A 55,866-nucleotide genomic window follows, 5' to 3' on the forward strand; every position below is an offset into this window, starting at 1 on the left:
ACAGTGCCATTGGAGAGAGCTTCGAAGAGCTCGGGTTACCACAACCTAGGACTCTTCCCCTTCAAGACGCTCCACTCACAGTAGAATACGGCACTCTCAGGCAGGAATATCTCCCCTCTCTTCCACCCCTTCTGAAAAAAACCAACTTGTTCAGCGCTTCCCTAGGTCGGTTGTCTTTCCGAACTTGCGGCAAATTTCTCAGGAGCAGCTCAAGCCTCGATGCAAGCCGATTCTCACTTCGGCCCCGGTGACCGCAGACAAATCAGACCTTCCTCGGATGCGGTCGATTTCTCTTCTTTAGCTTTGCGCCTGTCCTTGAGACGTTTTTGGACGGCTGATTGGGAGGGCTCTGAGCGCTTACAGGCCCTGCGATGGCGGTCTTGGCCGGAGGAAGCGGAGGGGGAAATGGTACGCAGGCTGGGATTCGAACCCAGGACCAATTGGTTAAAAGCCAACTGCTCTACCGCTGAGCTACCTGCGCAAAATTTGGGAGGAGACTTAGGCCATCGATTGGCGATCTGCGCAAGAAGAAGTTCGGTCGGTTTTGGGCTTGTTTTGGGCTGGTCTGGGTGGAAAGACGTGGGGACTTGGGATGCGGAGCTGGTCGCCCCAAGCCGGTCCCGCGTCCGCCAGATGGCGAGGCCGGGCGCGCGCCTTTCTCGTGCTTCGGGGTAGATCAAAATTCAGGCGGCCTTTCTGCCAGTTCATTTTGCAGGTTCGTCTGTGAGAGCGTAGGGGAAGGCCATGGCCGAAGTGCAATCCACCTTTTCTCTCAAGCCCGGCGACGCGGCCCCTGCTTTCGCTCTTCCTGACCCGAGGTCTGAGCGGGAATGGTCCCTCCAGGCTCTGGAGGCCGGGCAGCCGTTTTTGATCGCCTTCGTCTGCAATCACTGCCCGTTCGTGGTCCATTTGGCGGAGGCGCTCGGGGAGTTCGCCAGAGAGGTGGCAGGACAGGGCGTGGCCACCATCGCCATCAGTTCCAATGACGTCGAAAACTACCCGCAAGACGCGCCCGAGAAAATGGTCCAATTCGCTCGAGTTTCCGGCTGGGATTTTCCGTATCTCTTTGACGAAGACCAAGCGGTCGCCAAGACCTACGGCGCTGCCTGCACGCCGGACTTTTTTCTCTTCGACGGGCAGGGAGAGCTTTTTTACGCTGGTCAGTTCGATGATTCCCGGCCGCGAGGCGGGGCGGCTAAGGTCACGGGCAAGGATTTGCGAGCGGCTGTGAACGCCCTCCTGGCAGGCCAAAAGGTGCCTTCTCCCGTTTATCCCAGCAGCGGCTGCAATATTAAGTGGAAAAAGGGCAACGAGCCTGCGTATTTTGGGTGAACCGTCCCTCTCCCTTTTCCGCCCCTCCTGCCTATGCGTCCCCTCTTCGCGCTTTTCCTTCTTCTCAGCTCCCTCGCTTCGGCCGAGGAGTCTGTTACTTATCAATCTTCGGGCGATTGGCTCACTTGGCGGGGGCCTTTCCAAACAGGACAAGCTTCGGAGTCAATCGATCTGACACTGCCCGAGGGAGGACTGACACCTCTCTGGACCAATCCCCTGGACGGGCGCGGAACGGCCTTGGTCCGAGGCGACCGGGTTTATGTATGGGGCTATGAGGGAACGGGGATCGAGCTGCAGGAGGTCTTGGCTTGCCTCGATCTGAAAACCGGCGAGACGATTTGGGAGTCCCGTTTCAATGACTTTATTAGCGATACCATTTACAATCGCTACGCCATCGGAGCCCCTGTCATCGATGAGGAGACGGGCAATCTCTACCTCCAAACCACCAACGGGGTCTTCATGGGCTTCAGTCCCGATGGAGAAATGCTCTTTGATCATTCGAGCATGGAGGAATACGGCCGACTGACCTTCCCCAACGGGCGGACCGGAGCGCCCATCATCGTGGGCGACTTGGTCATCATCCACTTCATCAACACCAGTTGGGGCGCGCAGGGCCCCGCCCGCGATCGTTTTTATGCCTTCGACAAGTTTACGGGCGAGCTGGCCTATGTCTCGACTCCCGGGGTGGGGCCTCAGGACAGTTCCTTTTCGACTCCCTTCGTGGAAACCCGCTACGGAATGCGTGTCTTCTATGCGGGGACTGGCTGCGGGAATGTGGTGGCGGTCAATGCGCTCAATGGCGATCCGCTCTGGCGTTTCCAGATGAGCAAAGGAGGGGTCAATTCCTCTCCTGTGGTCCACGGAGACAAGCTCATTTGCATTCACGGAAAGGAGAATGTGGATACTTCGGAGATGGGTCGCATGATCGCGATCCAACTTCCCGAGACCGTCGATCCGGAGAACCCGGCGGTCCTGGATCCAGAAGTCGAGATTTGGCGCAATCCGCTGGTGATGTTTACGAGTTCCCCGGTCTTGGTGGAGGATCGAGTTTACCAACTGACAGCCAAGGGGGAGTTGGCGAGCGTGGATGTGGAAACGGGGGAGATTGTTTGGTCGCTCAAGCTGGGGAATTCCAATCTCCATTCCTCGCCTCTTTTCTACGGCGGCTATCTTTTCGCGCCTCTCTTGGATGGGAAGCTGTTTGTGATCAAGCCCGAGGCGACCAGTGGGAAGATCGTGGCGGAAATGGAGTTGGAGGGCAATCTCATCGGTTCGCCATCCGTTAGCCAGCAGCACTTGCTTTTGCACACCACCGAGCAGCTTTATTGCTTTGCCCTGGAGGGAGAGAACCGCTCCTTCGCGCCGGTGCCGGAAAGGCCCGCCCTGTCGGCCGGCCAACCGATTGCTTTGCGGGTGGCTCCCGGTGAGGTGCTTTTGCAACCTGGGGAGTCTTCCCTTTTAAGTGTCACCCCAGTCGACGCCAAGGGCCTCCCGCTCGAGACCGAACTGACGCCCAGCTTCGCCCCTTTCATCCCGCCCACCGCCAAGGTGCAGGCTAAGATGGACGCTTCGATTTCCTCGAAACCTCTGAAAATCTCGGCCGGGGAAGGGGCTGCCCTCTCGGCTGGTATGTTCCGAGGCGTCGCCACGGTGGCAGGGCAGGAAGTGGCGGGCACGGTGCGGGGCCGGGTCCTCCCGAACTACCCTTACCAGGAGGATTTTGAAGGGGCGGCCATCGGCGAGGCGGGTTTCGCCTTCCCGCCCCTTCCTTGGATCGGAGCCCGTTTCAAGTGGGACATTCGGGAGGTGGATGGGAACCAAGTTCTCGCCAAGACGCTCGACCGCATTCTTTTCCAACGGACCCAGACCTTCATTGGTCATCCCGACAGCCGGAACTACACCTTTCAGGCCGATGTCATGACCGATGGCAACCGACGGATCAAGTCGGACGTCGGCCTTATCAACCAACGCTACCTCATCACCCTCAAAGGCAACTGGAACCAACTGGAAGTCAGCTCCAACCACGAGCGGCTGAAGGTGGCGGTTCCCTTCGCCATCTCGCCTAAGGTTTGGTATACCTTGAAAACGCGCGTCGATCTCTTGGAGGATGGGAGTGGTATCATCCGGGCCAAGGCCTGGGAAAAAGGAACGGAGGAACCAGCTGCTTGGACGATCGAGGTTCCCCATGCCACGCCCAATCTGAAAGGGGCGCCTGGCCTCTTCGGCTTCTCTCCCCAAAGCCAGAAAAAGGTCTTTGTGGATCATCTTCAAATCACGAACAACTGATGAAAACGACCGCTTCTTTCCTGACCCTTGCGGTCTTCTCGCTCACTCCTTTGTTGGCCGACGACTGGCCCACTTGGGGCGGCGCCGAGGGGCGCAATATGGTTTCTCCGGACGTGGGGATCCCGAGCGACTTCAACCCAGGCGATTTCCTCGGGATGACGGAGGACATCGACATGGCTACGACGGAGGGAGTGAAATGGGTGGCCAAGCTGGGCTCGCAATCCTACGGCACGCCGGTGGTGGGGGAGGGCAAAATCCTGGTCGGGACCAATAATGAAATTCCCCGCAGCCAAAAGCATCTTGGCGACCGAGGAATCATTTATTGTCTGGACGAGGAGACCGGTGAGTTTGAGTGGCAGTTTGTGGCTCTCAAATTGGGGGCCGGCAAGGTTTCCGACTGGGAGTATCTCGGGATCTGTTCCTCACCTCACATTGAAGGCGATCGCGCCTGGTTTGTTTCCAACCGCTGTGAGATTGTCTGCGTCGACTTGAACGGCCTTTCCGACGGGAACCAAGGGTTCCAGGAGGAGGTCAAGTATGTCAGCGCGGGGGAGCCGGTCGAGCTGGATGAGAGCGATGCGGATATTCTCTGGATCTACGACATGCGGGCGGAGCTAGGAGTCTTTCCCCATAACATTGCTAGCAATGCGCCCATCATCCACGGCGACTTGCTCTACGTCTCGACTTCCAATGGAGTGGATTGGTCCCACATCAATATACCTTCTCCCCAAGCCCCCTCCCTCATCGCGCTCGACAAGAACACCGGAGAGCTGAAGGGCGAAGAAGCTTCCGGAATCAGCAAGCGCATCCTCCATTGCAACTGGTCTTCCCCCGCCATCACCAAAGGGCTAGAGGAGGACCTTTTGGTCTTCGGAGCCGGAGATGGGTTCCTCTATGGCTTTGATCTGGAGCCGGTCTTGGATGAGGACGGCTTCGGCATTTTAGAAGAACGTTTCCGCTATGATTGCAACCCGGCTTCCTACCGCCGGGATGAGAATGGCAAGCCCATCAAGTATGCCACCTTCGAGGGCCCGAGCGAGCTGATTGCCACCCCGGTCATCGTGGACGACATGATTTACGTCGGGATTGGGCAAGACCCGGAACATGGCGAGGGTCTGGGGAACTTCGTGGCGGTGCCGGCCGGCTCGCAGGGCTCGGGCGAGTTGGCAGCCTGGAGCTTCGATGGGATTGAGCGAACGATCTCGACGGCCGCGGTGGCGGATGGCTTGGTCTATGTCTCCGATTACACTGGCCGCCTTTTCTGTCTCGACGCGAAAACCGGAGAAATGAAGTGGGAGCACGACACGCGCAGCCACATTTGGGGCTCGCCTTTGGTAGCGGATGGCAAGGTCTACCTCGGGAATGAGGATGGCATCATTACCATTTACAAAGCGGGTCCGGAGTTGGAGGTGCTCAATGAAATCGAGTTCTCCTCCCCGATTTATTCCTCCCCGGTGGTGGCCAATGGCGTGCTCTATGTCACCAGCCAGACCCACCTCTACGCCTTCGGCGAGTAAGGGATGAAGCCGCCTGTTCTTGGCGCGATCTTGGGCTTCCTTCTCCTGGCGATTCTTCATCAGGATGAGTGGAATTGGGACAATGGCCATTTGGTTTTCGGTTTTCTCCCAGTTGGCCTGGCCTACCACGCGGCTTACTCCCTAGTGGTAGCCCTTTTCTGGGCCTTGGTGATCCGCTGGGCCTGGCCGCGTCACTTGGAGGACTGGGCTGATCAGCCCGAGGACAGCGAAAATCCGTAAGCGCCCGCCCTCCTCATGACCCCCATTTTTGTCATTCTAGCCTACCTCGGGCTGCTGTTGTCTTTCGCCCTCACTTCGAAGAAATTTTTTCGAGGGACCAGCAACGACTACTTCGTGGCGAGCCGTTCCATCGGGCCCTTCATGCTGCTGATGTCCGTTTTCGGGACCACCATGACGGCCTTTGCGCTGGTCGGCTCGACTGGCAAAGCCTTCCAGCTGGGCATCGGCACCTATGGCCTCATGGCTTCTTCCTCCGGCTTGATCCACGCCGCCTGTTTCTTTGTCATCGGGCTGAAGCTCTGGGCCATTGGGAAACGGCACGGCTTTGTCACGCAGATTCAGTTCTTTCGCAGTCGCTTCCAATCAGACGGTCTCGGCTATCTGCTTTTTCCCATTCTGGTGTTGCTGGTGATCCCGTATCTTTTGATCGGCGTGATCGGAGCGGGCAAGACCATCATGGGTTTGACCGGGCCGAAAGGAGACGCTCCCGGGGTCTTCCCGGAAGTGTTCGCCGCCACCAATGGGGCCATCCCGCCCTCGATCACCGGGGCGGTCATCTGTCTGGTGGTCATGGGCTATGTTTTCGCGGGGGGGTCCCGGGCGGCGGCTTGGGCCAACACCTTCCAGACCTTGGTCTTCATGGCGATGGGGATCCTGGCTTTCAGTATGATTTCGAACAGGTTGGGCGGTCTCGGTCCCGCCATCGAGCAAGCCAGGGAGAGCCATCTCGTGCGAACGCAAAGCGCTGAAGCGGGCGTGCCGCCGATCACCTTTCTGACTTACATGTTCATCCCACTCTCCGTGGGGATGTTTCCCCATCTCTTTCAGCATTGGCTCACGGCGCGAAGTGCTAGGTCCTTCCGTCTGACGGTGGTGGCCCATCCCATTTGCATCATGATCGTGTGGGTGCCTTGTGTGCTGATCGGGATCTGGGCCACGGGCGTGCTCCCCCCGGAAACCACCCCGGGAACAGTCTTGGCCAAGATGATCGGGATCCTGGTGAAGGAACCGCTCATCGTGGGGCTGGTCACGGCAGGGATCTTGGCGGCCATCATGTCGAGCCTGGACTCTCAATTCCTCTGCCTAGGCACGATTTTCACGAACGACATTGTGCTCCACAACTCTAAGAAGACCTTGAGCGACAAACAGATCCTCTGGATCGCGCGCGGTTTCATCGTGGGCATCGTGGCCTTGACCTACGGCTTGTCTCTCTTGCTCTTTGAGAAGAACGTTTTCGATCTCGCGGTCTGGTGCTTCTCAGGATTCGCCGCGCTCACCCCCCTGGTCTTAGGAGCGCTCTATTGGAAACGGGCCACCAAGATGGGGGCTTACCTCAGCGTGCTGGCCACCGCTCTCACCTGGTTTCTCTTCTTCGCTCTGTCCGGGTTTGGCGGGGAGTTCACGGTTCTGGGGGGCGTGATGCCGGTAGCGATTTGTTGGTTGGCTGGCTTGCTCGGATTGGTCCTCGGCTCTTTGTGCAGTCGCCCGCCGGAAGCGGCGGTCGTGGAACGCTTTTTCCCGAAAGGGTGATCTCCGAGCAGGCCTTCAGTCGATCCGGATCTTCGAAGGATCGAAGTGAGGCTGGGGATACTCGAGGTTCATGCCCTCCAAGGTTTCTTTGAGGAGGTGGGCGATGACGAGGTTGCGATACCATTTGCGGTCGGCCGGGATGATGAACCAGGGCGCGTGGGGCTTGCTCGTCTGGCCGATGAGGTCTTCGTAAGCGCGCTGGAAGTCGTCCCAGCGAGCGCGGTCTTTCAGATCATCGGGCTCAAACTTCCAGAGTTTGTCCGGTCGGGTCAAGCGGGCCGCCAGCCGGTCTCGCTGCTCGTCTTTGGAGATGTGGAGGAAGAGCTTGAGGATGATGGTGCCTTCTTCGGCCAGCATGCGCTCGAAGTCGATGACATGCTGGTAACGGCGCTGCCAGACCTCGTCGGGAAAGAGCTTTTTCACCCGGACGGCAATGATGTCTTCGTAGTGACTGCGATTGAAAACCGCGATGTGGCCATTTTTCGGGGCATGTTTGTGAATCCGCCAGAGAAAATCGTGATCGAGCTCTTCTTCCGTGGGTTTTTTGAAAGAGGTGATGTGGATGCCATGGGCGTCCATGTGGGAAAAGACGTGACGAACCGTTCCGTCCTTGCCTCCGGCGTCCATGGCTTGGATGACCACGAGAATTTTTCGGGAATGGACGGCGTAGAAGATCCGCTGGAGTGCGCGCAGCTCCTCCACGACGCCCTCCAGGACCTTGGCGGAGGACTTTTTGTCGAGTTCGGGGAAGGCACTTTGGTCATTCCCAGCGATTTCCGAGAGACGGACTTGGCTCCCGGGAGCGACTTGAAATTTCTCCAGCAAAGATTTGCTCATGAGCGAAACGGTAGTCACGAAGGGTGCCGGGGCGCAAGCCCTTTGCCAAGGCGGCTGGTGCGGGTGGGGGCCAGGGAGGACGGGGACCCCTTTCTTTGACAAAGTGGGCGGCTGCGGGGAGTCTCTCCCCATGAAGATCCGCTATTTTGGCCATGCCTGCTTTTCGGTGGAGACGGCTGGGGGGACCCTGCTCTTCGACCCCTTCATCACCCCAAATGAGAAGGCGGGCGGGATCGAGCTGGAGCAGATCCAAGCCGACTTTGTTTTGCTGACCCATGGGCATGAGGACCACGTGGCCGATGCCGAAGCCATTCTCAAGCGGACGGGCGCCCTCCTGATCGCCAACTATGAGATCGTTTCTTGGTTCCAGCAGCGGGGAATCCAGCAAGCGCATCCGCTGAACCACGGAGGCGGGGCTGATTTTGCGTTTGGTCGCGCGACCTTCGTCCAAGCCGTCCACAGCAGCGTGCTGCCGGATGGCACCTACGGTGGCAACCCCGGGGGATTTGTGATCGAGGCGGAGGGGGAGACCTTTTACAATTCTGGCGACACCGCCCTCACGCTTGATATGAAGCTGGTGGGCGAGAAGTGGGCCATCGATTGGGCGGCCCTTTGCCTCGGGGACAATTTCACGATGGGCCCGGAGGACGCCGCGCGGGCGGCTGAGTTCGTGGGCACCCAGCAGGTGCTCGGGATCCACTACGACACCTTTCCCTACATTGAGATCGACCGCGAGGCGGCCCAGGCCACCTTCTCGGCCAAGGGGATCGAGCTTCATCTTCCGCCCATTGGAGGCGAGCTCGCCCTGTAGAGAACTCCCGTCATGGCCTCGTTTCAGTGGATCCGCTACCTCGCTCTTTTGCTGGCTGCTTTCTTGAATGTGGGCTGCGCGCTTTTCACGAAGGCCCAGGAACTTTCCCAGGAATTCGTTTTGCCTGAAAGGGCGCCTGTTTTGGAAGAGGCCAGCTGGACGGCGTCTGATGGCTTGACCCTGAGCTACCGGAGCTGGCGACCAGAAAAGGAGCCGGAGATGGTCCTGCTGGGCGTCCACGGAATCAGCGGAGCGGCCCAGGATTATGAGGGCCTGGCCAAGCACCTTCGCCAAGCCGTGGGGAGCATCGCGATTTACGCGCCCAATCTTCGGGGGCAAGGGCAGGACCCTCGTGAAAAGATGCGGGGCGACCTCGAGTCGGGGCGACGGTGGCGACAAGACCTCGAGGAGTTTTCCCGTTTGCTGCAAGCCAGGCACCCCGCGGCTCGCATGGTGTGGTTTGGAGAAAGCTTGGGATCAGTCATTGTGCTGAACGCTTTCGTAGAGCGGGAGGCGAGGGAGGTCCGGGTGGATGCTCTGGTGCTTTCCTCTCCCATCGTGCATTTGCGGAGCAAGCTGCCCGTTTGGAAGGAGCTGCTCTTTCGATCGGCCGCGCTGGTCATGCCGACCTTCCGCGTGGCGCTCGATCAGTTGGGCGATGAGCAAGCGAAAGAAGCCCGCGTGACCGCCACCAGCATTCATCAGGAGCAGGCCAAGAAGACGCCGTGGGCGGTCGAGAGCTACACTCTCCGGCAGCTCGAACAGATCGGCGCGATGGTGCGCCGGGCCGATGAGAACGCAGCTCAGATCCAAGTGCCCTTGCTGGTGCTCTACGGTGGCAATGACATTTTTCAGGAGCCGTGGGTCATTGAACGGTTTTTCCAGCGGGTGCCAGCGGTCGACAAGGAGAAGCGGTTTTACCCGGAGGGCTATCACTTGCTCTTGTATGACAAGGTGCGCCAGCAGGTCCGTCAGGACGTGGCCACTTGGCTCCAGAGGTGATTCCCATTGCGGGGCGGACGAGGCTGATTCTATTGGGCCATGTTTGTTGACCATATCCGGGTCTGGGCCCGTGCGGGCAAGGGGGGGGATGGCTCGTGCCACTTTCGGCGCGTGGCCTTCAATCCCAAAGGCGGGCCAGACGGGGGCGATGGAGGCAAGGGCGGCGATGTGCTGCTAAGGGTGGATGACAGCACGGACAGCCTAAAGCGCTTTTTCTATGACCCCAAGCTGCGAGGCGAGGATGGCAAGCCGGGGATGCGACAAAACATGAGTGGCAAAGGCGGCAAGACGGTGAGCTTCCCGGTGCCGCCGGGGACCTTGGTTTATCGTTGCCAAGCGGCGAGCTTGCAGGAATCCAATGAGCTGGCCAAGGCGGGGGACTTGGAAATGGAGCTGGTGGCTGACTTGGTCAAAAAAGGCGAGACGTTCGTGCTCTGCGCTGGGGGCCAGGGCGGCAAGGGGAACGTCCACTACAAGAGTTCCACCAACCAAGCGCCCCTGGAGCACACTCCGGGGGGCGAGGGCCAGGAGGGCATTTTTTTCTTTGAGCTTCGGCGGATGGCGGATGCGGGGATGGTCGGCTTTCCGAACGCCGGAAAGTCCACCCTGGTCTCGAAGCTTTCGGCCGCCAAACCCAAGATTGCCGCCTACCCTTTCACCACTCTCCGGCCGATGGTGGGGGTGATCGAGTTCCCGGGGTATTGCCGGGCGAGCGTGGCGGACATTCCTGGGCTCATCGAGGGGGCGAGCGAAAACGTGGGTCTGGGGCACGAGTTCCTGCGGCACATTTTGCGCTGTCGCCTGCTTCTTTTCGTGGTCGATATGGCGGGAAGCGAGGGGAGGGAGCCCATCGAGGACCTGATCCAACTCCGCACCGAGGTGAAGCTTTACAGCGAGGAATTGTCGCAGCGGCCTTGGATGATTGTGGCCAACAAGATGGATTTGCCCGGGGCGGAGGAAAAGCTGGAGGGGTTTCGCCAGCGCTTTGGGAAACGAGAAATTTTGCCCCTTTCGGCCAAGGAAAACCGGGGGGTCGATCTTCTCCGCGAGCGCCTGCGGGAGGAGGTGGGCCGGCGACCTGATTGAGGGCGGGGCTGGGTGGTTATACCAACCTCCAGAATTCACTGTTAGAATGGAGGGAAGGTGTTGTGGGGAAGAGGCGCTGAAGCGCGGGGAAGGGAGAGCCGGAGTCTTTGGAGCCAGCCCTGCGTTGCTCCTCGGTTACGGTGCCTGCACCGCGCCCTCGTCGCGCCTTGGTCTGGCTCGAAATCCACTCGGCCATTCTACCAGTGAATTCTGCAGCTTGGTATTAGGCCTTTCTCGCCTGGACCCGCTCTTCGGCTTTTTGGTAGATGGTTTCGAGTCGCTCGGCGATCGCTTTCCAAGTGAAGTGGCGGCGCGTTTTCCCACGACCCGCTTCGGCGAGGGCGGCCCGTTTTTGAGGGTGGCGGGCCAGGTCGAGGAGCGCTTGGGCGAGCGCTTCGGGTTGGTTGCTTTCGAAATGGAGGCCATCGCTTTGGTGATCGACCAGGCGCTGCAAGCCGCCCACTTTGGAGACGATGACGGGCAGCCCCGCCGCCCAGGCTTCCAGGACCACGATGCCAAAAGGCTCGTGGCGGGAGGGGAGAACGAAGCCGTCCATGGCGGCCAGGAGGTCCCGGTGGGCGGGGGATTCCGCTTCCACGGCGGGCAAAATCCGCACGCAGTCGCCCAAGCCATGGCTTTCGATTTCGTTCTCCAAGGTCAGGAGGTAGTCTGGCGCGGTCACGGGGCCACCCAGGAGGACCCGGAGGTCGAGCTCGGGCGCCATGGCTCGCGCGAGGGGGAGCGCCGCCAGCAGGACTTGCTGGTTTTTCTGAGGATCAATTCGGCTGAGGCAGCCGAAGACGAGGGCCGTTTCCGGCCAGCCGAGGGAAGAACGTCCGGTTGCTCGGTTTCCGCCCTCGAAGGATTCAGGAGTGACGCCGTTGGCTAGGTAGTGGACGCGGTCGTGGGGCAGGGCGGCTTGGGCCTTCTCGTATTCCGAGTGGCCGACGCAGAGGACGGCGTCTGCTTCTTCCAAGAGCTGGCGAGACCGAAAGAGGGCGCCGAAGGGCTTGCCCCATTCAAACTTTCCTTCTTGGGGAGCGATGAGGGAGCGAGCTTCGCTCGGGGGCACGTCGAAGACGTTTCCGTGGAGGGTGGCGAGGAAAGGTTTCTTGCGAAGGCGGGCCGCCGTCAGGACACTGCCCCCCATGCGCTTGAGCACGTGCGCGTGGTAGAGGCGCACGTCCGGGGCGGCCAGGAGGTGGGCGAAGAGGTCGAGAGAGAGGAGATTGCCGCCTTTGCGATCGAGGGCAGCCCGGTCTTCTGAGGAGAGGCCAAAGAAGGGGTAGCAGTAGCGGTAGCGGCGGATGGGAATGGCTCGCCACGTTTCCCGAGCCCTCCGGTGGAGTGCGCGGGAGGTGTGAATTTCCGGCTGCCCACCTTGCTTCTGCTGTTCTTGGCAGAGGTGGAGGATGACGCTTTCGGTGCCCCCCCAGTCGGACTGGGCGAAGCGGCGAGGGACGTGGAGGATTCTCTGAGCCATGCGGAGTCGGAAGGGTGAGGGGCGCCGGAGCTTAGCGCTGGGCGGCGGCTTGCATGACGGGATGAATCTGGGCCAGGTTGGTGACGGGAGAGGTTTCGCAGTTCGTCAACCAGCAGGCGGTGCTGTCGGGATGCTCGGGCGTGTAGCCGTGCATGCCGGTGACCTTGCGCTGATTGAGGAAGGAGGGGACGAAGAGGCTGCCCGGGGGAAGGAGGTAGAAGTGCTCGCCATAGGTGCGCTCCGGGAAGAGGCAATGCCAGGCGGCCAGCTGCGCATCGCTGAGGAGTTGGCCGTCTTTTTGGCTCCCCAAGAAGGCCAGCCCTTCTTCCCGGGCGGCTTCGGTTTCGAACCAGAAACGGGCCATGGTGGAGTCCCAGACGGCGATGTAGTCCCGCCCGTAGCGAAGACCGACTTCCCGGTTCCAACGGAGCAAGAGATCGGAGCAGGTGTGGACATCGGCCATGCCGTGGTCGGCAAAGAGATGGAGGCGGACCTCTCGGTAGTGTCGGCTTGCGAGGTCGGCCAGGTCGCGGAGGTCTTGGGCGAAGTTTTCAAAGGCGGCATCGACCTCTGGGTGCGCGGTCCCATAGCGGTGCATGGTGGCGTCCAGCTTGGCGGTGAAGAGGTAGAGAAGCTCGACTTCTCCTTTTTCGAGCGCGGTCTTGGCTTGGGCGATGTTGGCGGCATCTCCTTGCCGCCAATCGGAGCGCAACCAAGGGCGCCCGCTGGCGGTCCAGTCCTGGAAGATGGTGCGCTGCCCTCCACGGATGCCACCGGGTTCGTAGATGTCGTCTTTCTCGGTGTAGTCGAGGTAGGGCAGTTTCGAGAAGGGGACGGAGTAGAGCTGAAAGTAGCCGGTGTAGCCTTTGGCCCGCGCGACCCAGCGGCTGGCGCGGTTGCGGATACGGTGGTTGCCTGCGACCAAATGGGGCAGGAGTCCAAGCGGAGCCAGGGCCTGGAAGGGGGAGGCGGCCTGGGCCTTCACGAAGAAGGAGAAATGACCGTGTTCCTGCGGCAGGGTCCCCGTCAGGATGGTGGGGTCACAGGTCGAGGAATAGCCAAAGAGGGTCTCGCAGGGATGGCGCTGGGGAAGGAGGTCCTGGAGGTAATCTCGCCGGGTGACCTGCGACCATCCGAGCGCGTCCGCGAAGACGAAGAGGTCGACCCGCGGTTTCATGCCAGCAGTTCTTTAATTCGTTTGATGAGCTGCAAGGGGCTGAAGGGCTTGCCTACGACTTCGACGGCCCCGGCCGCCTTCAGCTCTTCGATCAAGCTGGGTTTGGCCCGGCCAGTCACGAAGATGACGGGGGTGTCTTGGCAGCCGGGGACGGCGTGGAGAGCGCGCATGACTTCGATGCCTTGGAGGTCAGGCAGTTCGTAGTCGAGCACCGCCAGGTCGGGGTTGATTTCAGCGGCCCGTTCGATGGCGGGTTTCCCTTGATCGAAAAAGAAGCCTTCCAGCTGGCCACGGCGGAAGTGCATTTGGTAGAGACGGGTCGTGGTGATGTCGTCTTCGGCTACGAGGATCTTTTTCATGGTTTTACGGAGACGGCGAGGAGGGTGCAATCGTCATCCCGGGTGTCGCTGTCGGTATGGTGGTCGATTTTCTCCTGGAGGGCCTTCCACATGGCCCGGACTCCCAGCTCGCTCACGCGATCGGCGGCTTCGGTGAAGCGTTTCCAGCCGAAGAGTTCGCCTCGGTAGTCCCACTCGTAGCAGCCGTCCGAGACGAAGAGGATGTGTTCTCCGCCCACCAGAGCGAGTTCTTCGGTGGTGTAGCGGCCGCCGGGAAGGAGCCCGAGAGGGGGGCCGGAGGGCTCCAGTTCCCGGCGCTTTCCGGAGGCGTCATAGAAGAGGGTGTGGCAGTGGCCGGCGTTGGCGTGTTCGAGGCGGCTGCCATCCTTGGCAAAGCGGGTCACGGCGCAGGTCACGAACATGGTCATGGTGCCGAGCTGGCGGCAGAGGGCGTCATTGACCGCTTCCAGCAGGACGTGGATCGGCTGCAAGTCTTTGCAGAGATCAAAGGCGGTCCGAAAGACGCTCGCCAAGAGCGCTGCGGAGACGCCTTTGCCCATGACGTCGATCAAGCAGACGACGAGATTGCCTTCGGAATCCAAGATGGCTTCGGCGTAATCGCCCGCCACGCCGAGGGAGCTGATTTGATCGACGATGACTTCATAGTGAGGACTGGAGGGCGCGGGCAGTATGGGGAGAAGCTGGCGCTGGATTTCGACGGCGATTTCCAGCTCACGAAGAGAGCGCTGCGAGTCGTCCCGCAGTTCCCGAAGGTGGCTGTTGGCGCAGGCGATGCCGAAGAGGTCGGAGAGGGTGCGGAGGCTATCGATATCGTGGGAGAAGAGCTTGGGCTTGTCGGGTCCCCGCAGGGCCACGAGCGAGCCGAAGTAGCTATCGCCTGAGATCATGGGCACGATGCAGCCAGATTGGACGGTCGAGAAGTCGAGCTGGGATAGCCCTTGGGCAGTGAGGTCTTCGAGGTCGTCCCAGATGATTTCCTTTTGTTCTCGGATGGGGACAGCCAGATTAGCCGGCAGTTGTCCATAGGGCAGAAACCAGTCGTGTGGCGAAAGCTGGGCCAGGAGCCCTTCGGGCAGGTCGGGCATGCCCGCGATGAAGAGGGAATCGAAGGGGTGGAGAACGAGAAAGTCGTCCAGGGCGGCCTCGATGAAGCCGGCGGCTCCATCCGATTCCAGGAGACTCTGGCTTAGGCGATAGAAGGATGAGAGGTTTTCGTAGCAGGCGGAGAGTTCGTCCAGGACGCGTTCCAGCTCGGCGTTGGGCGGGAGGACATTGTTGAGAAAGTCGTAGTGCTTTCGCAAGATGAGTTGGAAGCCGTGCGGGCCTTTCCAGGGATCGATCTGGTCCGAGAAGGAGTCCAGAATGAAGAGTCCGCGTCCATTTTCGGAGCTGGGGTCCTCCGGGAGCTGGGCATTTTCCAGGCGGGTGGTGTCGAAGCCGAGGCCGGGATCGGTCACGGCGAGAGCCACTTGGCCTTCGTCCGACCACCATTCCACCGTGACGCGCGCGGCGGCAGCTTGCTTGGCTCCGTGGACGATGGCGTTGATGACCATTTCGGTGAAGACGAGCTTCCAACCTTCTTTCTCTGCGCTGGAAATGCCCAGGCTTCCCAGGAACTCGATGAAGCGGGTGCGGACGGAAGCCACTTCGCTGGGGTGGGCCGGGATGACGCTTTTGGCGACGCTGAGTAGTCTCGTGGGTTGCTCGAGAATTTCCTTGTCGGCTTCGGTAATCATGCGCGGACAGCTCTGAGATTCGTCTGGAGGGCTTCCGCCAAGAAGGTGCGGATGACGGGCTGGATCAGCTCCTCGGGCTGCGTGCTTTGGTAGACGGCATGGAGGGCTTCGGTGTCATCGCCCGGTCGATGACATTGGTGGCAATCGGCGTAGGAAAAGACCCCGACGGGGGCGCTGCGGAGAATCCCCGACCAATCATGGCTGAGGCGATCTAGCTCTTCAAAGGAGCGTGGGAGCACGCCGAAGAGGTGCATCTTGCCCCGCCAGACTTCCGGCAACCAGGCGAGTCGTTCGTGCCAAAGAGCCTCCCCCTCCGGGACTCGGGCCAGGGAGAGGTGGGTCGTGCTCTCGAGACCTTCGGTGGCGAGGCTGGATTGGGCTCCCCGCCATCTAAGAAGGAGCCACAGCTTCAAGGCCTCCAATTTCTCGCCCAGGCGGACTTTTTTGGTGGGAGTCTCGCGGAAGGTTCCCAGGACATGGTCCTCGATCCGATCGAGCTTGGCCTGGTGGGTGCAATTGAAGACGGTCCCGTGATCGAGGATGGCGTTTTCCAGTCCGGTGACCGGGCCGAGGTAGGTGTTGGGGCCGACGTGGGCGTGGGAGAGGTGATTGTCCCCTGCCAGCATGCTGCCTTGGGCGATGGTGGTGTAGGGGCCAATCTCGCAATCCGGACCGATCGCCACATGATCCCCCAAGTAGATGGGATGGTGGATTTTGGTGCTGGGATGAATGCGGCAGTAGCGGCCGATGCTGAGGTATTCCGAGGCCTCGTCCTGCTGGAGGGCTTCCAGCCAGTCTTTCTGGAGCCGCAACCAATAGTGAAGGAGCGCCCAGCCATCGGCCGGAGGGGAGTCGAGCGGCGTCGACCCGGGAAGACGATCCGCTCGAAGGCTCCCCTCTTCCTCAGAGGAGGAGACCGGCTGCACTTCCCAGTCCAAACGCCAAAGGGTAGCCTGTTTCATGGCGGCCCGGATGGCGGCCGGTCGATCGGCTACCCGAAGCAGGACCTTGTCGAAGCCTTCGTCGATGGCGTGATCCAGCCAGTGGTAGAGGAGCGGTTGGTCGCCCACTTGCCAGAGGGCAAAGGGTTCCGGGGACTGCCTGACGGTATCAAGTTCTCCCCAGTCCGGGAGGGTCAAGCGGAGTTCCTTGGGAGCTGGCTGGGTGGGTTCCGACATGCTGGCGTCAGTAGGCGCCCTTGCCCAAGAGGACGGCAGGGACGGTTTTCAAGAGGATGCGGAGATCGCCCCAAAAGCCGGCCGATTGCATGTAGGCCAAGTCTAGCCGGACCTGGCCCTCGAAGTCGATCTCCGAACGCCCGCCAATCTGCCAGAGGCAGGTGATGCCCGGCCGGGCCCGCAGCCTTCTCAGATGGAAGGCGTTGTATTCTTGCACTTCTCGCACCACGGGAGGGCGGGGGCCCACCAGGGACATTTCGCCGCGGAGCACATTGTAAAATTGAGGCAGCTCGTCGAGAGAGTATTTGCGAAGGAAACGGCCGATTTTGGTGATGCGGGGATCGTCCTTCATTTTGAAGTTCACGCCTTCTTCACCATATTGATTTTGGTCGAGAAGTTGGTCTTTCAACTGATCCGCGTTCGGCACCATGGAGCGGAATTTCCACATGCGGAAAAGGCGCCCGGCCTCGCCGATCCGCTTCTGCCCAAAGAAAATCGGCCCGCCATCTTCTTTTTTGATGAGCAGCGCCACCACCAGGAAGATCGGCGAGAGCAGAAGGAGAGCCGCGCCCCCGCCCAGAAGATCGGTCGCCCGTTTGAGGGCTCGGGTCAGCTGGATGGTGGCCTGCCACGCCCACATCTTCCGGCGGGTGGCACGAGCCCAACTCCGGATTTGCTTGGGGTCGGAGGCATCACTCCAGTAGCTGGCAGGATCTACAGACATAGAAAAAATCAAAGACCCCTAAATTCTACGCAAAAGCGCTTTGTTTTTAAAGAGCTTAGCGTTAAAATTTCGAAGAACCTCTTTGCTACTGAGTCTTTTAAGCGCCGTTCCATGTTCTCCGCCGAGCAGACTGACACTTCGATTGAAATCACCTTAGCTGTCGAGTCGCTCGATGCCTCCAATGCCCCGGAATTTAAGAGCAAGCTCGATCCTCTCGGTCTCGAGGGGATGGAGCAAGTGAAGGTCGACTGTGGCTGCTTGGATTTTGTGGACAGCTCCGGAGTGGGGGCGCTTTTGAACGTCAACAATCGGCTTCAGGAGAGCGCCAAGCCGGTCACCCTTTTCAACGTGACCCCGCAGGTGGTGAGCGTGCTGGAGTTGCTGCGTATCCATCGTTTGCTCGAGGTGAAAGCCAAAGACTGAAGCGAGGCGATCATGGGGGCGTTCTTTCCGGGGGAGCAGGCGGAGTTAGAGAGTCGCCTCCAGGACCACTTCACTCGGGTTCGGGAAAGCCTTCCATCGGAACTCTTTCCCTTGGTGGAAGCCTTGGTCCTGGGAGGGGGTTATGGCCGGGGGGAAGGAGGGGTGCTGGAGAGTGCCACGGGACCGAAGCTCTACAATGATCTCGACTATTTCCTCTTCACCTCGGAGCCGGAGAACGAGGCGCTTTTGGAGTGGGTGCGGGCCATGGAGCGGGAGGAAACGGCCGCTCTCGAGATCGATGTCGAGGTCAAGTGCCTGCCGAAATCGGATGTGGCTGAGGCGTCTTCCTCCATGATGTTCTTCGACCTCGTCTCCGGGCATCACGTGGTCTTCGGCCCGGAGGACTATCTGGCCGAAGCGAAGTCGGAACTCCGGCCTGGATGCATCCAACTCGCGGAGGCTACTCGTCTGCTCTGGAATCGGGGAAGTGGTCTTTACTTTTCCAGATGCCGGGTGGGCCAGCGGGAAGAGCCGGATTTTGTTCTGCGCAATCACGCCAAGGCCAAGCTGGCTTTTGGCGATGCTTGGCTGGTCTTGCAAAGTAGCTATGTGGCCAGTTGCCAAGAACGGGGAAGACGCATGGCGCAAGTGGTCCTGCCCGAGGGCCTGGAGTCCTTGCGCGAGCTGCATCGACAAGGAGTGGCCTTCAAGATTTCGCCCCAAGCGCTGGGAGAGCTGGATGGCTGGGGCCGCTTGGAGGCCGAAAACCGCGCTTTGCGGGCCCTCTGGCAAAAGGTTTTTTTGCGAGTGGAACGGGAGCGCTTGGGGCTGGAACTTCGCGATTTTCGGAGCTACGCCCGGGCCCAGCATCGGCTCGGCCACGGAGCGCCTTTATGGAAGAATCCGCTTTTGGCGCTTCGGGATCGCCAAAAAAGGGGGGGACATCTCCGCCCGGTTTGGGACTACCCTCGCGGGGCTCTTTACCGCGCCCTCGTGCTGCTCAATGCCGAGGAGTCGGGCGAGGGCGTGGAACGGTTTTTGCCGCCCGAGGAGAGGGACGGTCAGGGTTTCCAGGGCTGGGAGAGGTCTTTCGAGAAGTGGTGGCATTTTTACAGCTGAGGGTGAGGCGATTCGGATGAAGGATTCCCTGCTCATCGTTCTGCCCTATGTGCCCTTTCCTCTTCGGCGTGGGACCTACCAGCGGGTCTATCATTTGGCGGAGCGGCTCGGGGCGCATTTTGCGGTCGATCTCTTTTGTCTCTCGCACGAGCCGGAAGACCAGCGTTTCCGGGAGCGCTTCGAGGCCTTCAGCCGTCGCCTCCATTTTTCGCCCTTCGAGCACCTTGCCTGGCCCAGCTTTTGGAAGGAGCGGCTTTGGAAGAAGACGCCCACCACGGTGCGGCATTGGTGGTCGGAGTCGGTTCGGGCTGACCTGGCTCGTTTCATAGAAGGGCAGCAGTATGACCGCGTTCTCTTCGTGGACTTGGTTCTTTGGCCTTACCTGGCGGCTTGTTTTCCTGATCACCCGGCTCTCATCGTGGATCGAAGTCGGGTCGACTGGTTGTTCCAGACCGAAGAACTGCGGACGCTGGCGGACACGGCTTGGGGACGATTCATGCGAAAGGAAAATCTTTTCAAGATCGCGCGCTTGGAACGGGAAGTGGCTGAGAAACTGGCCCTCATGGTGGTCTGCGGAGGCGACGATAAGAGCTTTCTGGAGAGCAAACTGGGGCCGCAGGACAAGATCCATGTGCTCCCCAACGGGGCGAATGCTTCCTTTTTCTCGGCCGAGGACTGGCCCTCCCAGCCCACGGCCCATCCTTCCGCCCTTTTTTGTGGGGCGCTCGACTACACCCCCAACACCGACGGCTTGCGGTGGTATTTTTCAGAGATTCATGAGCGGATTCTGGCAGAGGCTCCGGCCTATCAGGTGACCCTGGTGGGAAAAAATCCTACGCCGGAGGTCCAAGGCTGGGCGGAGCGGCCAAGCGTGGATTTCCAGGGAGAGGTGCCGGATGTGCGCCCTTTTTACCAACAGGCTTGGCTGCAAATCGTGCCGCTCCGGATCGGTGGTGGCACGCGATTGAAGATTGCCGAGGGCCTCTGTTTGGCCAATCCGGTGGTCTCGACTTCCTTGGGAGCGCAGGGGATCGATCTCGTGCCGGGGGCGGATCTTCTCTTGGGTGACACGCCCGAGGAATTCGCGGCCGCTTGCCTGCGCTACCTGGGGGACGAGACGCTCCGCAAACAACACGGGCAAGCGGGGCGAGCCGCCATTTTGAAATCCTACACTTGGGAGTCTTTGGGCGATTCGCTGGCCGAGCGCTTGCGGGCTCTTCCCACCCACGCCGCCCAGCCATGAAGGAAGCCACGGAGAGAAATGCTTGGTCGCTGGGCGAGCCACCGGTCTCGGTCATTCTCGGCCTGCCGTTTCACGATGTGACTTTCGAGGAGGCCATCGAGGAGTGCCGACGCCTGTTGGCCGATTCATCCCGAACTTCTTATCTGGTGACGGCCAATCTCGACTTCGCGGCCCAGGCTTATGAGGACATCGATCTGCGCAAGATCCTCTTTTACGCCGATCGGGTGGTCTGCGACGGCATGCCGATGGTCTGGCTCTCCCGGCTTTTGGGCCGTCCTCTGCGGGAGCGGGTGGCGGGTTCGGATATGGTGCCGCGCCTGCTGGCCTTGTGCGCCCAGGAGGAGTTTCCCGTCTACTTTTTCGGAAGCGATGAGACGACCTTGAAGGAGTGCAAGGGGCTGCTCGAGCAGAAGTATGAGGGCCTGCAAGTGGTGGGGTGCGAGGCCCCTCCGATGGGGGCTGTGGTGGAGTGGGACAACGACGCCATCGCCAGACGGATTCGAGAAAGCGGCGCCCGCTTGCTTCTCTTGGCGCTGGGCTGCCCGAAGCAGGAGCGGTGGATTTATGCCCATCACCAAGAGGCCGGGGCGGCGCTCAGCATTGGAATCGGAGCCAGCCTCGATTTCATCACGGGCAAGCAAAGGCGCGCGCCGCTCTGGATGCAGAAGAGCGGCACGGAGTGGATCTGGCGCATGAGCACCGATCCGCGGCGATTGGTGGCCCGCTACGCCAAGGACTTGGTTTTTCTGGTGCGCGCTTCGCTGCGGCAACTTTGGTCGCTCCGGAAGCGCCCGCTGAGACCGAGTTTGCCCGAATCGGGGATCGAAGAGTTGCCCGAAGAGGTCATTCTCCTGCGGTGGGTGGGAGAAATTGATCGCGGGCACCTCGAGCGGGCGGAGCTGCCTGTGACCTTGGCGCAGCCGGTGCTGTGCGATCTCTCGCAAGTGACGTTCATGGACAGTTCGGGCTTGGGCTGCTTGGCGCAGTTGGCTCGCAACTGCCGGAATGAGGGGCAATCGCTGGCCCTTCTCCAACCTTCGGAAGTGGTCACTCGGACCTTGGTGGGCATGAAGATGGACAGTCTCTTTGAGGTGGTGGCCAGCCAGGAGGAGGCGGAGGCGCTTTTTGAGGACCATCGCATGCGGCCAACCGGCACCAATCTCAACGCCAGCAAGGGCCGGGTGACGGTGACCTTCGGTTACTCGCTCGAACTCTCGACCTTCGACGACATGGTGGAGACTCTCAGGCGGGCCCTGGCGGAGAATCCCGATTTGAAGGAATTGGTGGTGGATCTCTCGGGCGTGGAGTTCATCGATAGCCGGGCGGTGGGCGGGCTCATTCGAGTCAACCGGGAGGTGGTGGCAGCGGGCGGAAAACTCTTTTTGAGCCATCCCCGGCCTTCGGTGAAAGAGACCCTGCATCTCTTGCGCCTGGAGGGCATTCTTCCCCAGCTGCCCGAGGAGAAGGGAGAGGCCTCATGAAGGTGCTTCTCTCGGCCGGCATGATCCAGGGGGGGCGTTCGGGGGTGGGGCGCTACGTCATTCAACTGGCCCGTGCGCTTCAGGAGCTGGAGGGGGCCCCGGAGCTTTTTTTGGCGGGTTTGGCCGAGGACCGGGAACATTTTCCGGAGGTAGAGGACGGCCATTGGGTCACCATTCCTTCGCGGTTCGCGCGGGGCCCTTTCAATCTTCTTTGGCACCAGGTGTTTTTGGCCAAGGAGCTGCGGGCCCGGGGTATCGAGGTGGTCCACATTCCGAGTTACCGGCGGATGCTGTGGCGTTGTCCGGTGCCGCAGGTGGCCACCATTCACGACTGCGCGCCCTTTGTGATGGCGGGCAAGTATGATGTCTTTCGCAATTTTTTCGGGCAGCAGGTGGTGCCGCGGATCGCGCGTCGCGTCCAGCGAGTGATCGCCGTTAGCGAGACCACGGCCCGCGACATCACTCGCTACCTGGGCGTCCCCGCTGAGCGCTTGGAGGTGGTGCCCAATGGCATCGACCACACGGCCTTCCGACCGCAGGCGGCGGAGGAGGTGGCCCGCTTCCGAGAGCGGAAGAAGCTCAGCCAGCCCTTCTTTTTGTATGTGGCGCGACTGGAGCACCCAGCCAAAAATCATCTGCGCTTGATCGAGGCCTTCGAGAGGTTTCGCGAGGAGACGAGCGCCGATTGGCAACTGGTCCTCCCCGGGGCCCCTTGGCATGGGAGCGAACGCATTGAGGCGGCCGTCCAGGATTCCCCTCACTCCGCAGTCATTCGCTTGGAAGGCTTTGTCGAGAATGAGGACTTGCCCCTTTGGTATGCGGCGGCCGGGGCCTTGGTTTTTCCCTCGCTCATGGAGGGGTTTGGGCTGCCCTTGCTGGAGGCCATGGCCTGCGAGTGCCTGGTGGCCTGCGCCGATGCCACCAGTCTGCCGGAAGTGGCCGGGCCCGCTTCGCTGCTTTTTGAAGGGACCTCGGTCGAGAGCCTGACCCAGGCTTTGCAGGAGTTGAGCGAAATGAGGGCCGAGGAACGGGAGCGGCGACGGGGCGAGGGTCTCGCTTGGGCGGCCCAGTTCACCTGGAAACGGCACGCGGAGGGGGCGAAGCGTCTCTACGGCCAAGTGAAGGAGGATTGAGCTATGGCGGAGTGGAAGAAGCGTTTTTGGTCGAATACAATTAGCAGCTACATCCAAGTGGTGGTGCGGGTGGCGCTGGGGTTGATTCTCTTTCGCCAGCTCTTCTCCCACCTGAATGACGCGGAGTTCGGTTTTTGGTCGCTTCTGTGGTCGCTCTTCGGCTACGGAGTCCTCTTGGATTTCGGGTTTGGGTTCACCGCCCAGAAGGCGGTGGCCGAAAAAACGGCCCAAGGAGACATCCAGGGATTGAGCCGGCTCTTGGCGACCATTCTTTGGACCTTCATTGGACTGGCCGTTTTCATGATGGTGATTTTTCTGCTCCTTCGCGATCCCTTTCTGGACGCGGTCAATGCCCCGCCCGAGTTGCGAGCCGAGTTCACCCGGGCCTACCTCATCTTTTTCGTGGGCATGGCCCTGATGTTTCCGCTGGGCGTCTTCCCCGAAATGCTGCGCGGCCTGCAACGCATCGACCTCGCGAACTGGTTCAACACCGCCACCACGGTCTTGCACTTCGCGGGCATCGTGGGGGCTCTTTGGGCGGATTGGCGCTTTAGTGATATTCTCACGATCAGTGTCATCACGAGCCTGCTCCCGAGCGTTTTCGCGGCCATCATGGCGGTCCGCCGGCTGCCCGGGCTTTCTCTTTCGCCCCGGCTCTTCCAGCTTTCGTCGGTCAAGTCCCAGATGAGTTTTTCCCTGGCTGCCTTTCTCATCACTTTCAGCAATCTCCTGATGGCCAAGAGCGACCAACTGGTCCTCTCGCTCACGGTGGGGGTGGCGGCGGTCGCGATCTACCAAGCGGGCTACAAGATGGGCGAGATGCTGAATCTTTTCTCAGTCCAGTTGCAAAGCGCGCTCTCGCCAGCGGCCGCCGATTTGCAGGCGCGGGGGGACCGGGCTGGCCTCCGCGATCTTCTCCAGAGGAGTTCCCGCCTCGTCTTCCTGCTCATCACGCCCGCCTATGCCCTGACGGCCGTCTACTTGGAGTCTCTCATCCAGTTGCTGACGGGCTTGGCGGTGGTTCCCCGGGAGACCTATTGGGTGGGGCAAGCCCTCGCCCTAGCCGTCTACAGCCAACAGCTCACCAATGGAGCCAGCAAACGCATTCTCATGATGTGCGGGCATGAGAAGAGCCTGCTCTTTCTTTCGGTGGGGGATGCCTTTTTCAATGTGACCTTGAGTGTCCTGCTCGTCTACCAGTTCGAGGTCCTCGGGGTGGCGCTCGGCACCCTGATTCCGGCCGTTTTGATCGGCTGGATTCTGGTCTTGCCCCTGGCCCTACGAGCGCTGGAGTTTCCTGTGAAGGATTACCTGAGGTTTCATTTCCAAGGAACGAAACTGCCCTTGGTGCTCTGTCTCAGCACTTTGGCGCTCTTGCAGTGGCTGGCCCCCATGCCGGCCGAGGGTGGTTTTTGGCCGCTCGCTTGGAGGGGAGCGCTCGCGGGTGGCCCGGCCATGCTCTTATCCCTGCGTGTCCTGCGGCAGATGACGCGCTAGGCGGCGAGCGGGGAGTGATTGGCCTTCCAGCGGCCGTAGCGCTGGGCCAAGCGGATGGGTAGGGAACGGGTGATGGCGGCAGGCTGGCCGGTGTTTTGGAAGTATTTCCAATCGCGCGCCAAATCGGCCAGCGTCCCTTTGAGCACGGTGCCGACAAAACGGAGGGTCCCGGGGGGGACGTTGCCCGCCTGGCTGACGGCCAACATGTCGCCAAAGGCTCGCTGGTAGGCTTGGGGGGCGGTGTAGTTGTGGGAGTGGATGGCGATGGATTTCTCGGCGAAGACGATTTCGCGCCCGGCTGCCTTCATGCGGCGGGACCATTCATCGTCCTCCGCATACTGTAGGTCCTCCCGGATGGGATGCTCTTGCCAAATGGACCGGGTGGTGGCGCAGCTGACCATGCTAAAAAAGTGGTCCCATTCATGAGACTCCCGCTCGGGACCAAAGCAGCGCTGGTAGTCGTGCGCGTGGACACCCCAGCAGTCCTCGCGAGGGATTTGCCGACCGAAAACCGCTCCCAGCTGGGGACAGTTGGCTCCCGCCTGCAAGAGTTCTCTTAACCACTGTGGGTTGGCTGGGGTGGCATCGGCATTTAGGAAGACGACCCATTCGTGACGGGCCTGGCGCATGCCCCAGTTCAAGACCACTCCCGGGACATAGGTGCCTTTCGGGATTTGGTGAAAGCGAGCGGGGGCGAAAGACTCGATGATTTCAGGGGAGCCATCGCTCGAGCCGGAATCGATGACCAAAAGTTCGGTCTCTCCCGGAAAATCCTGTTCTCGAAGCGCGGCCAGCGTTTCTCCAATGGCCCACGCTTCATTGTAGGAGCGCATGACCACGCTGACGGCTGAGGGAAGGGCACTCATCTGCTCAAGAAAGTTTCGGTTTCTTAAAGAATAACGGGTTTTGCCTTCCATTCCAAGAAGACAGTGTGGGCCGAGGGTGCAAAATGGAGCGGAGCGGGGTCAGGTTTTGCCATTCAGCCTGGGGGCGAGGCGCGTGATTTCCCGTCGGCTGCCGGTTGCTCCCGGGCCAGATGCGGCTTGGGTGGAGGGCGATGGAGATCGTCCTGACCGGAATCAAAGCCCTCATCGTGCTGGTGGCCTACTTAGCGGGCCCTCCGGTCCTGGCCTGGGCCATGAGGGACCGGGCTTGGTTGCGCCGGTTTTTTCTTTTTTTGATTCCCTGTGTCCTGGTCCGGCCTCCCGGGAATTTCACTCTTCAGCTGTATTCCATCGAGACCTACCGCGGGCACACCAAGGGCTTTGAGTTCAATTTCCTGGAGCCGCTCGCCCTGGCCTTTTTGCTTTGCTCCTTCCTGGAGAAGAGATCGGACAAGAAGCTCTTCGTGCCAGGGCTCTTTCCCTACCTCGCGCTCATTCTCATGAGCACGCTTTCCGTGATCGCGGCCGAGAACCAGCTCTATACTCTGATGGCGGCGGCCAAGTTTGGGAAGATGATTTTTCTTTTGGTGGGGGTTTGCAATGCCATCCGGGAGACGATCGATGTGAGGTGGCTTTTGCGAGGGTTCGCAGTCGCGTGCGTCTTGCTCTTGGGCTCCTGTCTCTACGGCCGGTTTGTTCTGGGAAGCTTTCAGGTTTCTGGATGGTTCGAGCACCAGAACCCGATGGCGATGTGGAGTTACCAGATCGGCTTGATCCTGTTTGCCGTGACCTTGGCCAGGGATACCAGCTGGCGGGAGGGGACGCTTTTTTTCCTGGGTTTCGGGGCGGCCGGCTTGTGCATTGTGCTCTCGGTTTCGCGGGCCTCCTTGGCGGCTTTTGGGGGCGGGACGGTGGCGCTTTTGCTCGTGAGTCTCATTCGGGGGGTCACGCCGAGACGATTGGTCGTGTTGTGTCTGCTATCGGCGGGCGCAGGCGGGGTCTTGTTCATGGCGATGGACACCTTGGCCCATCGCTTTGATTCCTCAGAGGATTCGTCCCCCGAGAACGATCTCCGCTGGATTTTGAACAAGCAGTCCGAAGCCATGTTGCAGGATTCGCCAGTCTGGGGGCAAGGGTGGAACAACTTTGGCATCAAGAACAGTCGACCAGAAGGGCGGGAGTTCAGTCGCCTCTTGGAGGAGTGGAATGCCAATCGAGGCTTCGCCATTGTGGCCGAGCAGTATTACGCCAATCCCCTGACCGAGAGCCATTATTGGTTGATCCTGGCCGAGAATGGCTACGGCGCTTTTGTGCTACATATTCTTTTCCTTCTTTTGACACTCGGCTGGTGTTTGAAAGGCGTCTGGGCTTTTCGGCGGAGCTTTTTGGGCTATCTCATGATCGGTCTGGGCGTGGCGCTCGCCATCACCTATCTCCATAGCACCTTGGAACGGGTTCTGACGCAGACGAAAAATCTCTCGACTTGGTTTGTCCTTTTGGGAATGCTGGCCCGCTTGGAATTGTGGCGACGGGGAGGCTGGCGGCCAGATACCTGGGACGGCAAGCAGCAGGGCAACCCAGGGGATGAGAGATACGGTGAGCCCGAGAGGCCACTTCCCAAACCGCGAAAACGCAAACGAACCTTGGCTCTTCCCTAAGCTTATGGCACTCTCAGGAATGAGCCGCCCGCGTCCGAAAGTGCTTTTGGTGGCCGAGGCGGCCAATCCGGAGCTGACGAGTGTGGCCTTAATCGGTCATTCCTTCAGCCAAGCCCTTCAGGAAGTGGCCGAGGTGCATTTGGTCACGGAACTGCGTAATGAAGAGTCGCTGCGGAAAGCCGGGGTGCCGTGGGAGTTTTTCACGACCGTTGACAATCGAAAGGCACAAGGCCTGGCTTTCGATTTGGCGAAGCGTCTGAGGGGGGGGAACAACGTGGGCTGGACGACCTATTCGGCTCTTTCCAATTTGGCCTATCCCTTCTTTGAAAAGGGACTCTGGAAGCAATTCGGGCCTCGTCTGAAACAGAACGAGTTTGATGTCGTGCATCGCATCACCCCGCTCAGCCCCACTAGTTCGAGTTGGCTGGCGCCGCGCCTCGCCAAATATGGCATTCCTTATGTCATTGGCCCGCTCAATGGGGGGGTGCCCTGGCCGGAGGGCTTTGGCGACGTGCGTCGAAAGGAAAAGGAGTGGCTGAGTTATGTCCGCCCTCTTTACAAGTTGGCGCCGGGAATCCGCTCGACTCGCCACAAGGCCGATGCCCTGGTCCTAGCCAGCCAGCATACGTATGGCGAGGTGGCTTGCTGTCCGAAACTCGAGTCCAAGGCGGTCTACCTCCCGGAAAACGCCATCGACCCCGAGCGCTTCCCTGGCATGCGCTTTCGACCCTACCCCCAGCCCAAGGACCAGCCGATTCGGGCGGCCTTTGTCGGTCGCTTGGTGCCTTACAAAGGCGCGGACATGCTCATCGAGGCGGCCGCCCCGTTCATCCGTGAAGGCGGACTGGTGCTGGATATCATCGGGGATGGCGAGCAGATGCCCGAGCTGAAAGCCCTGGTGGAGAAGCTGGCCTTGGAAGGGCGGGTGGAACTGCCGGGATGGATCGAGCACAGCCAGCTCCACAGTCGCTTGAGCCTCTCCCAGGTTTTCGCTTTCCCGAGTGTCCGTGAGTTTGGGGGCGGGGTGGTCCTGGAGGCCATGGCGCTGGGATTGGCTCCCATTGTGATGGACTACGGAGGCCCGGCCGAGCTGGTCCCGGAGGAGTGTGGCAGCCGGGTCGAGATGGGTTCACGCGAGGAAATCATCGAACGGTTCCGGGAGGTGCTGGGCGATTGGTTGCAGGACCGCGATGAGATCGCTCGCCGCGGGGCCCGCGCGCAGAGCTTTGTGAAAGCTCGGTTCACCTGGCCAGCCAAGGCGCGGCAAATGCGTGAGGTCTACGATTGGGTTTTGGGCGAGAGGGAGGAGAAGCCGGATTGGGGGCGTCCCTTCAATTTTGTTTCGCCGGGCCATTAGGTCTCTGGCTGCCGGTCCTTCTCCCCCGGGAGAAGCGTGATGCGGTAGTCGGCGGAGGAGGGTGCGAGTCAGGATCCTCCCTGGCAGCGGTTTTCAGTAAAGCTCGACCGGAGAGCGCTTGCCATCCTCGGGGCTGCGCTGGCGGGCTTGTTCTTCGCCGAGGGTGTCGACGCGAAGGTCCCAGATTTGTTGGTTCAAGATTTCGTGTTGTTCCACGCTGAAGTCCTGCGGTTTGGGTAGCCTTTTTTTGAAGCGTCGGATGGAGGCGAGTCGATCGTCGAGCGTCATTTCCGGGACGTCTCGGAGCGCTTCCTTGGCACGCTCCACCATTTCCACTCGGTGACAGATCATCATGAGGTCGTTCCCAGCGGTGCAGGCCAAGCGGATGCAGTCCTCGAAACTGTAGCCTTGGAGAATGGCTCCCATATCGAGGTCGTCCGTCAAAATCAGCCCGCGGTAGCCCCACTGACCTCGCAGGAATTGGGTCAAGACCCGGGGGGAGAGCGAGGCGGGTAGCCCGGGGGTGGCGGCATCAAAAGCGGGGTAGTGGGCGTGGCAACTCATGATGCTGTCGAGTTCGTCCAAGAGGGTCCGGTAGGGGGTGAGTTCTTCGGCCTCCATTTCTTCCAAAGTGCGCGATATGACGGGGAGCTCGTGGTGGGGATCGACTTCGGCCCCGCCGTATCCGGGGAAGTGCTTGCCGCAAGAGCGGATGCCTTGGCGGCGCAGTTGTCCATTGAAGACGCCCGCGTTGGCGAGGACTTCCTGGGCGTGCCGACCGTAGGTGCGGCCACGCAGGGAGTTGTCGGCTGCTTCATCTGCGCTGAAGTCGAGGACTGGGCAGAGGTCGAGATTGAATCCGTAGAGGCGGAGGAGCTGCCCGGTGAGCGCGCCGTGGCGATAGATGAGCCGCGAGTCTTTTTTTTCCCGGAGTTGGACGGCATTGGGAGGCTCGTGTCCGATTTCGCGCAAGCGGGAGACCCGCCCTCCCTCCTGGTCGATGGTGATGATGGGCTCGATCTCAGAGAGATCCCGCAAGTCGTCGATGAGCTGACGGAGCTGGGTGGGAGATTGGATGTTGCGGCTGAACAGGATGAATCCGCCGGGCTGAAGGGCGGCCAGGCGCTTGGCCGTGGCGGGGTCGAGTTCCGTTCCGGGAATGCCCATGAGCAGGAGCTGGCCGAGTTGGCGGTCTTCCATGGAAAAGCGTTCGGGGTGGGAACCGGGAGTGGCAAGGCCGGAGTTGCAAGAGCTTGCTCGAAGAGATTGCCAAGGGCCCAGTTTAGACTATGTTCGCGGCCCTCCAAAGAGCGGAGAGGCAAGATCGCCCATGACGAAGACCCAACTGGAAGGCCAGGAGCTCGCGCTGGAGTGCGCGCGACAGGCGGCCGAAATGCAGGCCGAGGAGATCCGAATTCTCGATGTGACGGGTCTTTCCACGGTGGCAGATTTCTTCGTGATCTGTTCCGGCAGTTCGTCTCCCCATCTGCGGGCCATTCGCCGCGAGGTCGCGGACCGGGTCAAGGAGGAGCATGGCTTGGCGGCTCTCCACAAAGAGGGCTCGCCGGAGAGCCAATGGATGGTCATCGATTACGTCGATGTCATGGTGCACATCTTTCGCGAAGAGGCGCGCGAGTATTATGCCTTGGAAGATCTCTGGTCGGACGCTCGCCCCGTTCCTTTCGAAGCTCCTCAGCCGTAGGGTCTGGCGATGAGAGCGGACCGGGTGGAAGTGATCAATACGGGGAGAGAACTCCTCCTGGGCACCACCATCAATACCAACCTAGCGCTCATTGCCCGTCATCTCTTTCCGCACGGCCTTCGCATCGAGCGGAATGTCTCGGTGCCGGATGACCGCACCATCTGGACCTCCCTGGAAGAGGCGCTGGGCCGAGCCGACTTGGTCATCCTCTCGGGCGGACTCGGACCGACCCTGGATGACCTGACGCGCGACGCCGTGGCCGAGGTGCTCGGGGTCGAACTTCGGGACGACGAAGCGGTCTGGGAGCAGATTGGAGCCTATTTCCAAAAGCGCGGATTGACCCTGCGAGAAAGCGCCCGCCGACAGGCTGCCATCCCGGCGGGAGCCGAGGTTTTGCGAAACGGGCGGGGCACGGCTCCGGGGTTTTGGATTGCAGGGGATTTGCTCACGAAGCACCGGGCCAGAGGGCTTCTCGTCCTCCCAGGCCCACCCCGTGAGTTGGAGCCAATGCTCTTGGAGGCTAGTGGGCGGTTTTCCGCAGTGGGCTTGGGGGAGCAGCGTTACCAGACCAAGAGTCTTTTTTTTGGGCGAACCGGGGAGTCCGAGGTGATGGCCCAGCTGGAGCCCAAGTTGGCCGACCTGGATTTGCAGGAGATCGCCTACTGCGCGCATGCCGGTTGCACCGAGCTCCGGGTGCGAGGTCCCCTCGGGTCGATTGAGCAAACGATCGCCCACGCCCAAAAAGTGTTTCCGAAAAGCTTGGTTTCGACGGAGCAAGAACGTCCGCATGAAAATGTTTTGAGGCGGCTACGCGAGCGAGGCGAGACCGTGGCCTTTGCCGAGTCCTGCACCGGTGGAGCCATTGCCTCCACGCTGACAGACCTCCCGGGGTCTTCGGAAGTCTTCGGGATGAGTTGGGTGACGTATTCCAATGAGGCCAAGGCTCGCTTGCTGGGCGTGGACGAGGAAGTTCTCGCCACCAAGGGAGCCGTCAGTGAAGAGGTGGCGCGGGCCATGTGCGAGGGTGCCTTGCACGCTTCGGGAGCGGATCATACGGTGGCCGTGACCGGAATCGCCGGACCGGGCGGGGGTACGGCCGAGAAGCCCGTGGGCACGGTTTGGATCGGTCTGGCTTCTTCTGAGGGGGTGACCGAGGCCCATCGCTTTGTTTTTGCAACCGATCGGCTGACTTTCAAGAAACTGGTCACGACCTACGCCTTCGATCTGCTGCGTGGTCGCTTGGCTTCTGCTTCCTGAGGAGAAGGGGCTACGAGGAGTTTTTACAGAAATTATAATAATTATATTGCCTCTTTTGGAGGCGATGCCTATAATTTCCATAGCTCCTCTCACTCTCCAGCTGCCACCGATGAAAGTCTCTGCCTTGTTCTCCTATGTCGCCTTCGGGATCCTTTCCCATTCTTCCCTGCAGGCCGATCCCTCCAAGTTGTTGTCTGACTTGGTGGACTCCCCAGCTCCTTGGGAGCTTTCACCGGCCGAGGCCCAGGCACACTTCCAAGAGATGGGCTTTCGCTGGACTTCAGCGGACGGCAGCCAAGCGATTTTGCGCTCGGAGGAGCTTTCGCTTTGGGATGAGAAGATTAGCGGAGTGGTTTTCACCTTCGAGGAGCAGAAATTGACGCAGATCGACGTCGCCATCTATGACCGCGAGGCCGATGGGGACCTCGATCACGCAGAGTTTGCTTCTCGCTTGGAAGGATTTCGCAAGCGAATTGGCGGCCCCAGCCCGGCCAGCCTGCGCCAGCGCCAAGAGCGCCCAGAGCCTGCCGGAGAGGCCATGCAGTGGTCGGGTGCGGGCAACCGCTACCAGCTAGATCACCGGGATCGCCGTTCAGAAAAGGAGCGTTCTTACATCCGCTTGAAGGTTGAACAGCCGAAGGCCGTTCCCACGCCCCTTCCTTCCAGCTCGTCCCGGCAGGTCGGCTTCGGCTACATCTCTCTCAGCGGGATTCCCATGGTGCGCCAAGCCACCACCAGCTACTGCGTGGCCGCCGCCATGGAGATGGTCTTTCGCTACCACGGGGTCAAAACCAATCAGTTTGAGATGGCCAAGCTGCTCGGCACCCGGGCCAATGGGGGAACGGATCTTTACACCATGATTGATCGGCTGAAGCAGATCGATGGGCCCATGGGAATGCGGTATAGCGAGGTGGTGGGTCTGAGTATGCCGAGAATGCAGCGCCTGGTGAATCACTACAATGCCCAAGCCCGCCGACTCGGTGTGAAGCAGGTCAGTCTGAAGGCGGCGGGTTATCGCCTCAAAACTCTTTATGAAATGATGGATGCGCGGGCCCTCAAGGCAGCCGGTGGAACCGACCCTTCTTCCCGCACCATGCTCCAGAGGGTTCGGAACCAAATCGATCAAGGCAATCCTCTCCTGTGGTCCATCCACCTGGGTGTGATCGATGAGCAGAGCCGCGGAAGTCGCGCGGGCCAGGGGGCCCCCATGCGGGTCATCAACAATCGCGACCTTCGCGACGGCAGCCCGGTCATCGGTCACATGCGCCTCATCACCGGCTACAATCTTTCGACCAACGAAATCGTTTTCAGCGATCCGTGGGGATCCAGTCATGCATCCAAATCGATGCCGCTGGACGCCGCCTACGCCATCACGCAGGGCATCTACTGCATGAGTCCGGCCAGCTGAAGTCAATTCTCTCACGAAAGTGAGGGAGTCGCAGAGCAAGCGAAGCAAAAGCAATGGAGTCGGGGGTCGGTCGCCGTGAGGCGGCCGGCCCCTTTTCCCCGTTTCTCAAAGCAGAAGGGAGAAAACTTTCCCCTCGCGGGCTTGCCACCGCAGCGCGGAATGCCTACAGAGGAGGGGTGAAAGAGGAACCGGAAGCCGCCACCGCCGATCGTTTCCATGAGCGGGATCGATTCATCCCCTTTTCGCGCAAAGATCTCATCCGTCGGTGCTTGGAGGAAGGTCGCTTGAACGAAGAGGAACAGGCCAAGTTCCGAGAGTTCTGCGAGATCCTCACAGCCTATTACCATTTTCAATTTCACGAGCAGTCCGAGTCCTTGAAGGAAGCCTTCGCGCCCTTCAATCCCGATGCGGACGTGGCCCTTGCGGAAACGACCCAAGCGGAGCGCGATGAGAAGGAAAAAGAGGTCCTCGAGATTTTTCAAGACCTAGCGGACCGGGCCAATTACTACCCGATTTCCGAGGAGAAAGTCAGGGAGGCCTTCGAGAAGGAAACCATGATCAAGCTCCGGACCGATGTGGATTTTGAGGAGTTCGACCGCTTCGCCTGTTACTACCGGGGGGACATCGATGAGGAGACGACCGTGAAAAAGTGGGGCTTCCTCAAAAAGACGATCAAGGTGGACGTCCTCCAGCGGGTCCTGATTCTCATCAAATTCCAGGACGAGGAATTCTTCCGGGAGCGGTTCCTGAAGAAGAAGCCGAAGGGCAAGTTCAATCCGGAGTCCCTCGAGTTCCAACCCGGGAAATACTATCTTTATCTCTACAAGAACATCCCCAAGTTCGATCTCGAGCTGGTCTTCCCCAATGTGAAGCTGAGCATGACGTGGAAGGACCGCCTGCTTTTCTTCGTGCCGGCGATTGGGGCCGCCATCCCGGTGCTCATCAAGGCCCTGCCGCAGATTCTCCTGCTGGTCTTCGTGATCTGCGTGCTGGTGATGGAGGAATCAAAGGTCCGCGAGATGCTCGATATCGGGGAGCAAGATGTGACCGACAACCTGAAGGTGCTGACCGCGGTCATGGCGGTCGGGGTGGCGCTGGGCGGCTTGGCCTTCAAGCAATGGAGCAATTTCAAGAACAAGAAGATCCAGTTCCAAAAGCTCGTGACCGAGACGCTCTTCTTCCGCAATCTGGCGAGTGGCTTGAGTGCCTTCAATCGGCTCGTGGACAGCGTGGAAGAGGAGGTCTGCAAAGAAATCATCCTGGTCTATTATCACTTGCTGGTGAGCAAGGATCGTCATTTCACGGTCGACGAGTTGGATGCAGAGATTGAGCAGTGGATGGAAAAGAAGTTTGGTCGAGTGGTCGATTTCGACGTCGAGGCCGTGGTCGGCAATTTGAAGGAAATCAAAGGGCCCGTGCCGGAGGCGGCCGAGGAAGTTGTCCCCGAGGTGGCCATGCGGGAGTGTTCGCTCCTGGAGCTAGACGGCGAGGGGCGCTGCCATCTTCTGGATCTTTCTCGATCGACCTACCTGCTGGATCATCTCTGGGACCGTTTCTTCGATCACGCCAACGCCAGCCAGTGAAAGGAGGCTCGGCATTGCGGGGGAGCCAAAGATTGCGTAAGGAAAGGGTGCCGGAGGGACCCGGAGTGTAGCGATCATGGGTGCAAGCCAATTTCAGCGTCGGCTGCGCAGGATCTTGCGCGGCAGCGGGCTGCGCTTGCTCCCCCTTCGCCAGCACCTCCGATCGTATCGCGCGGGTCTCCTCTCGAGGGACGCGGTCGCGGGGATCAGCACCGCTCTTCTCGGCGTGCCCCAGAGTCTGGCCTACGCCGTGATCGCGGGGCTGCCGCTCCACTATGGTCTGATGTGCGCGGCGGTGGCTGGCCTGGTCGCCCCCTTCTTCACCGGGAGTCGCTTCACCATCCTGGGGCCGACCAATGCGACAGCCCTCATGGTCTTCAGCTATTTCGCGACCCATCCCTTCTTGGCGCAGCGACAAGAGGAGCTGGTGCCCATCATCTGCCTCTTGGCCGGTCTTTTCCTGATCGTGGGAGCGCTCTTTCGGGTGGCCGAGATGGTGCAATACATCAGCCGGAGTGTGGTGGTGGGCTACATCACGGGTGCCGCCATCCTCATCATGGGGAACCAGCTTCGCCATGTGCTGGGCGTGGACCAGGCCATGGAGACGAGCGGTGGCAGTTTTTTCGGAATGCTCTTCGCCACCCTGGCTGCCGTGCCGGCCACCAATTGGATGGCGCTGGGCCTGGCCGCCTTGACTTTGGTCCTCTACTTTGGGGGGCGGAAGTGGCGTCCCGGGTGGCCGATTTTTGCGCTCAGCTTGGTGGTGGTGTCGGCGGTCTATGCGCTTTTTCAAGCGCTGGGGTGGGGGCCCTCGGTCGAGACCTTCGTCGCGTTCACGGCGGATGACCTGGAGCCCGAGCATGTGAATCTGTTCTCGGCGCAGGGTCTGGAGGATTTGTCCGTCCTGATGGGGGTCTCCTTGGCGGTCGCGTTTTTGGCCTCGCTCGAGAACTCGGTTATGTCCAAGAGTCTGGCCAGTCGGACGGGCGATACCGTGCGGATCAATCAGGACATGTTTTGCGTGGGCGTGACCAATGTCATCGGCTCTTGGTTCGCTGGAATGCCCGCCTCGGGCTCGCTCACCCGCTCGGCGCTCAACTACCATTCCGGGGCGGTCTCTCCGCTGGCTGGATTCCTAGCCGGGGGGCTTTGTCTGGTGGGGGCGCTTTTGGTGGGGCCGCTGGTTCCCTTCATTCCCAAGCCGGTTTTGGCCGCTCTCGTGATGGGAATCGCGGTCTCGCTTTTCAATCGGAGCCAACTCCGCATTTGTCTGAGGGCGACCCGCTCGGATGCCGTGGTCCTGGTGACGACGGTCTTGGCCACCCTCCTGGTGCCGCTCCACGTGGCCATTTTTCTGGGCGTGGCGGTGGCGGTGGCCTTTTACCTCCACAAATCCAGTCGCCCGGAGTTGGTGGAATATGAATTCAATGAGGCGGGGGAGCTAGCCGAGCGGAATCTTTCAAACGACCGAGCGATCCCCGAGATCTCCATCGTTCACGTAGAAGGCGAGCTTTATTTCGGGGCGGCGGAACTCTTTCGCGATCAGATCCGACGCTTGGCCCGCGATCCCAATCTCAAGGTGATCGTCCTGCGCATGCGCAACGCGCGCCATCTGGATGCCACCAGTGTCATGGCCTTGATGGAGTTGGACGCTTTTATGAAGGAGGAAGAGCGCCATCTTCTGCTCAGCGGAGTCACCAACTCGGTCTTGTGGGTCTTGAAAAACTCCCGACTTCTGGAGGTGATTGGCAAGGAGAATGTCTTCCCCAACCATCCCAACAACCCCAACGTGGCCACCCGGAACGCCCTCATCCGGGCCCAACAAATCTTGGGAACGGAGGAGGCGGAGATCCGGATTTTCTTCGATCCGAATGCCAAGCCGCCCGACTAAGAGATCAGCGGGCCAAGTGGAATTCAGGCCCTGCTACTCAGGCAAAAGAATACCGGCGGTGGCGGCCAGCTCCGCAAAGAGCCTCTCGGTTTCTTCCGAGGGTTCGAGATACCAATAAAGCAGCGAGTGGAAGTTTTCATTTCGCTCGATGCCGTAGAGATTGGTTTCCCCTTCCTTGGCCATAAGCCCCTCTCTCTCGACCTTTCGAAAGAGTTCTCCCAAACGCTGGGTGAAGTGAGCGAACTGTTCTTGGTCGAGCGCGATTTTTTGGCCGACCCAATCGCCGTGGTTCTCCCGGTCAAAGGACAACCAACCTTCCCGCATAAGCGAGAAGCTGTAGCTGGCGCCTTCGGGGTCTTCTCGGAAGAGCGTGAAATGCCAGGCCGCGGGTTGCTCCAGCTGGAGCTCGATGCGTTCGGCCTGCAAGGTCGAGGCCAGGCCAAAGAAAGACCCTAGGAGGAGGGCCTTCATAGGTCAACGGCGGTGGCTCCCTTGATCCCGGAGACGTCCTCCAATTCCTTGAGGACGCTTTCCTCAGGGCGGCTGTCCAGGCTGAGAACGGTGAGGGCCTGGCCTCCGGCAGTTTCGCGACTGAGGAACATGTGCGCGATATTGATCTGATGATCGCCCAGGATCCGGCCGATGGTGGCGATCATGCCTGGCGTGTCGGTATTGCGGAGCATGAGGAGGTGGCCCTCGGCCTTGACCTCCACGGGAATCCCATCCAGGCGCACAATCCGGGGCACCCCGGCGAAGAGCGTCCCGACCACTTCGCGCGTGAGTGATTCCCCTTTGACCCGCAGGCTGATGACTTCGGTGTATTCGGAGGAGTTGGTGGCGGTGGATTCTGCGACTTCCAAGCCCAGGTTTTTGGCGAGGCCGGGCACGTTGATGTAGTTCACGCCTGTCTTGCCAAAGGTCTTTTGGAGGAAGCCCGAGAGAGCCGCGCGGGAGATGAGCGAGGTCTCGAGTTCGCTGACTTTGCCGGCGTAGGTAATGGTCAATTTCTCCGCGTGGCTGGGGGCGGTTTGCGAGAGCAGGCGGCCCAGGGATTCGGCGAGTTTGAGGTAGGGGCCGATTTCGCCGAGCGTCTTCTCGTCGATGCTCGGCATATTGACCGAGTTCACCACGGTGCCGTCCTTGAGGTAGGAGGCGATGGTCTGGGCGATTTCGATCCCGACGTTTTCCTGAGCTTCATCGGTCGAGGCCCCGAGGTGAGGGGTGAAAACGACGTTCGGGAACTGAAGAAGTTCGTAGTCCGCGGCCGGGGGCTCCACCTCGAAGACGTCCAAGGCCACGCCTCCGATCCGCTCCTCTCGCAGGGCTTCCAGAAGCGCCTGTTCATCGATCAAGCCGCCCCGGGCGCAGTTCACGATGCGACAATCCGGCTTGAGCAGCTTGATTCGCTCGGCGTTGAGCATGTGCTGGGTCTCAGCCGTCATGGGCATGTGCATGGTGATGAAATCGGCTTCCCGGATGGCTTCTTCCACGGTGTTGGACAATTCGACGCGCAGAAGACGCGCCCGGTTGGCGGAGAGGTAGGGATCGTAGGCCACCACGCGCATACCGAAGGCCATGGCTCGGCGGGCAAACTCGGTCCCGATCCGGCCCATCCCGAGGATGGCCAGGGTTTTGTCATAAAGCTCGACCCCTTGGAACTTCTTTCGCTCCCAACGGCCCTCCACGATGGAGGCGTGGGCTTGGGGGATGCGGCGAGCCAGCGACATCATGAGGGTGAAGGCGTGCTCGGCGGTGGAGATGGTGTTGCCCGAAGGCGTGTTCATGACGACGACGCCCCGGTCAGAGGCGGCCGCGATGTCGATGTTGTCGACTCCGACCCCCGCTCGGCCCACGGCCTGGAGTCGCTTGGCCTTCTCCAGGACCTCGGCCGTGATCTTGGTCTGACTCCGGACGATGATGCCGTCATACTGGGCGGCGTCCGCTAGGAGATCCTCGGGAGAGATCCCGATGCGGACGTCCACTTCGAGGTCGGGATCCGCCAAGAGATTGTCGATGCCTACGGGCGAAATGGGATCGGCTACGAGAACCGTTTTTTTGTCCATGATGGGTCGGTGCTGAGGGGAAGAAGCGGGTGGAAAAGAACGGGAAATTGGGAGACTGTCAAAGTCCTTTCCCGCCACATTCTCCCGGGTTGACGAGCGTATCTCGAACAGCCAGAATTGCGGCCCGCTATGTCTCAGGATCTCGAATCTCGCCCTTCCCTCGATCGGTTTTACTCGTCCAAGTTGGTCGATCCTGTCGAGCGGGCTGCCAGCCGCGCCATGCTCCATGCCGTCGGCTTCCAGCGGGAGGACTTCAAGAAAAACAAGGTGGGGGTGGCGTCCACCTGGGCCGAGGTCACGCCCTGCAATGTCCACCTCAACAAGTTGGCCGCCGAATCGGCCAAGGGCGTGAACGCGGCCGGGGGCAAGGCGGTGCAATTCAATACCATCACCATCTCAGACGGCATCTCCATGGGGACTGATGGCATGCGCTACTCGCTGGTCTCAAGGGAGGTCATTGCCGACTCCATCGAGACGGTCATCGGCTGTGAACTCATGGATGGGTTTGTGGCCATTGGCGGTTGCGACAAAAATATGCCGGGCTGTGCCATGGCCATGGCGCGGCTGGATCGGCCCAGCGTCTTTGTCTACGGGGGCACCATTCTCACGGGGAAGCATCGGGGGAAGGACGTGGACATCGTCTCGACCTTCGAAGCCGTCGGCCAGCACGCCAATGGCTTGATCGATGACGCGGAGCTGCAAGCGATTGAGGAGTGTTCCATCCCCGGCGCGGGGTCTTGTGGCGGCATGTACACCGCCAACACCATGGCTTGCGCCATCGAGGCGCTCGGCCTGAGCCTACCCAACAGCTCGGCCCAGAATGCAGTCTCCCACGACAAGTTGCGCGATTGTTTCGACGCGGGTGCGGCCGTGCTCAATCTCATCCGACTCGGCATACGCCCGAGCGATATTCTCTCCAAGGAGTCCTTTGAGAATGCCATCACCATGGTCACGGCCACCGGCGGCTCCACCAATGCCGTGCTTCATCTTTTGGCCATTGCCCATACCGCGGGGATCGAGCTTTCCCTGGACGATTTCACCCGCATCGGGGCCAAGACTCCTGTTCTGGGCGACCTCAAGCCGAGCGGGAAGTATTTCATGAGCGACTTGGTCGCCATCGGCGGAACCATCCCCCTTTTCAAAATGCTCTTGGCCGAAGGCATGTTGCACGGCGACTGCCTCACGGTCACGGGTCGGACGCTGCGCGAGAATCTGGAGAAGAGCCCACTGGAGTATCCTGCTGACCAGACCATCATCCGCGGTTTTGACCAACCCATCAAGAAGGACGGCCACCTCGTGATCCTTTATGGCAACCTCGCTCCCGAGGGGTCGGTCGCCAAAATCAGCGGCAAAGAGGGCTTGTCCTTCACGGGCCAGGCCAAGGTCTTCGAAAGCGAGGAAGGGGCGCTCGACGCCATCCTGAACGATCAAATCGTGAAGGGGGATGTCATCGTCATCCGGACGGAAGGGCCCAAGGGCGGGCCGGGCATGCGAGAAATGCTCAGCCCCACTTCGGCGGTCATGGGCAAGGGCCTGGGCAAGGAAGTGGCGCTTATCACGGATGGGCGATTTTCAGGGGGGAGCCACGGCTTCGTAGTGGGCCACATTACGCCTGAGGCTTGGACGGGCGGGCCGATCGGGCTTTTGCAGGATGGGGATGAAATCACGATCGATGCCGAAAAGCGGGAGCTGAGCGTGAAATTGAGCGAGGCGGAACTGGCCGACCGCAAAGCCAACTGGGTGCAACCGCCGCCGCCCGTGGAACGAGGGGTCTTGGCCAAGTTCGCCAAACTGGCAGCGAGCGCCTCGAACGGAGCCGTTACGGACAAGTTTCTCTAGCTGGCTGCCTGACCCATGCCTGATTTGACTCTGGAGCAGGAGGCCCTCGCAGGTGGGGCCGAGCGGGTGGCCGGGATCGATGAAGCGGGTCGGGGACCTCTGGCCGGGCCCGTCATCGCGGCGGCGGTCGTTTTGCCTCCCGACTTTCTTTGCCCACGACTGGATGACTCCAAAAAGCTGAGCGAGAAGGTGCGGGAAGCGCTCTACTTCGAGCTGATGGAGGCGCCCGGAGTGGCTTGGGGGGTGGCCTCGACTTCTCCGGAGGAGATTGATGAGCTGAATATTTTCCAAGCGACCACCCAAGCCATGCGACGCGCGGTCGAGGGGCTGGTGCCGGCGGCCGACTTCGCCCTCATCGATGGGAGGGCGCTTCAGGGTTTTCCCTTGGCCCATCGCGGCGTGGTCAAGGGAGATTCCCTCTCCTTGTCCATCGCGGCCGCCAGCGTCATCGCGAAGGTTTCCAGAGATCGAGTGATGGTGGATGCAGACAAACGATTTCCCGGCTATGGCTTTGCCAAGCACAAGGGATATGGGACTGCCGAGCATTTGGAAGCGCTTCGTCGATTGGGCCCCTGTCCGCTCCATCGCCAGACGTTTGCCCCCGTCGCTCACGCAAGCCGCTCCCGCCGAGTGCACCCCGGCTGAGCTGGGGCGCTGGGGAGAACGCTTGGCGGCCCGGTTTTTGGCTGAGTCGGGTTTGAAGGTCTTGCGAAGGAATTTTCGGGCGCGTCACGGCGGCGAGCTGGACTTGGTTTGCCGAGAGGGGAAGGTGCTGGTCTTTGTGGAGGTCAAGACGCGTCGGTCTGACTTCCACGGCCGTCCCATCGAGGCCATCGACGAAGAGAAGCGACGCCTTCTCATCCGCGGGGCCATGGAATGGCTCCGTCATTTGCACTATCCGGATGTTTTTTATCGATTCGATGTGGTGGAAGTCCTGGCGCCTCCCGGCCAGGCGCCCGAGATCCAGCACGTGCCCAATGCCTTCCAAACGACCGAACGCCACTATCGCTGACCAAGTGGGCCCCATGAAAAAAGCTTCAGAAAGCCAAATCCGCTCTCGGAACCTGGCCAAGCTGTGCTCGTTTGCCCAGGCAACCTGATGAGATGGTTTTCACTCAGCGCCTGGACCCTTTGGGGTGGAGCCTCGGCCAGCTTCGCCTTGGAGCTGGCCGACTACGACTTAAATGGCAACGGACAGCTCGATGCCGGCCGGGAGGCGGAGGTCTACGCCCTTCACGAGGCCAGCGAGGTGCACCGACTCCACGATGCCAATTTCAATGGGCAGCTGGATGTCTCTGAGCTGGCGGCGCTTCAGAAACGTGCCGAAACCAAGGCCGCGGCCAAGGTCCAGCAAATCGCGGCCAGCCAGGGGTTGCCAGTCGGCCCCAAAGCGATCCCTGAACCAGCGGAGGGTTCTCCTTCCCGTTATCAGCCTCTGGGCGAAGTGGCGCTCCGGCGATCGATCAATCAGATTTCTCTGCTCGACTCCTTCGATGGGACACCGGCGGGTTTGAAGAAGGCCCAGGCGGCCAGCTTGGCCTACTCCCAGAACGGGGAGAGTGAGGACTCCAATTTGGTGGCCAAAGGGGCGCTCATTTTTCATCGAGTCCACGAATTGGCCGAAGCCGAGCGGTCGGACCCCTGGACCCTGACTCGCCGAGCGGACCAGTGGTCCGTCTCCTTCGACATCGTGAGTGATGAATCGAGCCCTGAGGATGATGTCGAGTCGGTCATCTTTCGCTTCGGGCAGGAAATCGAGCTTATCGGCGGACCGCTCCCCATCCGCTACCAACTGCTGCGGGCCAGCCTCGGCTACGCCACGGACTTGAACCTCGAGGGCCAGGTTCCCACGCTGGAATTGGAGTGGGAGCCCACCAAGAGAGCTTGGGGGATCGGAGAGTTTGCGCCCTTGCCCTTTCTTTCCCGTTCCCTGGACTACCGGGCGCGATTCATTGGTCGGATCTCGACCGGCAAGGCCTTTGAGGCGGGGGATTTCGAGCTGGAGGACAATGAGTTTTTTGGTCGCATCGGACCGAAAATCAGTCTGGAGTTGGTCCCATCCGAGGAATGGGTGACCGACTTGCCGCTTTGGTGGTCGTGGATTGAGCGGACCAAGGCCACGGCCAGCTACCAATACCTCTATGGCTTTGCCGGCGAGCCAGAGTTCGCTGAACTGCTGGAGGTGAATGCCTCCATGGCACTGAACGACTTCGAGCAGCTCACTCTCGAGGTCGGCTACCGACGGGGGCAAACCGACTTGCTGAGCGATGAAGTCGATCTCTTCACGATCGGCCTCGGCCTAAAGTTTTAGACAGTCGGCCTAAGAGCCATCAAATCAGCTGTCCTGCGGCCGGTTTTTCAGTTGGTCGGCCAGCGGGGTCAAGCCGGGCTTGGCCTCGGTCTCGTCCTCGACGTCATTGGACAAAAGGGGATTTTGCTTGGGAAGCTTCTTGCCCATGAATCCAGTGCTCTTCGGAAGTCCGCCCAAGGGCTTGAGAGCGGGGGCCGCTGGCTTGGGGATGGCTGGCCGGCTCGGGATGACCGGAGGGGCAGGAGGGGGGGGAGTTTCTGGCGCTGTGGGAGCCTCGGGCTCGGGCGTTTCGGCGACGGGCTCGGCAGGGGTTTCCTCGCTCACCGGCTCGTTCGCGGGCTCTTCCTGGCTTTCTTCGGGAGCTGGTTTGGTCTCCGCCGCGGGCTGCTGGGGGCTCACGGGAGGGAGGGAAACCTCTTTCCCTTCGTCTTCCGGCAAGCGGAGGAAGGGGTTGCCGTCTTCATCGGTTGTGGGCTCTTCGGTCGCGTCTTTCTCTGCTAGAGATTCCGCCGCTGCCATGACCTCGGGCGAAGGGGAGGGGACTTCGGCCTCGGCTTCGGGGGCGGTTTCAGGAGCTGCCTCTTGGGCCTCTTGGGCGGCGGCTTCCTTTTGCTGCGCGAAGAAGGCGCTCGCGGCGGCCAGGGTGGCCGCCGCGGGAGCGCCCCCGGCCCCGTCTTTGATTTCCTCGGTCGGTTCCACCACGGGAGGCGTGGATTCATCGACGGGCGGTTCCAGATCGTCGACTGGAGGCGGGGGGATTTCCGAACCCTCAGCGAGAGCCGGCCCTTCGTCGTCGTCCTCATCGTCCTGATCGAACTCGAAGTGCGCGATGTGGTTGAGGACCGCGAGGGGCCAAAAGGGCAGGATGAAAAGAATCATGGCCAAGACAAAGCTCAGACGCACAAAGGGATCGGCCCCGAGAGCTTCTTCCTCCTTTCGGTAGACCCAGCGGGTCAAGAGAAAGCCAAAGAATAGGTAGGCAATGACGGAGACCCAGATCCAAAAATTTTCGGGAAGATTCATGAGCAAACGGTGGGTTCGAGTGAGTGAGAGAGGGCCGTTTTCGGTTGAGCGCTCGGTAAGGCAGCACGAAATGTTCCGCTGGACCAGCTGTTTTTGAGGTCATCCCACCGCAGACCTTTGGAAAACTCCGGCAAATTTCCCACTTGTGAAAGCGGGCCAGCGTCCGGTAGACTTCGGCTAACTTTTCTGAAGCAATGAGCAATACCGACGAAGTCCCCCAGCCTGTGACCGCCACTGCTTCTGACAAGAAGCTGCCTGATCGTCTTTTCATCCGCATCTGGCCCAAGACGCCGGTGCTCTATCCGATGGCGATTTTGGCGCTCCTCTTTGCGATCGTGAGTCACTTTTTGGGAGCGACCCCCGTCATCAATGACCTCATCTCCGAAAAGGAGGGCGTCTCGGCTGCCAAGGTCCAAGTGGAGGACATCCGCAGCCAGCTGGATATCCCCGACGAGCAGAAGAAAAAATTGGCCCAAGGCTACCGCATTGACCGGGTCCTGGCCTTGATCTTTTTGGCAGTCCTGACCTTCTCACTCTTTGTCATTGCGGTCGATTTCGAGGTGCGGTGGGCGCTCATTGTCTTGGCCTGCATTTTGATCGCGGCCTTGGTGGTCTACATCGTGGATATGAATACCGGCTTTCTGGCTGGCTTCCTGCCCTTTCTCGACAGGATTGCTCCGGTGGCCAATCCCCAGTTCTACCTCGCCATCTTTGTGGTGTGGCTCCTTTTGCTGGGGGTCTCGGCCTTGGTGGCTCGCTTCAACTACGTCCGCATCGAGTCGAACGAGTTGATCGCGGTCGGCGGGGTGATGGAGGATCACAAGCGCTACTCCACCTTCCGGATGCACTACACCAAGGAGATCACCGATGTGCTGGAGTATTGGCTGCCTTTCGTCCGAGCAGGCCGCTTGGTCTTTAGCTTCCCGAATGAGGACAAGCCGGTCATTCTCGACAATGTGCTCAACGTCGACAAGGTCCTCAAGGAGCTGGATCGCATCAGTAGCCGGTGGAACGTGGGCGGCGAGGGGTCTTGACCGGGTGAGGATGCCATTCTAGGAAAGGCGCTCGTAATTTCTTTCCACTATGGCCTACCTCAACGAACATTTCCTCAAGCTCAAAGCCGGTTACCTCTTTCCAGAGATCGGGCGTCGGGTCAGCGCTTTCAGCCAAGCGCAACCCGAGGTGGCCTCGCGCCTCATTCGTTGTGGCATCGGAGACGTGACCGAGCCCGTCCCCCAAGCCGCTCGCGATGCCATGAAGGCGGCCGTCGATGAGTTAGGCACTCGCGAACAGTTCCGAGGCTATGGACCCGAGCAAGGCTACGCCTTTCTCCGGGAAGCCATTGCGGAGAAGGCCTACCAAGCGCGGGGCGTGGAGGTGGCGGCCGACGAGATTTTCGTCTCCGATGGGTCCAAGTGCGATAGCGGGAACATTCTGGACATCTTCGGCCCCGGCAATCGAATCGCCATCACCGACCCGGTCTACCCGGTGTATGTGGACACCAACGTCATGATCGGCAACACCGGCCCCGCCGACGAGAGCGGAGCCTACCAAGGCCTGGTCTACCTCCCTTGCCATGCGGAAAACGGCTTCGTGCCCGCCATCCCAGAGGAGCCAGTGGATCTCATCTACCTCTGCTACCCGAACAACCCGACCGGGGCCACCGCCACCCGAGAGCAGTTGGCCGCCTGGGTGGCCTACGCCAAGGCCCACCAAGCCATTCTCCTTTACGACGCCGCCTACGAGGCCTTCATCCAAGAGGAGAGCGTCCCTCGTTCGATCTATGAAATCGAGGGAGCGCGCGACTGCGCCATCGAGTTCCGTTCCTTCTCCAAGAACGGTGGCTTTACTGGAGTGCGCTGCGCCTACACCGTGGTGCCAAAAGGCCTCCTGGCCTATACCCGGGCGGGCGAGGCCTTGCCCTTGCACCCGCTTTGGAATCGCCGCATGAGCACCAAGTTCAATGGCGCCAGCTACCCCGTGCAACGGGGGGCCGAAGCCCTCTTCAGCGAGGCCGGGCAAGCCGAGGTGACGGCCTTGGTGGACCACTACATGGGCAATGCCGCGCTCCTGCGCGAGGTCTGCCAAGAATTGGAATTGCGGGTCTTCGGCGGCCTGAACGCTCCCTATGTCTGGGTCCAGTGTCCGGAAGGAGTGGGCAGTTGGGAAATGTTTGACCGCATGTTGCAGGAAGCTCAGGTCGTCATCACTCCCGGGGCCGGCTTCGGCGCGGCTGGAGAAGGCTACTTCCGGATCTCGGCTTTCAATAGCCGCGAGAACGTGGAAGAAGTCTGCCGCCGGATGAAAGCCCTCTCATTGGCCACCGTCAGCTAGGCGCTTTTGAAACTCTTGGGCTACCAGTTCGGCAAAGGACTGGGTCGAGATGGGGCGACCGACTTCGGCGCTCAGGTGGCTCATGACCACCTCTGACAGGCCGCAGGGAGTGATGTGACGAAAGCCTTCCAAGCTTTGGGCTTCCACATTGATGGCGAAACCGTGCAAGCTGATCCATTTGCGGACGCCCACGCCGATGCTGGCTAGCTTGCGGTCTTCTACCCAGACGCCAGTCAGTCCCTCCCGGCTGGAAGCCTGGGCGCCGAGCTTTTGGCTGCACCGGATGAGGAGTTCTTCCAAGAGCCGGAGATGCGCATGGAGATCGCGTCCCCGCTCCGTCAGGTCGAGGAGGGGGTAGCCCACGAGTTGTCCAGGGCCATGGTAGGTGGCCTGGCCGCCGCGGCTGATTTCCACCACCGGGTGGGGGAGAAGCGCCGCCTGGAGGAGGCTGGATTTGTCTCGGGTGCGACCAATGGTGTAGACGGGCTCGTGTTCCAGCAGAAGGAGGGTGTCGCCAATGTGGCCGGCCCGGCGTTCTTCCACCAGCGATTCTTGGAGGGCGAGGGCTTCAGCGTAGTCCATGCGGCCCAGCCAACGAGTTTCGAGCGTGGCGGCCATGATCGACAAGGAGCGTAGGGGAGGCGGAAATGGTGGCTCGAGACGGAATCGAACCGCCGACACAAGGATTTTCAATCCTCTGCTCTACCAACTGAGCTATCGAGCCATTCCTGCCAGTAGAGCAAGATCGCTCCACGAACCGGGCCCGTCTTATAGACGTTCTGGGCCTGAGTGACAAGTGCTTTTTGGGAAGAGCGTCAAGGACGTGCCCAGAGCGCGTCGGCCCCTCGGGAGCAGCCCCGCGGGAGCGCCTGGGGATCGCGTCCGATGAGAAAAAATTCGTCTTCCCGTTCTCCTCGGATGGCCAAATCCTGGGTTTGAATCGCGGACACGCTCGCGAGATTGGCGAGGTCGAAAATCCGCAAGAGGCCGCCTTCGCCTGCTGCGACCGCCTGCCCGGTCGCAGGATCAATCACTTCCGCCCGAACCCAAGCGGGACCGAAGTGAACCCGCCCCAGCCCTCGGCTATAGAATTGGGAGCTGAGTTCGGTCATGCTGTATTCATTCAGGATGTCGTCCGAAGAGACCTCAAAATGGTCGCTCAGCCGTTGGTAGAGCGCTTCTTTGGAGAGGGTTTCGCGCAGGCCCTTGTAGCCCCCGGTTTCCAGCAGGACGCTGCCAGGGGGCAGGGGCAAGCGGCCTTCTTCTTGGCAGAACCGCAGGAAGCCGATCGCGGTGCTCATGAGGAGAAGAGGGCCTTGGCTGGCCTCCACCAGTCCCGCCCGATCAAACCCTCGCTCTGGATCGAGAAAAAAGGCATCGGCCGCGGCCAACTGCCCCATCATGTGGGAGAGCGAGGAGTCGGCCGCCTGGCTCGGGGCAGGGCAAAGGCAGGCCACCGGCAGGTCGAGCCCGACCAAGGTTTCCCATCCTTGGCGGATGGAGAGGGCATACAGCTCGGTGTCGGGAAACCAGTGTTGGCCCCGCTCTTCCTGCGTGGTGCCGCTGGTGCGGAAGACGATCGGACAGGCCTTCTCCGGGAAGCATCGGAGAGGGAAATCGGGCAGCTTGAAGGCCTCGGTGGGAACGGCGGGGATCTCGGCGAGCTGGTGGATGGCCGCGGGGTCCGGGACGCCCCGCGCCCGGCAAAAGTTCTGGTAGGGGCGATTCCAGGTGAACTGAAAAACAAAGGCTGCCCGGAGAAGCTCCTCGAGGGATTCTTCTCGCTGGCCTTGAAGAAAGCCGCCGATGCGCTTTTTGAGGTGGCGGTAGCTGGTCTCTCGCTCGGTCTCCATCTTTTCAGGAAAGTAACAAAAAGCCGGTTGTCCTCGGAGGGCTCCCAAGCGATTTCCTACATCGAGGCGACGTTCCGGTCGCTTTCTTGCTTGAGCAAGGGACATGAAACGAGTTGTTGCCCTTTTGGTCGTCACCGCCTGCGCCCTGGCCGGCAGTCGCGCCCAGGAGGGCGAGGCCGCGCCGGCCCCGCTCGACTTCACCACCCTCTACCAAGCCATTGGGCAGGCCTTTGATGGCGGGGACTACTCGCAAGTCATCGCCTTGGTGGAGCAGATGCGGGAGAACTTCGGGAACAGCGCCCAAGCCCAACCCGTTTTGGAATCGCTCCGTCCCCTTGTGGCCTTGTCCTATGGCTTCCAGGGGCTCTTTGAGGAGGGGCTGCCGGAGATGGAGGCCGCCTTGGACCTGGCCGAGGTCAACCCGCAGCAGAAAGAGATTCTGCTTTTCTTTTATGGCACGGCTCTTCTTCAGCGACAGGAGTGGCCGCAGGCGCGGGAGGTTTTTTACGACTTCTTTCAAACCCCTGGCTATGACCCGGCCCGGCGTCGGGAAGCGCTTCTGATGGCGGGGACCACCTTTCTCCTGGACGGAGAACCGGAGAAGGGAGCCGAGTTCCTGGGGAAATTCCGTGAGCGAATTCGTGAGGTCGATCCCGAGTCGGCCGGGCGGGCCCTCGTTCTCCAGCTGACAGCGCTGCTGCAGGCCAACGACCTGGAGCGGGCCACCCAGTTGGTGGCAGAGACCCAAGTGGCGGAGGAGGAGATTGCCCAGTTGGTCAGCTTTCATTCCCTGCTCTTGCAGCTGGGCAGTCGCTGGATGAAATTGGACCAACCGGGCCAAGCCCTCTTGGTGCTCCGCCAAGTCTGGAAGCGCGAACGGCTGATTTACTTTCAGGAAGAGCGCTTGGCGGTTCTCGAGAAACAAGTGGAGGCGCTCGCCGAACGGGAGGGGCGCCAAGGCGAGTGGCTGCAACTCGAGCGCATGCGCAGCAAGGTCGAGCGGGAATTGGCCCAAGTCCGAGACCACCTCGAGTTCGACGCGGCCCTCCAACTCCGCCTCGCGAAGTGCTACTATGACCTGGGTCGCTCCATGCAAGCAGCTCTTCTCATGCGGGAAATTCTCGAGCGATTGGAGGCCAGTCCTCTGACCGAGTCGGTCATTGTCTCGCTCATGGAATTGTGGCTCCAGACGGGTCGCGCGAGCGACTGCTTGACGGCCGGGGAGACCTACCGGCGGAAATTCCAAGGCGAAGAGGCTCCCAGCCTGGCCCAAGTGGCCTACTTGGAGGGCTTGGCTCACGAGGATTTGCGCGACTACGCCCGCGCCAAGTCAAGCTTCCTGAGCGTGGTGGCAGACTTTCCGGAGGCGGAAGTGGCTCCCCGAGCCGCCTTCATGGCGGGCTACATGGCTCTGATGGAGGAGCACTATCAGGAAGCGGTTGAGCAATTTGCCTCCCTGCTGGAAACCTATCCGCAAGACCCCATGGCGGAGGATGCCAGTTACTGGACGGGCATGGCGTGGTTCTTTGCGGAGGACTATCTGGCTTGCCGCCAAGCATTGAGCGACTACCTCGGGAAGGTGGCGGCGGGGGAGATGGCGGGAACTTCCCAAGTGGCGGCGGAATTTCGCATGGCTTACTGCACCTTCTCTCTGGCGGACTACGAAGCGGCCATTGAAGAGCTGGAAAGTTGGCTGCAACGGAATGGGAAGAGCGGCTTGGCCAGTGAAGCCAAGGTTCTCCTGGGCGATTCTTTTTTGGCGCTTGGGCAAATAGAAGAAGGGATCGAGGTTTACGCTACCATTCCGAGCGAGGAGACGACCTGGTTTGAGGAGGGGTGGTTCAAAACGGGCAAAGCGCTTAAGGCCTTGGGCGAGCTGACCCGGTTCGAAGGGCACTACCAAGAGTTTGTCCAGAATCATGCCGAGAGTCTCCGCGTGACCGAGGCGCTTCACTGGCTGGGCTGGGCCCAGGCCAAGCGGGGGGATAGCGAGGGCGCGCGGGCCACCTACTGGGAAGCCATCCGCGATTATGGTGGCCAGGCCAGCCATCATGCGATCGAAGAGGTGTTCTTGGCCTTGGCCAAATACTATTCCGAAGAGCCAGAGAGCTGGGTGCGCCAGCTGGAGGCGCTGGCCGAGGAAAGCGATCAAACGACCCTCCAGTTGCGCTGCCATTGGGCCCTCGGGCACGCTTTGGCTGGAACCCGGCCGGAGCGAAGCCAAGCGGCTTTTCTGCGAGCGGCCCAAGGGGTCGAAGTCATGGACCACAACCCCAGGATTCTGGCCGACTGCGCCGAAGCAGCAGTGGCAGCCGGCGAGTGGGAGGTGGCGGAAACGCTCTACACCGGGCTCCGGCGCTGGCACCCCAATTCCCTACAAGTGGCGGGCGCCTACGCGGGCTTGGCTCAGCTGGCGATCGCTCGCCGGGAGCCTCGACAGGCCATGCAATTTCTGGTGGAGGCGCGGGAGCGGGCCTTTGACCCAACGCTCAGAGAAGAGGCTACGCTCCAGTTGGCGGCCTTGCATCGCGAGGAGGGAGAGAGCCCCCAGGCCGAAGCGCTCTTGTCTGGACTTTTGGAGGAGACGGGGACCAGCGTGCGCGGTCGGGCCGAGAGTCTTTTGCTCTTGGGCGATCTCCGGCAGCAGGATGGGCGACTTTTGGAAGCGGCCGCCAGCTATGAGCGGGTCTACCTGGCCTTTGGGCGCCACCTCGACTTGGTGGCGGAGGCTTACTGGCGCCGGGCGGATCTTTTGGAGAACCAGCTGAGCCGGGCCACGGAAGCCCGGGAGGTGCTTCGGGAAATGGTCAATCGCCCAGAGCTGGCCTCGCAAGCTCAGACCGAGGCGGCGCGGGAACGTCTCCAAACTCTCAACGCACTGACCGAAGATGGGTAAGTGGGGACTCTTTCTGCTAGGGCTGGTTGGGGTCCCTTGGTCGGTGGCGGCGCAGGATTCTCTGGCAGTCGATATCGTTCACTACCGGGAGGAGGGCCAGCCGCCGCTCCGCTGTCGCTTGGTGCGACTTTTAGAGGATCGGGTGGAGGTCCGGATTTTGAATGCCAGTGGGCGGGGTTACAGCTCGCAAACCCGGGCCATTCCGCGAAGCGAGATCGACTTCATCGACTTCTATGAAAGCGAGGAGCTGCAAAATCTCTTGAAAACGGCGGATCGCGAGGACTTGGAGACCCTCAAGCGAATCTGGACGGACCGGCACCGCCTTTTGATGGAGTCCATTTCGGATCAGGGCACCGTGGGGCTCGTCTATGCTCGCTTGCTGCTCCTTCATCACGAAACGGAGTTCCAATTGGAGGAGGCCCTCGATGTCTTCCAGGCGATTGAGACGCTCGACTGGAAGGAATCCCGTCGACTCGAGGCCCGGCGGGGTCGCTTTGAAGTGATGCTCGCTCAAGGCCAAGACGAGGCGGTGCTGGCCGAAGCGCGGCAAATCTATGAGGAGTCTCCCGGTGGCAATCCAGAGCTGCTCGTGATGGCGCAGCAAGTGCTGGCCGACCTGGCTTTTTCCCAACTGCGCGAGCTGGTGGAGGAAAATCCTCGTTGGGACTTGGATGATCGGGTGCGGCCCCAGCGCCAGGAGCTCTACCACCGCACGCTCGATCTCTACCTCCAAGGGTATCTTCTGCACGGCGACTTCCGCGAGGGCGCCTCGGCCGGGCTGTTGGGCGCGCTGCGGGTTTACCAGCATGCGGGGGAGAGGGAGCTGGCCCGGCAATGCGCGGAAGATCTCCTCCAATTTTATCCCGATTCCCTGGCCGCGGTAGAAGCAGGGTCCTTTCTCGAAGCCTTTCCAACCGACACACCATGAAGCGAACCAAGCAAATCCTCGTTCTCCTTTTCCTCGTCGCCAGCGGGCTTTGGGCCTGGCCCTTGCACGCGCAAGAGGAGCCGCCCTCTGCCGACGACTCGCCCCAGGAAGTGGGCAGCAAATCTCTTTTGGATGTCTACACCGAGGGCGGGGTCATGATGCACGTGCTCTTCGCCTGTTCGGTCGGGACCATTGCGGTGGTCGTCTACTGCTTTGTCCGCATCAACAGCGCTCGTATGATGCCCAAAGGGCTCCAGGACGCCTTCACTCGCTTGATGCAGAAGCGGGAGGTGAACGAGGCCTATGACCTTTGTCAAAAGAATCCGAATGCCTTCACCAATGTGGTCAAGGCCTCTATTGTGAAGGTCAATTTTGAACGAGACCTGGCCAACAAAGCCTCCATGGAACAGGCGGCGGGCGAAACCCTCGATGAGGAAGAAACCCGACTGATGGTTTGGGTCAATTACCTCAACGTCTTCGCCACCATCGCTCCTATGATCGGTCTTTTGGGCACGGTCTGGGGCATGATTGAGAGCTTCGATCAGTTGAATGCCGGGAACACCCGTCCCCAGGACTTGGCGGGCGGGATCGGCACCGCCATGTCGACCACGGCCGGCGGCTTGGTGGTGGGCATCCCAGCCATGTTCTTTTACTTCTTTTTCCGAAATCGGGTCATGGGCATCATGGCGACCATCCAACGCAATGCGACCTTCCTGATCGATGTGCTTTCGGGCGATGTCCAATTGAGCGATTCCGACTAAGCGAGCATGTCCCGTCGCAAGCCCAAAAAAAGGGAGAGTCCCGTGAGCTTCCAGCTCACGCCGATGATTGATATGACCTTTCTTCTGCTCATCTTTTTCATGGTGACGGCGCGTCTGACGGATGAGGACACCAACCAAGAGATCCGCTTGGCGGAGGCCCCCAGTGCGGTGGAGCCCGTCGAACGCACCGGTCGTTTCGTCATCAACGTGAATGCCGACGGGGCCTTTCTCTTGGGGACGGCCGAAATCTCGGAGGCCGCTTTGAAAAGGCGTTTGGAAGCCGAAGTCCAGCGAGATCCGGACCTCCGGGTCTATCTCCGGGCCGATCGGGAATCGATTTACCAGCACACCAAGGTCCTCAACAAAATCGCGAGCGAAGCCGGAGTGGCGGAGGCGATTTATGCCACGCTCCAGAGTCCATGATTCGCCGACGCCAGCGCCCGCACGAAGCGGTGGAAATGCAGATGGGCCCCATGATCGACATGGTCTTTCTCTTGCTCGTGTTTTTCATGGTCACCTCCAAGCCGGTCAAACCGGAGGCGGATTTGACCCTGGCCCTGCCCGGGGCGCTCTCGGCTGAGGCGGCCGTCGATCTGCCCGAGAACCAGACGATTCAAATCCAGGCAGATGGCTCGCTCGTGGTCAATGAGCTTGCCATGTCTCTCTCGGAACTGACCAGTTTTTTGGTCCGGTTCAAAAAGTCGGCCGACAACAATTTGATGGAAGCGCTCGTGACGGTCCAGCCCGAGGACGAAGCCGCTCACCAGCGGATCGTGGACGTGCTCGACGCCTGTGCCACGGCTGGAATCGAGGGCGTGACCTTCACGGACGCTCCGAAAGGAACAGGAGGGATTCTCTAAATGATCGCGATCGAAAGCCCCGCCGTCGAAAGGGAGAGCCAAAAAGCGAAGTCAGCTCAGAAAAGCCGAAGGCGAGGGCTCATCTTCGCGGTCATTGTGGGCAGCATCGTGGTCCACCTGGTGGCCCTGGCCTTGTTTGGCCTCTGGATTTTGCAACGCTATTACGAGCAGCCGGAAGCCACTTTCCAAGTGGTCCCGCGGGAGGTGCGCATCCCGCCGCAGACCAAGGAACATCGAATGAATCTGGCACGCCACCAAGCCATGGCGCCCAAGCCGGTCTTTCAAAAGCGGCTTCTCAATGCGCAACCGCGGGACTTCGCCCTGCCTGACATGCCAGAGGTGGACCTCGATCAAATGCTCCCGCTCGACCCCAACGAATTGATCTCCGAGCAGGTGACCAGTCTGGTAGGCGGCACGGGCTTGGGGTCCGGCTCGGCACAGGGAGGAGGCGGACCGGAACGCCCTCAGATCGAGAGTTTGGGCTTTTTCGGAATCGAGGACGAGGGCGGGAGTGTCGTCATCATGATCGACATTTCCTCCTCCATGTTTGGTCGCACCGGCGACCTCGACTACTCCACCGGCCGTCTCGTCCGGAGAGGAAAGGAACAGTCTTTTCAAAAGGTCCGCGATGAAGCCATCAAGCTGGTCCAGGGTCTTAGCATCACGAGTTCCTTTGGCATCATCCGCTGGAGCGGGAGTGCCCGCTCTTGGCAGGAAACCCTGGTCCCAGCCACCGACCAAAATAAGGAAGCCGCGGCCGCCCACATCCAAGAAGAAGTGGACTCCGGGAAAGCCGGACCGATGGGAGGGCGCCTCGGTGGCACGCGCCATGATTACGCCCTCGAAAAGCTGCTCGAGCTGCAACCAGCGGTCGCCTTCATGCTGAGCGATGGGAACGCCACCGAGTCCCTCCCGGGAGGAGGGTTTCAGACGATCGAGGCCGATCGGCTCTACCGCATTCTCGACGAAGCCAAGCGGGCGGAGCGACCCATTCCCAAGATTCACACCATCTACTACCTCACGGGGGCGGACAAACGGGAGGAAGAGCGGATGCTGCGGGGAATCGCCCGTCGCACCGGCGGCCAATTTCGCAAAGTGGAGGCGGAAGGGCGGCGGGACGATTGAGAGGGAAGGGAAAGTGCGGCAAAGCAGACGAAGAAGCGGGGACCCTTCGCTTTGCCCGTAAGAGGTTCGTCTAACAAAGGGATCGAATTTCACTGGCAAACCTGCCGACTGGGACCAAGTTGCCAGGGTCTTTCCGCCCACCAGAATTCTTTTATGAAAGCGCTTTTTTCGGGTCCACTCGCTCTGGTCACTCTTCTCTTGGGAGCCTGTTCCATCAGTGATCCTCCTCCGCGTTACCCCTATCCCTATCCGCCCTACGGCCCCCAGCCCCAGCAGCCTGATCCGAACAATCCTCCCACGGGCTACTATGACGGGAACACCGGCCCCGTCCCCGACAATGTGGCTCCGAGCGTGCCCGATCCAGCGGACCCTTACCGCCCACCCGGTTCAGACGCTCTCGCCCAGCCGAGTGCTCCCCTCGACCCCGCTCCTACCTTGAGCCAACCGAGCGGGCCGCAGGAATATCCTTTCGGTATCCCCGTTCCGGGAAAGGATGGCCTGGTCTACAGTCCTTACAGCAAGGACCAGGGCTACGTCGATGTGCGAGGCTTGCGCGCCGGGGACCTCGTGGAGGACCCCTATAAGCCGGGGCAGTTTTTCAAGGTGCCCTGAGCCACGAATTCTTCCACCTTCCGGTTGAAAAGACCGGGCCGGGATTCATGGTTGGCGGCCCCGCGAGCCTCGGGGGCTAGCCACCCGCCTCTATGCAGTCCTTTGGTCCTATCGCCATTCTCGGTCCCGGTTTTATGGGCGGGTCCTTGGCGCTGGACCTCAAACGGAGCCAGCAAGTGGGCGAAGTGCGCCTCTGGGCCCGCCGCGAAAACACGCTCGAAGCGGCCCAGGCGCTCCAGGTGGCGGATGTGGTTTCAGGCGATTTTCAAAAGGTGGTGGAGGGCGCGACCCTCGTGGTTTTGGCCACCCCCTTGGGTGCTCTTTCTGACTTAGCCCATCGCCTTCTCCAGGCCACTCAGCCGCAGCCCCCTGAGGTCGTGACCGATATCTGCAGTGTGAAAGAGCCGGTCCAAAGAGTCCTGGGCCCCCTTTTCGTGAAGAGCCCGGTCTCTTTTATCGGGAGCCACCCCATGTGTGGGTCGGAGAAACAGGGAATGGCAGCTTCGATTTCGGGGCTTTACCAAGGTGCAACCTGTGTCCTCACCCCAAGCGAAGGGGAGCGGGCTGAGGCGCTAGGCCTTTTGACTTCGTTTTGGGAAACGGTCGGTTGCCAGGTCCTGAAAAGCGAGGCGGCAGAGCACGACGAAGCCGCCGCCCGCATCAGCCATCTGCCCCACATCGTGGCCTCCGCTCTGGTGGAATCGAGCCTGGCAGAAGCCCCGGAGTTGGCGAGGATTTTGGCGGCAAGTGGCTTCCGCGATACCACCCGGGTAGCCATGGGGCCTGCCGGCATGTGGGCTGAGATTCTCACAGAAAATCGGGCGGCCACGGTCGAGGCCTTGGATGGGTTGGTGCAACGCTTGGGAGAGGCGAGAGAGTGGATTGCTGGCGATCGCCGCGCTGAGTTGGAGAGCTTTCTGGAAGCGGCTCGCGGACGTCGCGCCGCCCTTTTTTCCCAGCCCTCATGAGCGTCTCTCTCCACGTCTCCCGCCTGGCCAAGCTCACCGGGACCCTGCAGGTGCCGGGGGACAAAAGCATGTCGCATCGCGCGGTCATGTTGGCGGCCTTGGCCCAAGGGGAATCCTTCATCGAGGGCTTTCTCCCGAGCGAGGATTGCCTGGCCACCCTAGAGGCCTTTCGTGCTTGCGGGGTCGGCGCGGAACGAGTCTCGGAGACGCAGCTGCGGATCGTGGGGAGCGGTGGACAGTTGGCTCCTCCTGAGAGGGAAATCGACTGCGGAAATTCCGGCACCACCATGCGCTTGCTGTCCGGCATCCTGGCGGGGCAGCCTTTTCGAAGTCGCTTGATCGGGGACGCCTCCCTCAGC

The 55,866-nt window shown here is 60.7% G+C and carries 50 protein-coding genes and 2 tRNA genes (1 of these 52 only partly in view); 36 read left to right on the forward strand and 16 right to left on the reverse strand.

Going from position 1 to position 55,866, the window contains the following annotated elements; translation table 11 throughout:
- Positions 1–406 precede the first annotated feature (406 nt).
- A tRNA-Lys gene (locus AAF555_03385) sits at positions 407–481 on the reverse strand.
- Positions 482–744: 263 nt separating this feature from the next.
- Here AAF555_03385 and AAF555_03390 point away from each other — a divergent pair.
- Genes AAF555_03390 through AAF555_03410 form a run of 5 tightly spaced genes read left to right on the forward strand, consistent with a single transcriptional unit; the run spans position 745 to position 6,905 of the window.
- Positions 745–1,332, forward strand: a complete 588-nt coding sequence (locus tag AAF555_03390) for a thioredoxin family protein (GenBank protein ID MEM6910604.1) — start codon at positions 745–747, stop codon at positions 1,330–1,332.
- A 33-nt stretch (positions 1,333–1,365) separates the two neighbouring features.
- Positions 1,366–3,618 carry a PQQ-binding-like beta-propeller repeat protein gene (locus AAF555_03395; protein MEM6910605.1) on the forward strand — a complete coding sequence of 751 codons (2,253 nt, stop codon included), beginning with the start codon at positions 1,366–1,368 and terminating at the stop codon, positions 3,616–3,618.
- The gene (locus AAF555_03400) at positions 3,618–5,135 is read left to right on the forward strand and encodes a PQQ-binding-like beta-propeller repeat protein (protein ID MEM6910606.1); all 1,518 of its coding nucleotides are present in this window, start codon (positions 3,618–3,620) and stop codon (positions 5,133–5,135) included. The genes AAF555_03395 and AAF555_03400 overlap by 1 nt, the downstream gene beginning before the upstream one ends.
- A 3-nt stretch (positions 5,136–5,138) precedes the next feature.
- Complete coding sequence (locus AAF555_03405; GenBank protein MEM6910607.1) at positions 5,139–5,375, forward strand: hypothetical protein; 237 nt, start codon at positions 5,139–5,141, stop codon at positions 5,373–5,375.
- 15 nt (positions 5,376–5,390) lie between these two features.
- On the forward strand, positions 5,391–6,905 hold the full coding sequence (locus AAF555_03410; protein ID MEM6910608.1) for a sodium:solute symporter family protein: 1,515 nt from the start codon (positions 5,391–5,393) through the stop codon (positions 6,903–6,905).
- Positions 6,906–6,920: 15 nt separating this feature from the next.
- Here the strand turns inward: AAF555_03410 and AAF555_03415 are convergent, their stop codons facing one another.
- Positions 6,921–7,742, reverse strand: a complete 822-nt coding sequence (locus AAF555_03415) for a PPK2 family polyphosphate kinase (protein MEM6910609.1) — start codon at positions 7,740–7,742, stop codon at positions 6,921–6,923.
- 130 nt (positions 7,743–7,872) lie between these two features.
- Between AAF555_03415 and AAF555_03420 the strand changes: the two genes are divergently transcribed.
- Genes AAF555_03420 through obgE form a run of 3 tightly spaced genes read left to right on the forward strand, consistent with a single transcriptional unit; the run spans position 7,873 to position 10,641 of the window.
- Positions 7,873–8,553: a metal-dependent hydrolase gene (locus tag AAF555_03420; protein ID MEM6910610.1), complete on the forward strand. Its 681-nt coding sequence runs from the start codon at positions 7,873–7,875 to the stop codon at positions 8,551–8,553.
- A 12-nt stretch (positions 8,554–8,565) separates the two neighbouring features.
- Positions 8,566–9,555 carry an alpha/beta fold hydrolase gene (locus tag AAF555_03425; protein MEM6910611.1) on the forward strand — a complete coding sequence of 330 codons (990 nt, stop codon included), beginning with the start codon at positions 8,566–8,568 and terminating at the stop codon, positions 9,553–9,555.
- A gap of 39 nt (positions 9,556–9,594) precedes the next feature.
- Positions 9,595–10,641 (forward strand): GTPase ObgE, encoded by a 1,047-nt coding sequence (obgE, locus tag AAF555_03430; protein MEM6910612.1) that lies wholly within the window; start codon positions 9,595–9,597, stop codon positions 10,639–10,641.
- Between the two features lie 223 nt (positions 10,642–10,864).
- Here obgE and AAF555_03435 read toward each other — a convergent pair whose 3' ends face one another.
- The 6 genes from AAF555_03435 to AAF555_03460 are packed head-to-tail and all read right to left on the reverse strand — an operon-like array spanning position 10,865 to position 17,298.
- The gene (locus AAF555_03435) at positions 10,865–12,124 is read right to left on the reverse strand and encodes a glycosyltransferase family 4 protein (GenBank protein MEM6910613.1); all 1,260 of its coding nucleotides are present in this window, start codon (positions 12,122–12,124) and stop codon (positions 10,865–10,867) included.
- 31 nt (positions 12,125–12,155) lie between these two features.
- A complete protein-coding gene (locus tag AAF555_03440; protein ID MEM6910614.1) occupies positions 12,156–13,301 on the reverse strand; it encodes an alkaline phosphatase family protein in 1,146 nt (381 codons plus the stop codon).
- The gene (locus AAF555_03445) at positions 13,298–13,660 is read right to left on the reverse strand and encodes a response regulator (protein MEM6910615.1); all 363 of its coding nucleotides are present in this window, start codon (positions 13,658–13,660) and stop codon (positions 13,298–13,300) included. Before AAF555_03445 ends, AAF555_03440 begins: the two co-directional genes overlap by 4 nt.
- Positions 13,657–15,396 (reverse strand): SpoIIE family protein phosphatase, encoded by a 1,740-nt coding sequence (locus AAF555_03450; GenBank protein MEM6910616.1) that lies wholly within the window; start codon positions 15,394–15,396, stop codon positions 13,657–13,659. Before AAF555_03450 ends, AAF555_03445 begins: the two co-directional genes overlap by 4 nt.
- The gene (locus AAF555_03455) at positions 15,393–16,574 is read right to left on the reverse strand and encodes a hypothetical protein (GenBank protein ID MEM6910617.1); all 1,182 of its coding nucleotides are present in this window, start codon (positions 16,572–16,574) and stop codon (positions 15,393–15,395) included. The genes AAF555_03450 and AAF555_03455 overlap by 4 nt, the downstream gene beginning before the upstream one ends.
- A gap of 7 nt (positions 16,575–16,581) precedes the next feature.
- Complete coding sequence (locus AAF555_03460; GenBank protein ID MEM6910618.1) at positions 16,582–17,298, reverse strand: sugar transferase; 717 nt, start codon at positions 17,296–17,298, stop codon at positions 16,582–16,584.
- A gap of 111 nt (positions 17,299–17,409) precedes the next feature.
- Here AAF555_03460 and AAF555_03465 point away from each other — a divergent pair, with 111 nt between their 5' ends.
- The 6 genes from AAF555_03465 to AAF555_03490 are packed head-to-tail and all read left to right on the forward strand — an operon-like array spanning position 17,410 to position 24,194.
- The gene (locus AAF555_03465) at positions 17,410–17,721 is read left to right on the forward strand and encodes an STAS domain-containing protein (GenBank protein MEM6910619.1); all 312 of its coding nucleotides are present in this window, start codon (positions 17,410–17,412) and stop codon (positions 17,719–17,721) included.
- 12 nt (positions 17,722–17,733) lie between these two features.
- Positions 17,734–18,840 carry a hypothetical protein gene (locus AAF555_03470; GenBank protein MEM6910620.1) on the forward strand — a complete coding sequence of 369 codons (1,107 nt, stop codon included), beginning with the start codon at positions 17,734–17,736 and terminating at the stop codon, positions 18,838–18,840.
- A 16-nt stretch (positions 18,841–18,856) separates the two neighbouring features.
- Complete coding sequence (locus AAF555_03475) at positions 18,857–20,083, forward strand: glycosyltransferase family 4 protein (GenBank protein MEM6910621.1); 1,227 nt, start codon at positions 18,857–18,859, stop codon at positions 20,081–20,083.
- On the forward strand, positions 20,080–21,564 hold the full coding sequence (locus AAF555_03480) for a WecB/TagA/CpsF family glycosyltransferase (GenBank protein ID MEM6910622.1): 1,485 nt from the start codon (positions 20,080–20,082) through the stop codon (positions 21,562–21,564). Before AAF555_03475 ends, AAF555_03480 begins: the two co-directional genes overlap by 4 nt.
- Positions 21,561–22,697, forward strand: a complete 1,137-nt coding sequence (locus AAF555_03485; GenBank protein MEM6910623.1) for a glycosyltransferase family 1 protein — start codon at positions 21,561–21,563, stop codon at positions 22,695–22,697. Before AAF555_03480 ends, AAF555_03485 begins: the two co-directional genes overlap by 4 nt.
- Before the next feature lie 3 nt (positions 22,698–22,700).
- Positions 22,701–24,194, forward strand: coding sequence for an oligosaccharide flippase family protein (locus tag AAF555_03490; protein ID MEM6910624.1), 1,494 nt, complete (start codon positions 22,701–22,703; stop codon positions 24,192–24,194).
- On the opposite strand, the gene AAF555_03495 is transcribed toward AAF555_03490, so the two are convergent.
- Positions 24,191–25,060 carry a glycosyltransferase family A protein gene (locus AAF555_03495; GenBank protein ID MEM6910625.1) on the reverse strand — a complete coding sequence of 290 codons (870 nt, stop codon included), beginning with the start codon at positions 25,058–25,060 and terminating at the stop codon, positions 24,191–24,193. The two genes, AAF555_03490 and AAF555_03495, sit on opposite strands and share 4 nt — an antisense overlap.
- Positions 25,061–25,251: 191 nt before the next feature.
- Between AAF555_03495 and AAF555_03500 the strand changes: the two genes are divergently transcribed.
- Together AAF555_03500 and AAF555_03505 are read left to right on the forward strand one after the other, a co-directional pair.
- Positions 25,252–26,736, forward strand: a complete 1,485-nt coding sequence (locus AAF555_03500; protein ID MEM6910626.1) for an O-antigen ligase family protein — start codon at positions 25,252–25,254, stop codon at positions 26,734–26,736.
- Positions 26,737–26,755: 19 nt separating this feature from the next.
- Positions 26,756–28,093 carry a glycosyltransferase family 4 protein gene (locus AAF555_03505; GenBank protein ID MEM6910627.1) on the forward strand — a complete coding sequence of 446 codons (1,338 nt, stop codon included), beginning with the start codon at positions 26,756–26,758 and terminating at the stop codon, positions 28,091–28,093.
- 93 nt (positions 28,094–28,186) lie between these two features.
- Here the strand turns inward: AAF555_03505 and AAF555_03510 are convergent, their stop codons facing one another.
- Complete coding sequence (locus AAF555_03510; GenBank protein MEM6910628.1) at positions 28,187–29,293, reverse strand: glycoside hydrolase family 3 N-terminal domain-containing protein; 1,107 nt, start codon at positions 29,291–29,293, stop codon at positions 28,187–28,189.
- A gap of 130 nt (positions 29,294–29,423) precedes the next feature.
- Between AAF555_03510 and rsfS the strand changes: the two genes are divergently transcribed.
- The 5 genes from rsfS (at position 29,424) to AAF555_03535 (ending at position 35,934) form a co-directional block, all read left to right on the forward strand.
- Positions 29,424–29,795: a ribosome silencing factor gene (gene rsfS / locus AAF555_03515; GenBank protein ID MEM6910629.1), complete on the forward strand. Its 372-nt coding sequence runs from the start codon at positions 29,424–29,426 to the stop codon at positions 29,793–29,795.
- A 9-nt stretch (positions 29,796–29,804) separates the two neighbouring features.
- A complete protein-coding gene (locus AAF555_03520) occupies positions 29,805–31,052 on the forward strand; it encodes a CinA family nicotinamide mononucleotide deamidase-related protein (protein MEM6910630.1) in 1,248 nt (415 codons plus the stop codon).
- 109 nt (positions 31,053–31,161) lie between these two features.
- Positions 31,162–32,460 carry a C39 family peptidase gene (locus AAF555_03525; protein MEM6910631.1) on the forward strand — a complete coding sequence of 433 codons (1,299 nt, stop codon included), beginning with the start codon at positions 31,162–31,164 and terminating at the stop codon, positions 32,458–32,460.
- A gap of 176 nt (positions 32,461–32,636) precedes the next feature.
- Positions 32,637–34,043, forward strand: a complete 1,407-nt coding sequence (locus AAF555_03530; protein MEM6910632.1) for a TMEM143 family protein — start codon at positions 32,637–32,639, stop codon at positions 34,041–34,043.
- A 76-nt stretch (positions 34,044–34,119) separates the two neighbouring features.
- Positions 34,120–35,934 carry a SulP family inorganic anion transporter gene (locus AAF555_03535; protein MEM6910633.1) on the forward strand — a complete coding sequence of 605 codons (1,815 nt, stop codon included), beginning with the start codon at positions 34,120–34,122 and terminating at the stop codon, positions 35,932–35,934.
- A gap of 33 nt (positions 35,935–35,967) precedes the next feature.
- Here AAF555_03535 and AAF555_03540 read toward each other — a convergent pair whose 3' ends face one another.
- Together AAF555_03540 and serA are read right to left on the reverse strand one after the other, a co-directional pair.
- Positions 35,968–36,405: a hypothetical protein gene (locus tag AAF555_03540; GenBank protein MEM6910634.1), complete on the reverse strand. Its 438-nt coding sequence runs from the start codon at positions 36,403–36,405 to the stop codon at positions 35,968–35,970.
- Positions 36,402–37,997, reverse strand: a complete 1,596-nt coding sequence (gene serA / locus AAF555_03545) for a phosphoglycerate dehydrogenase (GenBank protein ID MEM6910635.1) — start codon at positions 37,995–37,997, stop codon at positions 36,402–36,404. Before serA ends, AAF555_03540 begins: the two co-directional genes overlap by 4 nt.
- Positions 37,998–38,126: 129 nt before the next feature.
- Between serA and ilvD the strand changes: the two genes are divergently transcribed.
- From ilvD to AAF555_03565, 4 genes are all read left to right on the forward strand, one after another.
- Positions 38,127–39,836 (forward strand): dihydroxy-acid dehydratase, encoded by a 1,710-nt coding sequence (gene ilvD / locus AAF555_03550; protein ID MEM6910636.1) that lies wholly within the window; start codon positions 38,127–38,129, stop codon positions 39,834–39,836.
- Positions 39,837–39,851: 15 nt separating this feature from the next.
- Positions 39,852–40,481 (forward strand): ribonuclease HII, encoded by a 630-nt coding sequence (locus AAF555_03555; GenBank protein MEM6910637.1) that lies wholly within the window; start codon positions 39,852–39,854, stop codon positions 40,479–40,481.
- Positions 40,432–40,848, forward strand: coding sequence for a YraN family protein (locus AAF555_03560; GenBank protein MEM6910638.1), 417 nt, complete (start codon positions 40,432–40,434; stop codon positions 40,846–40,848). Before AAF555_03555 ends, AAF555_03560 begins: the two co-directional genes overlap by 50 nt.
- Before the next feature lie 87 nt (positions 40,849–40,935).
- A complete protein-coding gene (locus tag AAF555_03565) occupies positions 40,936–42,147 on the forward strand; it encodes a hypothetical protein (GenBank protein MEM6910639.1) in 1,212 nt (403 codons plus the stop codon).
- 24 nt (positions 42,148–42,171) lie between these two features.
- On the opposite strand, the gene AAF555_03570 is transcribed toward AAF555_03565, so the two are convergent.
- Positions 42,172–43,170, reverse strand: a complete 999-nt coding sequence (locus tag AAF555_03570) for a hypothetical protein (protein MEM6910640.1) — start codon at positions 43,168–43,170, stop codon at positions 42,172–42,174.
- Between the two features lie 194 nt (positions 43,171–43,364).
- Between AAF555_03570 and AAF555_03575 the strand changes: the two genes are divergently transcribed.
- Both AAF555_03575 and AAF555_03580 read left to right on the forward strand, forming a co-directional pair.
- Entirely contained in the window at positions 43,365–44,204 is an 840-nt protein-coding gene (locus AAF555_03575) for a hypothetical protein (GenBank protein MEM6910641.1), read from the forward strand.
- Positions 44,205–44,253: 49 nt separating this feature from the next.
- Positions 44,254–45,504: an LL-diaminopimelate aminotransferase gene (locus AAF555_03580; GenBank protein MEM6910642.1), complete on the forward strand. Its 1,251-nt coding sequence runs from the start codon at positions 44,254–44,256 to the stop codon at positions 45,502–45,504.
- Here AAF555_03580 and lipB read toward each other — a convergent pair.
- The 3 genes from lipB to AAF555_03595 form a co-directional block, all read right to left on the reverse strand.
- Positions 45,484–46,122: a lipoyl(octanoyl) transferase LipB gene (lipB, locus tag AAF555_03585; protein MEM6910643.1), complete on the reverse strand. Its 639-nt coding sequence runs from the start codon at positions 46,120–46,122 to the stop codon at positions 45,484–45,486. The two genes, AAF555_03580 and lipB, sit on opposite strands and share 21 nt — an antisense overlap.
- A 30-nt stretch (positions 46,123–46,152) precedes the next feature.
- Positions 46,153–46,228 (reverse strand) — tRNA-Phe (locus AAF555_03590).
- A 91-nt stretch (positions 46,229–46,319) separates the two neighbouring features.
- Positions 46,320–47,462 (reverse strand): hypothetical protein, encoded by a 1,143-nt coding sequence (locus AAF555_03595; protein MEM6910644.1) that lies wholly within the window; start codon positions 47,460–47,462, stop codon positions 46,320–46,322.
- Between AAF555_03595 and AAF555_03600 the strand changes: the two genes are divergently transcribed.
- The 9 genes from AAF555_03600 to aroA all read left to right on the forward strand — a co-directional run.
- Positions 47,461–50,253 carry a tetratricopeptide repeat protein gene (locus tag AAF555_03600; protein ID MEM6910645.1) on the forward strand — a complete coding sequence of 931 codons (2,793 nt, stop codon included), beginning with the start codon at positions 47,461–47,463 and terminating at the stop codon, positions 50,251–50,253. The two genes, AAF555_03595 and AAF555_03600, sit on opposite strands and share 2 nt — an antisense overlap.
- Positions 50,246–51,181, forward strand: a complete 936-nt coding sequence (locus tag AAF555_03605; GenBank protein MEM6910646.1) for a hypothetical protein — start codon at positions 50,246–50,248, stop codon at positions 51,179–51,181. The genes AAF555_03600 and AAF555_03605 overlap by 8 nt, the downstream gene beginning before the upstream one ends.
- Positions 51,178–51,942: a MotA/TolQ/ExbB proton channel family protein gene (locus AAF555_03610; protein MEM6910647.1), complete on the forward strand. Its 765-nt coding sequence runs from the start codon at positions 51,178–51,180 to the stop codon at positions 51,940–51,942. The genes AAF555_03605 and AAF555_03610 overlap by 4 nt, the downstream gene beginning before the upstream one ends.
- 6 nt (positions 51,943–51,948) lie before the next feature.
- Positions 51,949–52,365 (forward strand): biopolymer transporter ExbD, encoded by a 417-nt coding sequence (locus tag AAF555_03615; protein MEM6910648.1) that lies wholly within the window; start codon positions 51,949–51,951, stop codon positions 52,363–52,365.
- The gene (locus AAF555_03620; protein ID MEM6910649.1) at positions 52,362–52,802 is read left to right on the forward strand and encodes a biopolymer transporter ExbD; all 441 of its coding nucleotides are present in this window, start codon (positions 52,362–52,364) and stop codon (positions 52,800–52,802) included. Before AAF555_03615 ends, AAF555_03620 begins: the two co-directional genes overlap by 4 nt.
- The gene (locus AAF555_03625; GenBank protein ID MEM6910650.1) at positions 52,803–53,927 is read left to right on the forward strand and encodes a vWA domain-containing protein; all 1,125 of its coding nucleotides are present in this window, start codon (positions 52,803–52,805) and stop codon (positions 53,925–53,927) included.
- A 153-nt stretch (positions 53,928–54,080) separates the two neighbouring features.
- Positions 54,081–54,539, forward strand: coding sequence for a hypothetical protein (locus AAF555_03630; GenBank protein MEM6910651.1), 459 nt, complete (start codon positions 54,081–54,083; stop codon positions 54,537–54,539).
- A gap of 92 nt (positions 54,540–54,631) precedes the next feature.
- Positions 54,632–55,507, forward strand: coding sequence for a prephenate dehydrogenase/arogenate dehydrogenase family protein (locus AAF555_03635; protein ID MEM6910652.1), 876 nt, complete (start codon positions 54,632–54,634; stop codon positions 55,505–55,507).
- Positions 55,504–55,866: the beginning of a 3-phosphoshikimate 1-carboxyvinyltransferase gene (gene aroA, locus AAF555_03640; protein MEM6910653.1), read on the forward strand. 939 nt of this gene lie beyond the right edge of the window; only the first 363 of its 1,302 coding nucleotides appear in the window; the start codon lies at positions 55,504–55,506; the stop codon falls past the right edge of the window. The genes AAF555_03635 and aroA overlap by 4 nt, the downstream gene beginning before the upstream one ends.

The sequence above is a fragment of the Verrucomicrobiota bacterium genome, assembly GCA_039027815.1.
GTDB lineage: Bacteria > Verrucomicrobiota > Verrucomicrobiia > Verrucomicrobiales > JBCCJK01 > JBCCJK01.

What these genes read in the sequence shown, in the direction of transcription:
- AAF555_03390 (MEM6910604.1), top strand. Translation starts at nt 745, where the DNA reads ATGGCCGAAGTGCAATCCACCTTTTCTCTCAAGCCCGGCGACGCGGCC.
- AAF555_03395 (MEM6910605.1), top strand. Translation starts at nt 1,366, where the DNA reads ATGCGTCCCCTCTTCGCGCTTTTCCTTCTTCTCAGCTCCCTCGCTTCG.
- AAF555_03400 (MEM6910606.1), top strand. Translation starts at nt 3,618, where the DNA reads ATGAAAACGACCGCTTCTTTCCTGACCCTTGCGGTCTTCTCGCTCACT.
- AAF555_03405 (MEM6910607.1), top strand. Translation starts at nt 5,139, where the DNA reads ATGAAGCCGCCTGTTCTTGGCGCGATCTTGGGCTTCCTTCTCCTGGCG.
- AAF555_03410 (MEM6910608.1), top strand. Translation starts at nt 5,391, where the DNA reads ATGACCCCCATTTTTGTCATTCTAGCCTACCTCGGGCTGCTGTTGTCT.
- AAF555_03415 (MEM6910609.1), bottom strand. Translation starts at nt 7,742, where the DNA reads ATGAGCAAATCTTTGCTGGAGAAATTTCAAGTCGCTCCCGGGAGCCAA.
- AAF555_03420 (MEM6910610.1), top strand. Translation starts at nt 7,873, where the DNA reads ATGAAGATCCGCTATTTTGGCCATGCCTGCTTTTCGGTGGAGACGGCT.
- AAF555_03425 (MEM6910611.1), top strand. Translation starts at nt 8,566, where the DNA reads ATGGCCTCGTTTCAGTGGATCCGCTACCTCGCTCTTTTGCTGGCTGCT.
- obgE (MEM6910612.1), top strand. Translation starts at nt 9,595, where the DNA reads ATGTTTGTTGACCATATCCGGGTCTGGGCCCGTGCGGGCAAGGGGGGG.
- AAF555_03435 (MEM6910613.1), bottom strand. Translation starts at nt 12,124, where the DNA reads ATGGCTCAGAGAATCCTCCACGTCCCTCGCCGCTTCGCCCAGTCCGAC.
- AAF555_03440 (MEM6910614.1), bottom strand. Translation starts at nt 13,301, where the DNA reads ATGAAACCGCGGGTCGACCTCTTCGTCTTCGCGGACGCGCTCGGATGG.
- AAF555_03445 (MEM6910615.1), bottom strand. Translation starts at nt 13,660, where the DNA reads ATGAAAAAGATCCTCGTAGCCGAAGACGACATCACCACGACCCGTCTC.
- AAF555_03450 (MEM6910616.1), bottom strand. Translation starts at nt 15,396, where the DNA reads ATGATTACCGAAGCCGACAAGGAAATTCTCGAGCAACCCACGAGACTA.
- AAF555_03455 (MEM6910617.1), bottom strand. Translation starts at nt 16,574, where the DNA reads ATGTCGGAACCCACCCAGCCAGCTCCCAAGGAACTCCGCTTGACCCTC.
- AAF555_03460 (MEM6910618.1), bottom strand. Translation starts at nt 17,298, where the DNA reads ATGTCTGTAGATCCTGCCAGCTACTGGAGTGATGCCTCCGACCCCAAG.
- AAF555_03465 (MEM6910619.1), top strand. Translation starts at nt 17,410, where the DNA reads ATGTTCTCCGCCGAGCAGACTGACACTTCGATTGAAATCACCTTAGCT.
- AAF555_03470 (MEM6910620.1), top strand. Translation starts at nt 17,734, where the DNA reads ATGGGGGCGTTCTTTCCGGGGGAGCAGGCGGAGTTAGAGAGTCGCCTC.
- AAF555_03475 (MEM6910621.1), top strand. Translation starts at nt 18,857, where the DNA reads ATGAAGGATTCCCTGCTCATCGTTCTGCCCTATGTGCCCTTTCCTCTT.
- AAF555_03480 (MEM6910622.1), top strand. Translation starts at nt 20,080, where the DNA reads ATGAAGGAAGCCACGGAGAGAAATGCTTGGTCGCTGGGCGAGCCACCG.
- AAF555_03485 (MEM6910623.1), top strand. Translation starts at nt 21,561, where the DNA reads ATGAAGGTGCTTCTCTCGGCCGGCATGATCCAGGGGGGGCGTTCGGGG.
- AAF555_03490 (MEM6910624.1), top strand. Translation starts at nt 22,701, where the DNA reads ATGGCGGAGTGGAAGAAGCGTTTTTGGTCGAATACAATTAGCAGCTAC.
- AAF555_03495 (MEM6910625.1), bottom strand. Translation starts at nt 25,060, where the DNA reads ATGAGTGCCCTTCCCTCAGCCGTCAGCGTGGTCATGCGCTCCTACAAT.
- AAF555_03500 (MEM6910626.1), top strand. Translation starts at nt 25,252, where the DNA reads ATGGAGATCGTCCTGACCGGAATCAAAGCCCTCATCGTGCTGGTGGCC.
- AAF555_03505 (MEM6910627.1), top strand. Translation starts at nt 26,756, where the DNA reads ATGAGCCGCCCGCGTCCGAAAGTGCTTTTGGTGGCCGAGGCGGCCAAT.
- AAF555_03510 (MEM6910628.1), bottom strand. Translation starts at nt 29,293, where the DNA reads ATGGAAGACCGCCAACTCGGCCAGCTCCTGCTCATGGGCATTCCCGGA.
- rsfS (MEM6910629.1), top strand. Translation starts at nt 29,424, where the DNA reads ATGACGAAGACCCAACTGGAAGGCCAGGAGCTCGCGCTGGAGTGCGCG.
- AAF555_03520 (MEM6910630.1), top strand. Translation starts at nt 29,805, where the DNA reads ATGAGAGCGGACCGGGTGGAAGTGATCAATACGGGGAGAGAACTCCTC.
- AAF555_03525 (MEM6910631.1), top strand. Translation starts at nt 31,162, where the DNA reads ATGAAAGTCTCTGCCTTGTTCTCCTATGTCGCCTTCGGGATCCTTTCC.
- AAF555_03535 (MEM6910633.1), top strand. Translation starts at nt 34,120, where the DNA reads ATGGGTGCAAGCCAATTTCAGCGTCGGCTGCGCAGGATCTTGCGCGGC.
- AAF555_03540 (MEM6910634.1), bottom strand. Translation starts at nt 36,405, where the DNA reads ATGAAGGCCCTCCTCCTAGGGTCTTTCTTTGGCCTGGCCTCGACCTTG.
- serA (MEM6910635.1), bottom strand. Translation starts at nt 37,997, where the DNA reads ATGGACAAAAAAACGGTTCTCGTAGCCGATCCCATTTCGCCCGTAGGC.
- ilvD (MEM6910636.1), top strand. Translation starts at nt 38,127, where the DNA reads ATGTCTCAGGATCTCGAATCTCGCCCTTCCCTCGATCGGTTTTACTCG.
- AAF555_03555 (MEM6910637.1), top strand. Translation starts at nt 39,852, where the DNA reads ATGCCTGATTTGACTCTGGAGCAGGAGGCCCTCGCAGGTGGGGCCGAG.
- AAF555_03565 (MEM6910639.1), top strand. Translation starts at nt 40,936, where the DNA reads ATGAGATGGTTTTCACTCAGCGCCTGGACCCTTTGGGGTGGAGCCTCG.
- AAF555_03570 (MEM6910640.1), bottom strand. Translation starts at nt 43,170, where the DNA reads ATGAATCTTCCCGAAAATTTTTGGATCTGGGTCTCCGTCATTGCCTAC.
- AAF555_03575 (MEM6910641.1), top strand. Translation starts at nt 43,365, where the DNA reads ATGAGCAATACCGACGAAGTCCCCCAGCCTGTGACCGCCACTGCTTCT.
- AAF555_03580 (MEM6910642.1), top strand. Translation starts at nt 44,254, where the DNA reads ATGGCCTACCTCAACGAACATTTCCTCAAGCTCAAAGCCGGTTACCTC.
- lipB (MEM6910643.1), bottom strand. Translation starts at nt 46,122, where the DNA reads ATGGCCGCCACGCTCGAAACTCGTTGGCTGGGCCGCATGGACTACGCT.
- AAF555_03600 (MEM6910645.1), top strand. Translation starts at nt 47,461, where the DNA reads ATGAAACGAGTTGTTGCCCTTTTGGTCGTCACCGCCTGCGCCCTGGCC.
- AAF555_03595 (MEM6910644.1), bottom strand. Translation starts at nt 47,462, where the DNA reads ATGTCCCTTGCTCAAGCAAGAAAGCGACCGGAACGTCGCCTCGATGTA.
- AAF555_03605 (MEM6910646.1), top strand. Translation starts at nt 50,246, where the DNA reads ATGGGTAAGTGGGGACTCTTTCTGCTAGGGCTGGTTGGGGTCCCTTGG.
- AAF555_03610 (MEM6910647.1), top strand. Translation starts at nt 51,178, where the DNA reads ATGAAGCGAACCAAGCAAATCCTCGTTCTCCTTTTCCTCGTCGCCAGC.
- AAF555_03615 (MEM6910648.1), top strand. Translation starts at nt 51,949, where the DNA reads ATGTCCCGTCGCAAGCCCAAAAAAAGGGAGAGTCCCGTGAGCTTCCAG.
- AAF555_03620 (MEM6910649.1), top strand. Translation starts at nt 52,362, where the DNA reads ATGATTCGCCGACGCCAGCGCCCGCACGAAGCGGTGGAAATGCAGATG.
- AAF555_03625 (MEM6910650.1), top strand. Translation starts at nt 52,803, where the DNA reads ATGATCGCGATCGAAAGCCCCGCCGTCGAAAGGGAGAGCCAAAAAGCG.
- AAF555_03630 (MEM6910651.1), top strand. Translation starts at nt 54,081, where the DNA reads ATGAAAGCGCTTTTTTCGGGTCCACTCGCTCTGGTCACTCTTCTCTTG.
- AAF555_03635 (MEM6910652.1), top strand. Translation starts at nt 54,632, where the DNA reads ATGCAGTCCTTTGGTCCTATCGCCATTCTCGGTCCCGGTTTTATGGGC.